The following is a 56252-nucleotide window of genomic DNA, read 5'->3' as shown; positions in this document are numbered from 1 at the left end:
AAATGAAGCATCATTTCTTCCGGTATACCAAAAGCCGGCAAGGCTGCATCACTCATACTCAGTACTCCATACAAATTCTTAAACGGGGCAATGTAACTATCTAAACGGTTCGTTGTAGCAATAAACAATGCAGGAGATTTACCCAATCGCTTAAGCTGTTTTTTATAGCGTATAAGGCTAAGCGAATTTTGAATGATAATCAGATCGTAAGATTGTCCCTGTTCATAGCTTTGCTCAGAAAACAAATCTCCCAACAGATGAAGTTGATAATGGGCAGATAACAACTTAACCAGATAGCCGGATATTTCTCTCGAACAAGTATCCAGTCCTTCCTGTGTTCCTATATATAATATTGAAGAGTAGTTTATAGGCATATATGAGACATCTAAGGTTAACAATCATTTTCTCAAAACTAATGGATTAAAATACCATAAACAAGCCTATTAAGAAAATGTCATTAAAATGTCATTAAATTAAAAACCAATTAGTAGCAGTCCATTCAACAGATATAACTATAGTATTGTCGTCCTCTGATATATTACATAAGTTGCTTACATCGCTATTTTTATTTGCTTTAGTTCTTTTTTGATGTTAAGGCTTCTATTCAATTTTATTTATACATTCAAAATATTATATTTTGATCGCCCCTATTTATGTTTATTTCTTATACTTAGCCAACATAACCACCGGGTTTGACTCTTCATTCAATCCGGCTGCAATTTCTTTCAGTTTGCCTTTCAGTTGTCCTTTCCCGTAGGCTTCCACAAGATCGGGGGCTTCTAATATTTGCACAAATGCAATTTCCTTATTCCCAAATGTGATTTCAGAAGTCACGGTTATAGGCTGTTTATTGTCAATATCTGCATTATACATTACATATTCAAATATGGCATTCATCTGTTTGTCATACATTAGGTTAGTTCGTTTATGCCCGGTATCATTTACCCAATCCCATTCGGCCTTTACGGTTTGCATGAAACAGTATTGGTCTGTAAGAACTGCCGGATATAAAAATACACTTGGTTTCATAGATTGTATCGAGGGAGTCCGAATTATAAGAGGTACCATGCTATAGTCGGAAAAAAAATCGTATATCGTATCTGATGAATTTTCCATAAGCATCCAACAGTTGTTACCATGGGGAACTAGTGTACGATTACGAATTGGCATCAAAGAACTTCTGTCGGCAGGAAATAATATCGATGACACTTTCTCTTTATATGGAATTTCAATCTCTTTAATAATACTTCCGTCTTGTTTAGATATAATCAAAAATACATTTTGGTTTTCCTGCCAGTTTTTATCTAAAGCATTGTCACGACATATTAAATGATTTCGGTCGAAATTGTATATTTCCATATGATATTGGCGATTTTCCTTGTGGTTGAAGCTTCGTTTGAAATTCCCGAACAAATCATATACCAATATTTTTTCTGAGAAATGATCATTGACAAAAATTTCATTATTGTCTTCATCTAAAGTTACTCCTAAGAGAAATGTATATTCTTTGGAGCCTTCACCTCGATGATTGATTTTTCTTAAAGCTTTGCCATTTCTGTCAAAAATAAATATATCTCCGTCGGAGGATCTTCTCCTATTTCTGACTATTATGATTTCTTTGCTAATTGCATGAAGCCATCCTGTCGTGATAAAATCATCTTTCGTCTCCAACGGAATGTATTCCACATCCATAAAGTCCTGAAGAATTAATTCCTTTTTTGGATAATTTGCTGTAACATCTACTGTAATAAAGTTATCAGTCGCTTGGTTATTCCCTTTTCCGCATCCTGCCATTATGAGTAGGATTATTACCGGAATTAAATTTAGTTTTTTCATCTCTGGTAATTTATATATTCAAGGTACTTCATTAAATCGTAAACATATATGATGGGCTTACTTGCTTTTTAGCATTTGCCTGGTACGGTCAACAAAATAATTATTTCTCCTTTCTGTTAATAAATAAAGTGGATATTGAGTTTTGGATGATTTTTTCAAAGATAATTAAAAAATCTTTGTGTATAAGCATATTACGAAAATTTAATTAAAATGGCATTAAAAAAGAAACTTTGAGAGATTGCTGCCCTTGTTTGAATGTTTATGAAATGACCATGTTTTCGTTGCTGAAAATCATCGGGATCTTTTTATAAAATGATCCCGATGATTTCAAAAAATGATCCCGATGAAATTTTTATTTGATAAAAATCATATCTTTGGTCTGTTGTAAGGCGAATGAATAAAAGCAAGTTTGTTATGAAACCGGAAATTACTGTCATAATATGTGCTTTTGCACTGGTGTGTTCTTCCTGTGTGCTGAATACTCCGAAAAATGATGTGGAATATAATGGCTTGAATACAATTGAAATAGCCAGTGTGAATGATTTAATATCATTTTACCAATATACGGAAGATCGTATTCCGTTGATTAGCGGACATCGTGGCGGCAGGGCAAAAGGTTTTCCAGAAAATAGCCTTGAAACTTTTGCTAATACACTGAGTTATACCCCTGCCACTTTTGAAATAGATCCCCGTTTGACGAAGGACAGTGTGATTGTTTTATTTCATGATGATACATTGGGAAGGACCAGCAATGGAACCGGAAAAGTTTCAGACTATACTTGGGAGGAGCTACAGAAGTTACGCTTAAAAGACCCGGATGGCAATTTGACGGATTGTAGGATACCTAAACTGGAAGATGCCATCCGTTGGGCTAAAGGTAAGACTGTGCTGATACTGGATAAGAAAGATGTTCCGATGGAACGTACGGCACAACTTATAACCGATATGGAGGCCGAACCTTACGTCATGATAACGGTTCATAATGGTGCTGATGCCCGTTTTTACTACGAGAAAAACCCTGACTTTATGTTTGAAGCCTTTGTTAAAACTAAGGAGGCGTTGCAAGACTATGAAGCAAACGGGATTCCCTGGAATCATATTATGGCATACATTGGTCCGCAGGTAACGCCGGAAAATCTCGAAGTGATGGATATGCTTCATGAGCGTGGAGTTATGTGTATGGTTTCGGCAGCTCCTACGGATGATAAATTGCCGACGGAAGATGACCGGGCGGAAGCTTATCGCCAGATAATCCGGAAAGGTGTGGATATTATAGAGTCGGATCGTCCTATCGAGGTTTCGAATGCTATTTCTTCATTTATCTCGGGAGACAGCAGCAAGGAAAAATTCTTTGGCTTACAGGACACCGAATAAAAGGCATATTATCTTATATCTTAATACTGTAAAAAACAATTGACTAAACATGAACAATGAATTAGAAATGAACTCTAACACATTAGTGGAGTTCCTGCAGAAACCCGCTTCGGAATTTACAAAAGCCGATATGATCCGGTATATCAAGGAAAATGATATACACATGGTGAATTTTATGTATCCGGCAGGTGACGGGCGTTTGAAAACCTTGAATTTTGTTATTAACAATCTTGCTTACCTGGACGCGATATTGACATGTGGCGAACGTGTCGATGGCTCCAGTCTGTTTTCTTTTATTGAGGCCGGAAGCAGCGACTTATATGTTGTACCCCGTTTCCGTACGGCGTTTCTTGATCCTTTCTCGGCTTCGCCTACTCTTACAATGTTATGCTCTTTCTTTAATAAAGACGGCGCTCCGTTGGAAAGTGCACCCGAATATACGTTGCATAAAGCTTGTAAGGCTTTTACCGATGTGACGGGTATGGAGTTTCAGGCAATGGGAGAACTGGAATATTATGTAATTGCGCCGGATGACGAACTTTTCCCGGCCACAGACCAGCGTGGTTATCATGAATCGGGCCCGTATGCCAAGTTCAATCAGTTTCGTACCGAGTGCATGAAATATATTGCGCAAGCCGGCGGACAGATTAAATACGGACATTCGGAAGTCGGGAACTTTACATTGGACGGTATGGTGTATGAGCAAAACGAAATAGAGTTTCTTCCCACGCGTGCCAGCGATGCTGCCGACCAACTGATGATAGCAAAATGGGTTATTCGTAATCTGGCAAATGAATATAGTTACAATATCACTTTTGCACCGAAGATAACTGTTGGAAAAGCAGGGTCGGGTTTGCATATTCACATGCGTATGATGAAGGATGGGAAGAACCGGATGTTGGCAAATGGCATCCTTTCTGAAACGGCACGCAAAGCGATTGCCGGTATGATGGTATTGGCTCCGTCTATTACTGCTTTCGGCAATACAAATCCTACTTCTTACTTCCGTTTGGTTCCCCACCAGGAAGCCCCTACTAATATTTGTTGGGGAGACCGGAACCGTTCCGTTCTTGTTCGTGTACCGTTGGGATGGTCGGCAAAAACGGATATGTGCATGTTGGCTAACCCTTTGGAAGAGGAAAGCCATTATGATACAACTCAAAAGCAGACTGTGGAAATGCGTTCGCCGGATGGGTCGGCCGATTTATATCAATTGCTTGCAGGGTTGGCTGTTGCTTGCCGTCATGGATTTGAAATGGAAAATGCTTTGGAGATCGCAGAGAAGACGTATGTTAATGTAAATATTCACCAGGCCGAGAATGCTGCCCGGCTGGAATCATTGGAGCAGCTACCCGATAGTTGTGCGGCTTCTGCCGACCGCCTGCAACAGCAGCGTGCCATTTTTGAGAAATACAATGTATTCAGCCCGGCAATGATTGATGGTATAATAAAGAAACTGAAGTCATATAATGATGCAACTTTGCGTGCGGATTTACAGAATAATCCCGAAGGAATGAAAGAGCTGGTTAAGGCTTATTTTCATTGCGGATAAGGTAAATAAAAAGGCGGTGTGCCATCTGAGTTCCGTAATAGCTTTTGGGGCACACCTTCTTTTTACAACATTCCCAGTTCGGTAAACATCTTCCGGTAGACTTCTGCTTTTTCTTCCAATGGTTTAGGATAAGCGCGTGAAGAAGAGGGCATACGATACAAACGAAGCGTGCGGCCGGATAATTCAAACTCCGTGTATGTACCGACTTTTGGCTCCTCCATTTCCGGCAATACGGATAATAGTGTTTCCATCGCTTTCTGGCCTGTCACAACAATGGCTTTGCATTCGGGAATACGATTGAGTATTTCTTCAGGATTGAGCGGCTTTACCACTTCCAGAAACTTGTCGGATGCATTGTCTTTCTGACGGATTACTTCCATAGCCGTATCGCCGATACCGACTCCATTTTTCAGGCAGAAATTCTTTGCTTTCTCTTCACTGAACGTTTTTTTTGTTGCCAGAAAATAGTCTTTATCCGCATGGAACAGTAATCCGAGGATACGCCACATATCATTTTGTATGTTCGGATAGTAGAAATTCATCGACCACCTTGCTTTCGGAGGAGGAAAACTGCCTAACATAAGTAAATGTGTATTCGCCGGCAAAAAGAAACCAAGCGGATGTTGTTCTATTGGTTTATTGTCCGCGTCCATTCTTTTTAAGCTCCCGTTTATTGTCTTCTTTAGCTAATAAAACGACGTTATACACAAAGTTGGAAATCCATTGTTCCGAATAGCCTAGTGTTTCTGCATATTTACGGATGCTCCATGCTGTTTTCTGTACGCTGACGTCTTTCCATTCAGACTTGGTAAGAATGTCGTGAATCGTTTTTTGTGTCATATTCTTTAGTAGCTTCTTTACCAGCATGGAAAAACGGAATTTCCATTGCATCAGATTGCCAAGCAAGGTAAAGAGGTCGTTGTTGAAACCCTGGAATACGAAAAAGTATGTTTTGATATCGTTCTGGGTTTTACAATTCTTTTTTACGGAGGCATCTATTTCTTTGAAGAAAGCCTCTTCCAGCCCGTAATCTTGCATTAGTACTTTGCGGACACGTGATTTTTCTGCAACTCCCAGTTTGTTGTTTTGGGTCGGTATCTTCAGCATACGTTTGAACAATGCCATGTCGGGCAAGATGTTCAAATTGGTAATACCGAGGTTGACAGCCATTACGGCTTGATAATATACACGGATAAGAGATACAAATTCTTCAACTGAACCTTTGCCGGTTTCTTCTGCTACGTCGCTATTCTTCCTGAATAATTTAGAGATTATATTCATCACTGTTTATTATATTGATATTTACGGGGACAAATGTAATAAAACTTGCCTTGTCTACCGATAAACTATTCAATTCTCTCGACAGTAACTTCCGGAAATTCTTCCATAAGGGTAAGTAAATGGCTTTCTTCTGTGTTCTTTTTAGCTTTTATTACCATAGTGACAATGTAAGAATCGGTATCTGTATGGTTGAGATGCTTCATCTCATAGGATGAAATAATATGTCCGCGGTCATTTAAAAGGCGGGCTATCTTTTTAATAATATCTTTTTGGTTTGTAGAAAAGACAATCAGCGAACTGCGTAGTCCGATGCTTTTAAAAATGTAACTTAATAATTCCAGCCCGATTAGTGTAAGAATAGTTGCGGCTACGCCTATTGCGTACATACCGGAACCTATGGCTAACCCGATACCGGCTGTAGCCTATATGCCGGCAGCTGTAGTCAGGCTACGTACAAATTGTTTATTATTGGTTTAAGCGCCATTCTCTGTGAAAAGAATCTATAGCCTCTTTTACTGAACCATGTAAAAGAAGAAGGTGTTTCGCCTGTTCATAATCCAGGCTTAGTTCTTCCATGATCATGCGGGTTCCGCGGTCTACCAACTTTTGGTTGGTGAGTTGCATGTTTACCATTCGGTTTCCTTTTACCCTTCCCAATTTTATCATGGTGGAGGTGGTAATCATGTTAAGTACCATTTTTTGTGCTGTTCCGCTTTTCATCCGTGTACTTCCGGTGACAAATTCAGGCCCGACTATCGGCTCGATAGCAATGTCTGCTTCATTGGCCATAGGCGAATCCGGATTACATGAGACCGAAGCTGTCAGGATGCCGCGTGCCCGTGCGTTGCGCAGAGCCCCGATAACATAGGGTGTTGTACCCGAAGCTGCTATACCTATTACAGTATCATTTTGGTTGATATGATAGGCTTCCAATTCTTTCCAGCCTTTTTCCAAATCGTCTTCTGCTGCCTCGACAGGGTTGCGTAGTGCTGTGTCTCCTCCGGCAATTAGTCCGATAACTAAAGTGTTTGGCATTCCGTAAGTGGGTGGAATTTCGGATGCATCCAATACTCCGAGCCGGCCGCTGGTGCCTGCTCCCAAATAGAAAATCCGTCCGCCTTTTTTCATTCGTTCCACAATAGCCGCGACCAGTTTCTCTATTTGCGGAATTTCTTTATTTACTGCAATTGCTACTTTTTGATCTTCCTTGTTAATGTCTTCCAGTATTTCCCGGAGAGACATTTTATCCAGATCATTATATAAAGAATCGGATTCTGTGATTTTTTGGAATGCCATGTTAGTTTATGTATGTGAGTGATAAGAAATCAGTCCGGGCATTGGAGCCTTTTCTATATTTCCTGTCTGCAAATTTAATGATAATGCGGCTTCTTTCAGAATTTCTTTGTAATAGAATGCAATAGATCCTGTGAAATGTATAGGATATTTGTCGAATCCGTCATATTGCATTACATTGCGGATAAAGAAATTGCGGAAACCGGAATATACGATGTTGTAAATGGGTTGTTCGGTTATATTTTCGAGCAGAAACCGGGAAAGTGTTGCCAGGAAACGATTTGGGAAAGGCTGTTTATATACCCTGTCTAAAATTATGGCCGGAGTCAGATCATATTGTTTCATGAACTTGTCGACTAAATATTCCGGTAATTGATGTTTCAGGCAATCGCCTATAAGAGTTTTCCCTAAAACAGCTCCACTGCCTTCGTCTCCCAGAATAAAACCTAACGGGGAAACATGTTCTACTATTTCTTCTCCGTCAAACAGGCAAGAATTAGAACCTGTACCTAAAATACAGGCTATTCCCGGCTGGGTTTTGCATAGAGAACGAGCTGCAGCCATCAAATCGCTGTAAACTTCTATAGGTGCAGGTATGTGACGAAGTAAAACATCTGCTATGATCTTGTTTTTCTCAGGAAAAGCACATCCTGCCCCGTAGAAATAAATGGCATCTATTTTGTAGTTTGCAATAGCCGGGCAAAGTGTATCTTTTATTTCTCCTGCAATTTCTTCAGGAGATTGGAAGTATGGATTTGTTCCTGCTGTTAAAACTGTTTGGACGGAAATCCCTTTTATATTGTCCGCAATGCACCATTCTGTTTTTGTGGAACCACTATCGGCTATTAGAATCATAAATGTGATATTTAAAAATTAAAAACGATTCTCTGGATGATATATACGGCAGCTCCGGCCAGATAGCCAAGCAAGGCTATAAATGAAATACGTTTCAGATACCATAAAAAGTTGATACGTTCCAATCCCATAACGACAACTCCTGCAGCCGAACCTATAATCAACATACTTCCTCCTACACCGGCACAGTATGCCAGGAATTGCCAGAACACGCCGTCTTGCACGAAATGAGACATATATACGGGATCGGCAGCTGCTGCAATCATTGTTTCATTCGCTATGGGATACATACCCATTGCTCCGGCAACCAAAGGAACATTGTCGATAACAGCCGATAATGTACCGATAATTAAATTGACAGCATACACATTACCAACAGTTTTGTCCAGCCAGAGGGCAAAGCCGGTAAGTGCTCCGCTACAGCGTAATGCGTCTACAGCTAATAAAATACCGAGGAAGAATAGTAATGTTGAGCCGTCTATACGGTGGACAACTTTGGAAAGACGCAGCTTTAAGTCTTCTTCGATCCGGTTATTCCTGTACATTATTTCGGTATAGAACCATAAAATCCCTACTCCCATAAGGATGCCCATGAAAGGAGGCAGATGTGTCAATGTCTTGAATATCGGGACAAAAAGCAGGCAAAATACGCCTAATATAAGAATGGATAGTTTTTCTTTTGTTTTTAAGAACTTTAGTACCTCTTCATTCGGGTTGTTATCGAAAACATTCGGGGGTGTTACATTTCCGTGAAGGTATTTCATAACTAACAAGACCGGAACCAGAGCAGATACTATACTAGGCAAAATCAGATGCGGAATAGTGGAAGCAGTGGAAATATTTCCTCTTACCCATAACATGATTGTTGTTACATCTCCGATCGGAGACCAAGCTCCTCCGCTGTTGGCAGCGATAATGATAATACTCCCGAATACCCATCTGTCTTTATAATCCCCGATTAATTTGCGTATCAGCATAATCATAACGATGGAAGTAGTCAGGTTATCCAAAACGGCAGACATGAAAAATGTAATAATCGCCACCATGAATAAAAGCTTGCGTTTCTTTGTTGTGATAATACGGTTGGTGATAAACATAAATCCACCGTGTACGTCAATGAGTTCAACCGTAATCATTGCACCAATCAGGAAGATAAGTGTTTCGGCTATTTCTCCGATGCTATCCAGAACCTGATGCTCTACGACAAAATGAATGCATTGTTCTTTAAAAGAGAATAATGAATAAGATGGGTTATTTTGTAAAAATTGTTTGAATTCTTCGACAGATGCATTGGGTATGAAAGAAGGTGCCCCGTATGTATATAATACCCATAAAATGGTTCCGACAAGTAAAGCCGTTCCTGCTTTGTTAATCTTTAGCGGATGCTCCAGGGCAATCAACACATATCCGACCAGGAAGACGATGATCATGTATGTTAACATAATGTATATGTATTAAACGTGTATTTTTTAACGATGCAAAAGTATGAAATTTCTAAATCAATTAACACTCTGTGTATGTAAATGGTTCTGTTTTTATTACTTTTGTCCCAAAAGAAAAAGGTAGATTAGATGTCACAATTAAATATAAACGGGCTGACTAAGAGTTTTGGAGACTTGGTTTTGTTTGAAGATATAACATTTGGTATTGCACAAGGCCAGAAGATTGGTCTTATTGCGAAGAATGGATCCGGAAAAACAACCTTGTTGAATATTATTGCCGGGAAAGAGGATTATGATAGCGGCTCCGTTGTTTTTCGTAATGATTTGAGAGTTGGGTATCTGGAGCAATCTCCTGCTTATCCTTCCGAACTGACTGTTTTGCAGGCTTGTTTCTATTCTTCAAATGAAACCGTTCGCCTGATAGCCGAATATGAACAGGCTATGGCTAGTGATGACCATTCTAATCTGGAAGATATCCTTCTCCGGATGGATAACATGAAGGCGTGGGATTATGAGCAGAAGGCTAAGCAGATTTTAGGGCAACTCAAGATTTACAATTTTGACCAGAAGATAAGTGAGCTTTCCGGAGGCCAGTTGAAACGTGTGGCACTTGCCAACGTACTGATTACCGATCCTGAATTGATTATTTTGGATGAACCTACCAACCACCTTGACCTGGAGATGACCGAATGGCTGGAAGGATATCTGAGCCGTGCCAATATCAGTATATTGATGGTGACTCACGACCGTTATTTTCTGGACCGTGTATGTAGTGAAATTATCGAGATAGACAGAAAACAAATCTACCAATATAAGGGGAACTATAGCTATTATCTGGAAAAACGCCAGGAGCGGATGGAGGCATTGAATGCCGAAGTAGACCGTGCAAGCAACTTGCTTCGTAAAGAATTAGACTGGATGCGCCGTCAACCGCAAGCGCGCGGAACGAAAGCCAAATATCGTATTGATGCTTTTTATGAACTGGAAAAGAAAGCAAAACAGCAGCATGAAGCCGGTAATGTTAATCTGGATGTGAAAGCTTCGTATATTGGCTCGAAAATATTTGAGGCAGAACATGTAAGTAAAAGTTTTGGTGATCTGAAAATTACGGAAGATTTCAATTACGTTTTTGCCAGATATGAAAAGATGGGTATTGTAGGGAATAACGGAACCGGGAAGTCTACTTTTATTAAAATGCTGATGGGTGAAGTTGAACCGGATAGTGGCCGTTTCGATATTGGCGAAACTGTGCGTTTCGGTTATTATAGTCAGGATGGTTTGCAGTTTGACGAACAAATGAAAGTAATTGACGTAGTACAGGATATTGCTGAATATGTTGACTTGGGTGACGGCCGTAAAATGGGAGTTTCCCAGTTCCTGAATTATTTCCTTTTTGCTCCCGAAAAACAGCATAGCTACGTTTATAAGTTGAGTGGAGGCGAGAAACGCCGTTTATATCTTTGTACGATACTGATGCGGAATCCGAACTTTCTTGTGCTGGATGAGCCAACCAACGACCTCGATATTATTACTTTGAATGTATTGGAAGAATATCTTTCCAATTTCAAAGGTTGTGTGATTGTTGTTTCACACGACCGATATTTTATGGATAAAGTGGTAGGCCATCTGTTAGTATTCCGTGGTAATGCTGATATAAAAGATTTCCCTGGTAATTATACACAATACCGGGAATGGAAAGAAGCGATTGATCTGCAGGAGAAGGAAGCAGCAGCAGCTCGTCAGGCCAAGTTAAGTCCTGTTCAGGAAAAACATAACCGCTCATCTGACGCACCGAAGAAAAAGCTTACATTTAAAGAACGCAAAGAATACGAAGCGCTTGAAGTTGAGATACCTGCCCTTGAAACGGAAAAGGCAGAACTAGAATTGGCTATGAGTAGTGGCTCATTATCAAATGACGAACTGATGGCAAAAGCGGATCGCATTGCCAAAGTAATAGATGAAATTGATGAAAAGACAATGCGTTGGTTGGAACTAAGCGAATTTGCATAATATAGAGAAAGCTTACTTCCTGTTGATTGCGAATAAAGAACCCTTTTATTCATTTGAGTTGGCCTTTTGTTTTCTTACATTTGCTCCCTGTTTGATAATTAGTTGGTGATGGATACAAAGGATAAACAGAATCCTGCTTTGTGGAACAGGAATTTCGTACAATGCTGCCTCTCTTATTTTTTGATGAACTTTGCATTTTATATGTTGGTGCCCACGTTGCCGGTTTATCTGGTGGATGAACTGGGAATTGAAGCATCGGAAGTTGGCTTGGTGATGGCTAGCTATACCATTGGCTTAATGTGCGTCCGCCCTTTTTCAGGTTATCTGGTGGATTGTTTTTCGCGGAAACCACTTTATCTTTTTAGTTTTATTGTTTTTGCAGGCTTGTTTGCCGGATATCTGGTAGCAGTTACGATGGCTGGTATTATAGCTGTCCGTTTCCTGCAAGGAGGATTTATGGGGTTGACTTCTGTATCGGGTAATACAATTGCAATAGATGTTATCCCTTCGCAGCGTAGGGGAGAAGGAATGGGATTTTACGGATTGGCTGTAAACCTGGGTATGTCGCTTGCTCCATTGGCTGCTCTTCCTTTGTATGGATGGAAAGGGTTTGATTCTTTGGTTGTAGCGGGGTTAATGATTGCTTTTATTGGTGTATTTTCAGTCAGTCTGATTCGTTATCCGAAACGTGAAAGGGTGTCCCGTCCTTCTTTTTCTTTAGACCGGTTTATCTTGTTAAAAGCTTTGCCGGCAGCTTTTTCGTACATGTTTGTCGCTATTCCTTACGGGATGATTCTTTCCTTTGTGGTCTTATATGGAAAAGAAACAGGAATATCCGATCCCGGGTACTTCTTTATCTTTATGGCTGTCGGGGTTGGTACTTCACGCCTTGTTTCGGGGCGTTTGGTGGATCATGGAAAGATTCACACGGTCTCTGTTTGCTCATTGGTTAGTTTAGTCATATCGTTTATGTTATTTGCCTTGGTTCATAATGAGATTCTCTTTTTTAGTTTAGCATTAACTATCGGTATGGGGTTTGGTATTAGCGTACCGGCTTTCCAATGCCTTTTTGTTAATGTGGCACCTCATCACATGCGGGGAACGGCTACTTCTACATTTCTTACTTCTTTGGATTTAGGAGTGGGTATAGGGATGCTTTCAGCCGGTTTTATTGCTTCGTATACCAATTTGTCGGTTGCTTATCTTAGTGGGGCAGGATGTTGTGTGGCCTCTTTATTGGTCTACCTTTGTTGGGTACGGGATTCCTATGAGAGGAATAAATTGTAAGGTACTTTGTTTTTTTTCCCCTGATAAAACTTTTTTTTTCCTATGGTGAAACTTTATTTTCATCGGGATGAAACTTTTTTCCGACACCGATAAAATGAAATGGGAAAACGGATGGTATCTGGAATTATTCCTGTTTACTTTTTCTCCTGTTTAGAAGCAACAAAAGCCGTGTACATTTGTAGAATAGCTGCAATAGTCAGGCAAATAACCCATTCATTACCTCCTTTGAACATTAATCCCGAAGCGAAAATCATTAGTAGTCCAGCAATGATATTGAAGCGGTGTAAACGACGATTCCTGAAGTCCATTTCTTTTGTCTGGATAGTCAGATAGCTGACTGCATAACCGGCTGCGCCAAGAGCAAAAAGATAAGGTGCTGCTATCCAGTGGAAGAAGTGCGATACAGCGCCAATCAGTATAAGAAGACCGGCTATATTAAAAAGAATAGTTCTTACTTGTTGATCCATTATTTATCTTTTATAATATAAACATCTTCATTTGATTTCTTCATGTAATATTCTTCGCGGGCAAACCGTTCCAAACCTTCTTTATCCGTATGAAGATCATTCAGTTTTTTTGTGTTTGTTTCAATCTCTTGCTGATAGTGTTTTATTTCCTTCTCCAAACTACGGATTTTTTCATCGTATGTATAACGCTGGTAAAGGCTGCTGTCGCCGGTTGTGAAAGTAAGCGCCAGAAATACAATGGTAACCAACCAATAGATGTTTATCCACGATAGATATTTATTATAAAACTCTTTTATGCGTGACATGGAATCATAGTTTTTGCAAAGGTAAATGAATTATTTTGTTTATCTTTGTCTTATCAATAAAAAAGCAGACGATGGATAACTATATTGTATCGGCAAGAAAATATCGTCCTTCTACATTCCGGAGTGTAGTCGGGCAGAAATCTCTTACCACTACATTAAGAAATGCAATACAAAGTAACAAACTTGCGCATGCTTATTTATTTTGCGGCCCCCGCGGGGTAGGGAAGACTTCATGTGCCCGTATTTTTGCAAAAACCATAAATTGCCTGAATCCGACACCGGAAGGTGAAGCCTGCAACGAATGTGAATCATGCAAGGCATTTCTTGAACAACGTTCTTATAATATCCATGAGCTGGATGCTGCATCCAACAACTCGGTAGACGATATTCGTGCTTTGATAGACCAGGTACGTATTCCGCCTCCGATAGGAAAATATAAAGTCTTTATTATTGATGAGGTGCATATGTTGAGTTCGGCAGCTTTCAATGCTTTTCTGAAGACATTGGAAGAACCTCCCCACCATGCACTGTTTATATTGGCTACGACAGAAAAGCATAAGGTACTCCCTACCATATTGTCGCGTTGCCAGATATATGATTTTTCGCGTATATCCATTCGCGACATGGTGGAACATTTAGAATATGTAGCTTCATCTGAAGGAGTGAATGCGGAGCCGGAAGCTTTGAATGTGATTGCGCAAAAAGCAGATGGAGGAATGCGCGATGCATTGTCTATATTTGACCAGGTGGTTAGTTTTACAAATGGAAATATTACTTATCAGGCTGTAATTGATAACCTGAATGTGCTGGATTATGAATATTATTTCCGTTTGACGGATGCCTTTCTTTCCGGTAATGTAAGGGCTTCTATGTTGTTGCTTAATGAAATACTGAATAAAGGTTTTGACGGACAAAATATTATTACAGGCCTGGCCGGGCATTTCCGTGATCTGTTGGTGTGCAAAGATGAATCTACTCTGGTCTTATTCGAAGTAGGCGCTTCTATCAGGGAGCGGTATAAAGAAATGGCAAAACGGTGCCCGGATGCATTATTGTTTAAAGCAATCGAACTGGCTAATACGTGTGATTTGAATTATCGTGCCAGCCGGAATAAGCGTCTGCTGCTTGAATTGACATTGATCCAGTTATGCCAGTTAAGTAATCCGGCGCAGGAAGACAGTAAAAAAAAAGGACTGATTGAACCGATACCTTCAAATACAACACCGGTAGCCCAACAGGTACAGGCTTCTGTAGTTACTCCGTCTGTTGCTCCTATACAACAACAGGTCGTGACAACAAAAATGCCTCCTACTATTTCGGCTCCTTCTCAAACTCCACCTCCGGCGACACCCCGCAATAAATCTATTATGCGCCCTCCTGTGGGAATCTCATTAAAAGAAATAGGAGTGGAGAAACCAAAAGAACAGATAGACCAACAAATATCTAATACTTCAAAAGAGCTGGCAAATCCGTTTTCTGAAGAGGAATTGATTCGTAATTGGGATGCTTTTGCCGATACAATAGATAAGAAAGTTTATCTTAAGAACACAATGATAAACTGTAAACCTGTATTACAGGAAAACTATTATTTTGAGGTGGCAGTGCATAATCCGGGACAACGGGAGGAGTTGATAAACGGAGCTATCGATATTTTGTCATTTCTTCGTTTACAATTAAAGAATTCACGTATCCAGATGCGTGTCCGGATTATTGAAACAAATGAAAAGCATCTGGCATATACATCAGTAGAAAAGTTTGAACATCTGTTAAGTATAAATCCGGCTTTATCGAAGTTGAAAGAAGAATTTGATCTGAGATTGGATTAAAGTAAACAACTCTCTCCGGTTTTATTTGACTGTCTGGAATGGATGTAGGAATATACCTGTGACTGCTATCCAGGTTGCGTCGCTATTAGTGAAAACCTGCTTATTCAAAAGTAGGGAAATATAAACAAGAAAGGGCTTTTAAAAGCCCTTTCTTGTTTATATTATAATTCTCTTAGCCAAATGTTGCGGAAACTGATGGGTTCGCTTGGATCGCCATGGCTTTGCAACCTGATAGGGCCTGCTCCATGTTTAATCACCTTGGGGAATCCGATATATTCGGTTGTTCCTAATATTGTTGTGTTATTCTGAAGGACAATACCGTTTTGTATAACTGTTACGTGAGGAGGGATACGATATGTACCATCTTCCTTAAAAACAGGGGCAGTGTAAATGATGTCGTATACATTCCATTCTCCCGGTTTACGCATAGCATTGGCTAGTGGAGGCGTTTGTTTATAGACACTACCTGTCTGGCCGTTTACATAAGTTTCATTGTTGTAACAATCCAGTACTTGTATTTCGTACATGTCTTGTAGGAAGATTCCGCTATTGCCACGAGCTTGACTGTTTCCGGTAATATTTTCCGGAATACACCATTCGATATGTAACTGAAAGTTCTCAAATTTTTGCTTGGTCAGTATATCGCCGGCGGGTTTGTTTACTGTAAATGTTCCGTTATGTACAGTCCATTGTGCGGGGCCTCCTTTTGAATCTTCCCATGCAGAGAGGTCTTTGCCGTCAAATAATATGATAGCATCAGACGGCGCAGAATTAGTGCAGATGTCGCCTGGTGTAACAATTTTGGGCTGCGGTGTCCAGTATTCGGACATTCCGGGAGTCATCTTTTCCGGTTGAGGATACTGCTTCTGTGCGTTCGCTCCAATAGTAGCCGTACATGCTAAAGTGAAAAGTACGGCTTTGACAGTCATGTTTTTTTTATTCATGGTCTAGAATATTACTTAGGTTTACAGATAATAATTGTCTCACAAACTTACAGTTTTTTTAGTAGAATGAAACTTTATCCAAACAGAATTTACTGGATTCTATGGTTAAAGAGACGTTTTTCTGCTAATTCTTCATACTTTGTTCCCGGACGTCCGTAGTTACAGTATGGATAGATACTTATGCCGCCACGAGGAGTAAAGATACCGGTAATTTCTATGTATTTCGGATCCATTAACCGTATCAGATCTTTCATGATGATATTTACACAATCTTCATGGAATGCCCCATGATTACGAAAACTGAACAGGTAGAGTTTAAGGCTTTTGCTTTCTACCATTTTTATGTCCGGAATATAATCTATATGAATAGTAGCAAAGTCCGGCTGACCGGTGATGGGACATAAACTTGTAAATTCAGGGCAATTGAATTGCACCCAGTAGTCGTTATCCTGATGTTTGTTTGTAAATGCTTCCAGGACTTCGGGGGCATAATCTTGTTTGTATTGTGTTGAACTGCCCAATAAATGCAATTCGTTTTCATTTTGTCTTGTATCCATATTATTGCTTTTTTCTTTGTAAGTATTTATTCAAACCTTCTTTACGTAATTTGCAAGCCGGACAATGTCCACACCCGTCTGCCAAAATGCCATTATAGCAAGTGAGTGTTTGTGTACGGACCAGATTAAATACGCCAAGTTTATCCGATAGCTCCCATACGTCACTTTTGTCCCGCTTCATTAAAGGTGTATGAATAACAAACTGCTCATCCATTGCCAGGTTTAATGTAACATTAAGTGATCTGATAAATGTATCTCTACAATCCGGATATCCACTGAAGTCTGCTTCGGAAACTCCGGTTACGAGGTTAAATATTCCTTTACTTCTTGCCATAATTGCAGCGAATGTGAGGAATACCATGTTTCTTCCCGGCACAAATGTATTGGGATAACTGTCTGACGGTTTATCCTGATCCATTGGAATGGACGTGTCGGTTAGTGAGTTTGGTGCTAATTGGCTGATCAATGATACATCCAGTAAATGGAATGGTATACTTGCTTCGGATGCAATTTTACGGGCAACTTCAATTTCTAAAGAATGTTTTTGTCCGTAGGTAAAACATACGGCTTCTACTCTTGGAAAGTGCTTCTTTGCCCAGAAAAGGCAGGTCGTGGAATCTTGTCCACCGGAGAAGCATACTAAGGCGGCTTCTTGTTGTTTCATTTTTTCTTGTTTTTAATACGTGGTTAGGCAAGCACACGGCAAGAAGACGTTTCTTGCACTGCAAATTTACATGATTATTTTCAACAATTGCTATCTTTGCAAAAAAAGGTCTGCGTATGAACATGCTCCATTTGAACCATCATGAGTTAATAAAGGGGGTGAATTGCACTTTCCTTCGTTATCTGCATAAACAGATTGATTGGAACAATCGTTTGATTGCCATATTTGGCCAACAAGGTGTTGGTAAGACTACATTGTTATTACAACATATAAAATCTACTTTTGATAACTCGGACACTGCCCTGTATCTGAGCTTGGATAATCTGTGGTTTCAGCGTAACACCCTGTTGGATACGGTTAAGGATTTTTGTAAGGCAGGTGGTACACATTTGTTTTTGGATAATGTTCATTGTTATTCGGAATGGATAAAAGAAGTAAGCATTTTATTTGATGAAAATCCTTCTGTCCATATAATTGTAACAGCTTCAATCCTACAGTCTGTGCCTGTTGTTAAGAAAGAATTAAAACGAGGTGTTGCATGTTATCAAATGCATACGATGTCGTTCCGGGAATTTCTTTCATACGAAAGTATATTGGATATACCTCCTGTTCCATTAGACGATTTATTAAAGAATTATGCTGAGTTCGTGAAGAAGATTAATGCTCAGTTTAACGTTGTCCCCGTTTTTCGTAATTATCTTGAACACGGTTGCTATCCTTTTTACTGGCAGGATCCTGATGCTTTTTATTACCGGTTAGCTGATACGGTTCGTGAAACCTTAGATGTAGACTTGCCAGTTCTTAGAACACTTTATCCGGCGGGTGTAGCCAAAGTTAAACGTTTACTAATGTCTGTTGTCGAGAAAGTGCCGGCACGTATACGCCCTGCAGAAATGTTGAAGGATGTTGGTTTACTTCGTCCGCAAATAGACGATTATATGGGGTATCTGAATGATTGCGGTTTTATTTATATGCCTAAATATATGGCAAGGATAACACCTTTGAATCAGAAAATTTATATGGGAAATACGAATCTGCTGGCTGCCCTTTACGGAAATAAAGATAATCGCCGTAATATGGGGGAGACATTTTTTGTAGACCAATTATCAAATGTCGCCACTTTGGAAATGATAGAGAATGATGATTTCCTTATAAATAACAAATATACTTTTATGGTTGGTGATCCGCTACGTGATTATGAACCTATAAAAAATAAAGAAAATAGTTTTGCTGCAGTATATGGTTTGCCTAAATGTATCACGAATCGTATGCCTGTTTGGGTATTAGGTTTTTTGTATTAATTAAAAAATAAGAGTGTTATGTCAGATAGCATGAAGAATAGAAGAAGTATCCGTAAATATACAGCACAAGATATACCGGATACCTTATTGAATGAACTGCTTGAGGTTGCTGCGCGTGCATCCAATACGGGGAATATGCAATTATACAGCGTTGTTGTAACCCGGGATAAAGCAAATAAAGAAAAACTGTCGCCGCTACATTTTAATCAGCCAATGATAACGGGAGCTCCTGTGGTGTTAACCTTTTGTGCCGATGCAAATCGTTTTGTGAAATGGGCGGAGCAGAGGAAAGCGGAGCCCGGTTTCGATAATATGCAAACGTTTATAGCTTCTACAATAGATGCTATGTTGTTTGCCCAGAGTTTTTGTGATGCTGCAGAAGAGAAAGGTTTAGGTATTTGCTATTTAGGTACAACCGCATATAATGCGGATAAAATTATAGAAGCTTTGTCTCTTCCTCATTTAGTTGTACCAATTGTTACGGTAACAGTTGGTTACCCCGCAGAACCGTTACCTGAGCAAGTGGAACGTTTACCCCTGTCGGCTGTTGTCCATCAGGAAGCGTATGTCGATTATACACCGGCTTCTATTGATGCTTTTTATAAAGAGAAGGAAAATCTGGAAGTGAACAAACAATATGTAACGATAAACAATAAGGAAACCTTAGCGCAAGTTTTTACTGATATTCGTTATACAAAGAAGAATAATGAATACTTCTCGGAAGTTTTGATGAAAGTGTTGAAAGATCAGGGATTTATTAAAGATTAATGTGATCTATTCTTCTCCCGTTATTACTTGTACGTCATAGTGCATAAAGAGTCCGCTTTCAATGCCCCCCGTAATGGCTTTGATAGCGGATTCTATATATCCCGGTATTTCACATACATCCAAAATTAAATTGCCATTTTCTGTAATTACCGGGCCATCTTTCATTGGCGACCATTGATGCAATCTTATCCGCGATTTTCAGTTTCTTTTCTTTTCTTTATTACTGATGTTATTTCCCCATTCCAGGGTTTCTAAAATACTGTTTTCCCACTGCATATCCGTAAGAACTTAAATCCTGTCCAGAACTGTCTCTATCAGGTTGAGAATGGAACCTTTGTATTCTGTGTTCATGTCCTGGTTGACACGTCCGGCTATGATGCAACAAACAGTCATAGCTCTATGTCCCATTAATGCGGAAAGTCCGGCAAGCGAGGAACTTTCCATTTCGAAATTCGTAATATGGCTACCGTTGTAATTGAATGTTTCAATTTTTGAGTTTAAATCCGGATCGGCGAGTGGCAGACGGAGCTTACGTCCCTGAGGACCATAAAAACCATTTGCCGCAATTGTTACGCCACGGATGATGTCATTGCGGGTAATTTGTTCAATCAAAGAATGGTCGGCAGAAACAACATAAGGTGTCAGACCCGTTAGTTTCCAATCCAGCTGATTTATTAATTCCTTCTCATAAGCAATGTCACGTACTTTCTCGGAGTTGGCATAGAAATAAAGCACACCGTCAAAACCAATCGATTTCTCGGCCGCAACATAAGTGCCTACCGGAGTAAAAGGTTGTAATCCTCCCGACGTTCCTACACGAACCAGTGTTAGTTGGCGGAATTCAGGTTTTACTGTACGTGTTGCAAAATCTATATTAGCAAGTGCATCCAACTCGTTTAGTACGATGTCTATATTATCGGTTCCAATGCCATGAGATACTACTGTAATCCGTTTCCCTTTGTAGGTTCCGGTAATTGTATGAAATTCCCGGCTCGAGACTTCACATTCCTGATTGTCAAAGTAAGAGGCAACCGTTGTAACGCGTGACGGGTCTCCAACAAGCACAATGCGGTCGGCTAGCTGTTCAGGTTTCAGATGCAGATGGAAGGCACTTCCATCTGCATTGATTATTAATTCTGATTCGGGAATTGTTTGCATCTTCTAATCTTTTAATGGTTTGGAAGGAGCACTGCTGGGTTTGGCAATGGCTTCTCTCATAGAAGTATCTGCTTCTATATTTTTCATCTTGTAATAATCCATTACTCCCAGATTTCCGTTACGGAAAGCATCTGCCATAGCTTTTGGAACTTCTGCTTCTGCTTCTATAACTTTAGCACGCGCTTCTTGTGCTTTAGCTTTCATCTCCTGTTCAAGAGCTACTGCCATTGCGCGGCGTTCTTCGGCTTTTGCCTGGGCTATATTCTTATCTGCTTGCGCCTGGTCCATCTGTAAGTAAGCCCCGATATTTTTACCTATATCGATGTCTGCAATATCGATAGACAGGATTTCGAAAGCGGTTCCGGCATCCAGCCCTTTGCGCAATACCAGTTTGGATATGGAATCCGGGTTTTCGAGTACTGTTTTATGACTGTCCGACGAACCGATTGATGATACAATCCCTTCGCCAACGCGGGCAAGGATTGTTTCTTCTCCGGCTCCACCTACCAACTGTTTGATATTAGCACGAACTGTTACACGGGCTTTTGCAATTAACTGGATGCCATCTTTAGCAACGGCTGTAACCGGTGGTGTATCAATTACTTTAGGGTTTACCGACATTTGTACGGCTTGAAACACGTCGCGTCCGGCCAGGTCAATTGCTGTTGCCATCTGGAAGGGTAGGTCGATGTTTGCTTTGGATGCGGAAACAAGGGCATGAACCACTTTTTCTACATGTCCGCCGGCCAGATAGTGTGCTTCCAGTTCGTCACGGGTCAATGTTTTCAGACCTGCTTTATGTGCTTCAATCATAGCACGGGTAATGATGTAAGGAGGCACTTTACGGATTCTCATCAGGAAGAGTTGAATCAGTGAAATGTTTACACCCGATACTTTTGCTGATATCCACAACAGGAATGGTACATAATAGAAAAAGATTGCCAGTAGCAGTACCGCAGCACCCAGCAGAATAAGAGGCAAAAAGGTCATTTCCATATTGTTTAATTTTAAATGTGTAACTTAATTTTGTTCGTCTTTTGGTTTTACAATCACATTGTAACTGTCTACGCGGACAACGATAACCGGAGTATTTTCGTCTAAAAGTTCTTCTTCGGACTTCGCCTCTACATTGATTCCGTTTATACGGGCTTTGCCGATAGGGGCCAGACGGGATAAAGTAATACCTTCATCGCCAGGTTGGATGCCCAGATCTCGACTTGAAGTTAGTTTGGAATTGATGTCTGTCTTTAAAGCTACCCGGCTGAATGAATTAGACCGCATCAGCCATACAAAGGCGATACCGAAAACCAGAATCGATGCTATTAATGATATGTGGCCTATCATCGTCCCGGCTGAATAGGCAAATATAATGCCGCCTGCCGCAAAAATAAATCCACCTATACCGGCTAGTGTAATTCCCGGTAAGAAGAATATTTCCAACAGAATGAGCACTATGGCTACAATCAAAAGGAATGCAATGATGGCAATATCCAGTATCATAATAGTTTGTTAACTGTTTCACCTGTTCTTTTTCAAGAAATTAATTTCTGCATTACGCGCTCTCTTCTCAAGTTCGGCGGGCTGGCTCTGCAATTCGTAAAGTTGATCTTCTGCTTGCAGAATCTGAGGCTTTAATTGATCACGCTTGGCATTGTTGCTGTTGTTCCACGTTGTACGCAGTCTATTCAGTTTATTGTTAATCTCTTTGATCTGTTTATTTAATGTTACTACTTTCGAATAGAGGTTCTTGGCTTCGGGGCTTTTGATGTCATCCATCGTATAATATACGGTGTTGTCGTTTATTACAAATTCGAAGTCTTTTTTAATCTCTACTCTGCCGTCAGGAATTTCCTTATGGGCCAGTTTGATCAGATTTTCGTAATTACTGTCATGTTTCCATGTGCTTTGTATGGAAGTAAGAGTCGCATGTGCCCGTTTAACTTCAATATCGTCGCTTTCTACACGTGAACGGTTGTCATTAGGAATAAATAAATATACACATACCTTGTCTTCCGGTTGATAGCGGTCTGAAACAAACCATCCTAGTCCTTTAGCCTCGTCTATAACCATCATATAATCGTTATAAGGCGAATTGTAGGGCATGCCTAATTGCTCCGGAGTAAGATAGTTGTCCGAACCTAAATTGTAACGGGTTATAAACAGATCATAGCCTCCCAGCGTGCCGTTTCCTTTGGATGCATAGTAAATTGTAACTCCATCGGAAAGAACAAAAGGATAATTGTCGTCTTCATTACTGTTAATATTCATGGGTAGTTGTTTTTCGTCTCCCCATTTGTCAATCAAAAGAGATTGGTTGAACAGGCAATAATGGTTTTCATCCGTGGGATGGGCATAATATATTTTGTCTCCTTTTTGGTTCATGTAAACGGTAGAGTTTACCGGCTCCGAAGTTTCAAAGAAATCTTGAAAATACATCAACTTACCGCTTTCTTCACTTAATGTATAAGCCGAAAGGAAAGCATTTTTGTCTACAACCATGCTATCTATAACCTGGACATCCTCTACTTTGTCCAGCATACGGGATGCCTTTTCTGCTAAATTCAGTTTTGCATCTACGGTTTCTGTCGGTTGTTTCTTTTTGGTCAGAAGGTCTATGTATTCTTCGTATACATCAGATGCTTCGTCAAAGCGGTATGTCTGGTAATAAACGTCTCCTAAGTAACGGTAAGCATCCTGAATTTTTCGTTTAACGGCAACGCTTAGATGCTTTTCTGCTTTGGAAAGCTCTCCTGTTTCAAAGCAGCAAACGCCATACCAATGGTTATATGAAGCATTATTGGGTGCTTGTTTGACTAATTTCTCAAACACAGGCTTGGCTTCTGCATATTTTCCTTCGGTGTATAATCGTTTGGCTTGATCCAGGCTTTGCGCCTGCAAACTTCCGCATAATAAAGCGATACCTATCGTATAAATTACTTTTTTTGATAACCGTTTCATTTCTTCATGTCTTCTAGTGTACACAAAGATAATGGCTTTGCTTATATATTAAAAGCAATCGGTGAAAAAACTTATGTAAATAAAAAAAGTTCCCATCCCGAAGATTTAATTGAATCATAAGTATAAATTATTTGGTTCATAACTTCGATTTATATAATTCATAAGTATGAGCCGATTCGTTTGTCGGTAGGAAATGGCTGTTTTTTTGTATGAAAAGGGTATAGGATAATGTTGGAGGAAACGGATATTAATGCTTACTTTTGTCTTTTGTATTTACTGTTATATATGGCAAAATTGACGGAAGAGGAATTATTGTTTCGCAAAATAGAGGAAAAGGTTAAGAAGGCTATTTTTGATTATAGCCTGATTCAAGACGGAGACCGAATATTGGTTGGTTTGTCGGGGGGGAAAGATTCGCTGGCTCTAGTGGATTTGCTGGGGCGCCGTTCTAAAATATTCCGTCCTAAGTTCGGGGTAGTGGTCACCCATATTGTAATGTCTACTATCCCGTATCATTCGGATTTAGATTATCTGAAAAGTTGTGCCGATGAACATGGTTTGCCTTTCATTGTGCATGAAACGGGCTTCGATGCTTCTACCGATACGCGTAAGTCGCCTTGTTTCCTTTGTTCGTGGACACGCCGGAAGGCTTTGTTTGATATAGCAAAAGCAAATGGTTGCAATAAAATAGCCTTAGGGCACCATCAAGACGATATCTTGCAAACTTTACTAATGAATATGATTCATCAGGGAGCTTTCGGGACAATGCCGCCTAAACTGAAAATGGACAAATTTGATATGGAAATTATTCGTCCCTTATGTTTGGTAGAAGAGAAAGAATTAATCCGTATTGCAGAATGGAAAGGTTATCGGAAACAAATAAAGAACTGTCCGTATGAATCCGGTTCAAGCCGTTCTGAAATGAAGGATGTTCTTGCACGCCTGGAGGCTATTAATCCCGAAGCCCGCTATAGTATCTGGGCTAGTATGACGAATATCCAGCAAGATTACTTACCACATAAATAAGACAAGATTCCCGCTTCGTTATCCGGATGGAACCAGCGGATTTCTTCGTCGCGTTTAAACCAGGTCATCTGTTTACGGGCATAAACGCGTGAGTTGCGTTTAATTTTTTCTACAGCAAAATCTAATGTCCATGCACCGTCCAGATAATTGAAAAGTTCTTTATAGCCTACTGTGTTCAGCGAATTGAGGTGTTTATATGGATATACCCGCCGGGCTTCTTCCAGTAATCCGTCAGCCATCATTTGATCTACACGGAGATTGATCCGGTTGCATAGCTCTTCGCGTTCGCGTGTTAAACCTACTTTTATTATTTTGAACGGACGTTCTTTTCTTATATTCGTACGGAAAGAGGAGTAGGGCTTTCCGGTCATACGGCAAATCTCAACAGCATGAATAACACGCTTATAGTTATTCCGGTCTACTTCTTCATAATGCACAGGATCGGATACTTTCAGCTCTGCCAATATATTGGCTAATCCTTCGCGTTCGAATTGGGCATAAATGGAATTACGTATTTCCGGCGTTACCGTAGGAATATCGTCTATGCCTTTTGTCACAGCATCAATATACATCATAGAACCGCCAGTCATAATAACGGTTGAGGTAGTTTGGTATAAAGAAGGGAGGAGAGATACTACTTCTTCTTCGAAATTACTGGCGCTATAATAGTCGGTCAGTGCTAATGTACCTACCAGATAATGTTTTACCCGTGCCATTTGGGCTGCCGTAGGAGCAGCTGTGCCGATTGGCAGATCGCGGTATAACTGGCGTGAGTCGGCAGAAATGATGGGGGCACGGAAATGTTCGGCAATACGTAGACTGAGTTCTGTTTTGCCCACTCCTGTAGGGCCTAATAATATGATTAATGTGTTCATAGGAGACGATCTGTAAAATATACGCAACCTTTACTGCGTTTTTGCAGCCAAGGGTGGTTCAAAGATACGAATATTTTGAAGAGGAAACGGTTGCCTATTGCAGATTATGTATAATTTTGCGCCTTATTAAGAGTTAATACAGATAACATTATGCAGGGGTTTTATACTATTTTATTGTTGATTGTTTCTAATATTTTTATGACGTGTGCGTGGTACGGGCATTTGAAGATGAAGCAGCAGTTTAGTTGGTTTGAGCATTTGCCATTGATAGGAGTAATCTTATTTAGCTGGATAATTGCCTTTTTTGAGTATTGTTGCCAGGTGCCGGCAAACCGTATCGGCTTCCGCGAGAATGGAGGACCGTTTAATCTGATACAGTTGAAGGTGATACAGGAAGTAATTACACTAATTGTTTTTGTTTGCTTCAGTACGATTGCTTTTAAAGGAGAATCGTTTAAATGGAACCATGCTTTAGCCTGTGTGTTGCTGGTTGCAGCGGTTTATCTGGTATTTAAGAAATGAAATCTTTTTATTCTTAATTAGTAATAATCGGTTTGTCCTATGAAAAGAATTGTCATAGTTGGTGCAACTTCAGGTATTGGTAACGAAGTGGCAAAAGGATATTTGAAGCTGGGATGGCGGATAGGGGTGGCTGGCCGCAGACAGGAGGAACTTGAAAAATTTCAGGCTCTTGCCCCGGAAAAGGTAGAAATACAGGTGTTGGACGTAACCGATGCGGATGCTCCTGAAAAGTTGCAACTACTGATAAATAAGTTGGGGGGAATGGATTTGTTTTTTCTGAGTTCGGGTGTTGGTAGTCAGAATCTGCAACTAGATATACGGATCGAATTAAATACGGCAAAGACAAATGTGGAAGGTTTTATACGTATGGTGACCACTGCTTTTGATTATTTCAGGAAACAAAGCGGAGGACATATTGCTGTAATCAGTTCTATTGCCGGAACAAAAGGTTTGGGATCGGCTCCGGCTTATTCGGCTACGAAACGTTTTCAGAATACCTATATTGAAGCACTGGAACAATTATCCTGTATGGAGAAACTGAATATCCGATTTACCGACGTTCGTCCGGGGTTTGTTGCGACTGCTTTGTTGAAGAATGATAAATACCCGATGCTAATGCATGCGGATAAAGTTGCTTCACATATAATCCGGGCTTTGAATAATAAACGGCATGTTGCAACTATTGATTTCCGGTATGCGGTGCTTGTCTTTTTCTGGAGGATGATTCCCCGTTGGCTTTGGCGTAACTTACCGGTTAGAAATAATTAAGTGTAAAGCCGGCTTTCGTTATTCTTTATATTCAGGATGCCTGTTTAACCAGACAACAGCATAAGAACAGGTTGCCAAAGCTCTCAATCTGTTGCTTCTTGCATAATCGTATGCATGTTTGACTAAAGCGGCAGCAATGCCTCTACCTTCTATCGGACGAGGAACGACTGTATGTAAGATATCGAGACCTCCGTCATATAAGCGGTATTCTACGTAAGCTTTTATTCCGTCTACTTCTGTTTCGAAGCGATGTTTTTCCGGATAATGTACTATCTGGTATTCCATATTTATAGTTTTATGAAGTTTAAAGTTTATATTACAACTATACAATGCCGTTTGTTTTTATAACGGATTAAACAGATGAATTGTTTTTGGGGAGGTCTGATTAATAAGGAACGGGTATATAAAAAGAAAGCATCCGTTTGTAAAGATTATTACAGCAGATGCTTTCTTTTTATGTATTAAGTAATTGTTTTAGAATTTTTCGTCATCGTAAGGATTATCCATAGGCCCTTCTCCTAATCCTTCAAAACCTTCTTTATCCAGTTCGTCAATGTCATATTCGGAATCGCCGTAAAAGTCTTCTCCTATTTCGGTACTATTGTTCTTGGTTTCAAATTCATCGAAAGAAATAACTTGGGCGGGTGGCATGCCAATGGACTTGCTGCAAACTGGTTTGTCCAAATCTTTTCCGGGTACTATCTCGCGTAATTCCATAAAGAAAGCGCGCTCTGTCATGTAGTCGAATACGAAAAGCAATTTTTGATGTTCATCTTCCAAAAGTTCTTCCAATGGAGTTTCTTCCATGATATAACTATCTACTTCAGAAGAAGTGTCCATTTCAACTAAAGTGATTTCTGTTTTCTTGCTCCAATCGTCATCGCAAATAAAGAAAGAGCACATCTGGTCTTTTGTATAACCTACGGAATCCAGGATTGCGTTATGTAAATCCAAGAAGGTGGCTTCGGAATCGATCTTGATTTCACGTTTGAAGTCATCAACTTCATCTGATAGGATAAGAAATCTAAATAGCATAATCTTACTTGTTTTTTGATGCTTCAAAAGTAGTAAAAATATCTATTTATCTTTATAAATAGGGTAAAAAATAAGCGACCTCCTTATCTCTTTGTCGGAGATGGGGGAGGTCGCTTATTTTACTTATATCTTCTGGATGAATTATTCGTCTATCGAACCTCTGACGATTCCGCGGCTGGAAGATTTGATGAAATTTAATATCAAATCTCTTTCTTCACTTGGTTCGTATTCGGTCTCAATAGCTTTCAGCGCTTCTGTATTATTTAATCCGCGAGTATATAATGTGCGATAAATATCCTGGATCAGGAATACTTGTTGGTTTGTGAATCCGCGACGACGCAGACCTACAATATTTATACCGCAATATACAATCGGATCACGTCCGATCAGCGTGTAAGGAGGAATATCTTTACCAATACGTGAACCGCCCTGTACCATAACATGCTTTGAAATCCGGCTGAATTGGTGAACCAGACAACCTCCGCTCACGATGGCAAAGTCATCTATTTCGACTTCACCGGCAACCTGAGTAGAGTTACCAATGATAATATTGTCTTTCAATACGCAGTCGTGGGCAATATGCGAGTATGCCATAATGAGGCAGTTGCTACCTACAATAGTGCTTCCCTTGGAAGCAGTACCGCGGTTTATGGTTACACATTCGCGCAGAGTTGTATTGTCCCCGATTTCGGCAGTTGTAACTTCTCCTTTGAATTTTAAATCCTGAGGAATGCCTGCTACAACGGCACTTGGAAATATATTACAATTTTTACCAATTCTGGCTCCGTTTAATATAACAGCATGAGGATATATATGACAGTTGTCGCCAATAACGACATCTTTTTCAATGATTGCAAACGGATCGATCGTTACATTCTCGCCGATCTTTGCTTCGGGATGAACAACTGCTAGTGAAGATATATTCATTTCTGTATGTATTATTTGTTTTTGACAATTTGTGCCATGAATTCTGCTTCGCAAACCAGTTTGTCGCCAACGAAGATATATCCTTTCATGGTAGAAATACCGCGTCGAATAGGAGCTAACAATTCTAAGCGTAAAATCAAAGTATCACCCGGTACTACTTTCTGACGGAACTTGACACCGTCTATTTTCATGAAGTAAGTGGAGTAGCGTTCGGGTTCATCTACAGAGTTCAGTACTAATAAACCTCCGGTTTGCGCCATTGCTTCAACCAAAAGCACGCCGGGCGTAACAGGCTCTTGTGGGAAATGTCCTTGAAAGAAAGGTTCGTTAGTCGTGATATTCTTTATACCAACTATATAATCACCACCAATCTCAATGATTTTATCAACTAATAAGAATGGATAACGGTGTGGCAATAGTTCGCGGATGCGGTTGATGTCCATTACGGGGGTAGTGTTCGGATCATAAACAGGAGCTTGTACTTCGTTTAGTTTGATATCTTTACGGATCATACGTGCTAGCTGGTTATTGATCTTATGTCCCGGACGGGTTGCTATGATCCGGCCACGGATCGGTTTTCCGATTAGAGCTATATCTCCGATAACATCGATCAACTTATGGCGCGCTGGTTCATTGTCGAATACCAACGGCTTATTATTAATATATCCGAGGTCTTGTACATTCTTGTGAGGAATGTTAAGCATATCAGCCAGTTTGTCGAGGGATTCCTGAGAAACTTTTTGGTCGTAGATAACAATTGCGTTATCTAAATCTCCCCCCTTAATCAGGTTGTTTTTTAATAACATCTCAACTTCGCGTACAAAAACGAAGGTGCGTGATGCTGCAAGTTCGGTAGGAAATTCGCTCAGGTCGTTTAATGTTGCGAATTGGTTTGACAAAACAGGAGAATCGAAAGAGATCAGAACATTAATGCTAAACTTGTCGTCCGGCAGGACAACAAGAGATGAACCGGTTTCTTCATCTTTTACTTCTATTTTGTGCTTTACAATATAGTAATCCTTCGGGGCGTTTTGTTCTGCTACGCCTACTTTCTGGATTTCTTCTGTATAAAAGCGGGAACTTCCGTCTAATATAGGAAATTCGGGTGCGTTTACTTCTATCAGGCAGTTGTCAATACCAAAAGCATAAAGAGCAGCCATAGCATGTTCTACAGTGCTTATCTGGACATTGTTTTTGGAAAGAACAGTACCACGTTGTGTATTTACAACATTTTCTGCCAAAGCATCGATCTCCGGTTGATCCGGAAGATCAACACGTTTAATTTTGTATCCATGATTTTCAGGAGCCGGATTAAATGTAATTTGTATATCTAATCCCGTGTGCAACCCTTTCCCGTGTAAAGAGAAACTTGCTGCAAGCGTCTTTTGTTTATGCATAGAATTTATGTTATTTATTAATTTCTTTCTTGAGTTGTTCTATCTCGCGTTGCAATTGTCCCATAGTACGGTACATATCCGGCAGACGGCTAAAAATAGCACTGGAACGCATAAATGCTTTTGCATTAATAGCGGGTGCACCTAATACGGTTGTAGCTTCTTTTATATCGCTTATAACGCCAGCTTGTGCTCCGAATACCACATTGTCTGCAATATGAATATGACCAGCCAATCCGACTTGTCCTCCAAACATGCAATGCTTGCCGATTTTTACGGAACCTGCAATTCCTACCTGGGAAGCCATTACCGTGTTATCGCCTACTTCAACATTATGTGCTATTTGAACCAAATTGTCCAACTTTACACCCTTGCGAATAATTGTAGAATCCATTACGGCACGGTCGATAGTAGTGTTTGCTCCGATTTCTACATTATCTTCAATAATTACATTGCCTAGTTGGGGTATTTTTTTATAACTTTCACCTTCGGGGGCAAAACCGAATCCATCGGCACCTATCACACAACCAGCGTGCAGGATACAGTTGTTTCCGATAATACAATCTCTGTAGACTGTGATATGAGGATATAATATACAGTTATCACCTATAGTTACATTGTCTCCAACATAAGCATGGGGATAAACCTGACAATTATTGCCCAGTTTTACGTTTTCTCCGATATAAGCAAAATTACCGATATAACATCCTTCTCCTATAGTGGCAGTCGTTGCGATAAATGCAGTTGAGTTTATTCCAGCCTTTGGCTTCTTAGTCTGTTCAACCATATTGAGCAACATGGCTAATCCTGCATAAGCGTTTGCTACTTTCACCAGAGTTGCCTTTACTGGTTCTGTGGGAGTGAAATCATTGTTAACCAAAACAATACTAGCTTCGGTGTTATAGATGTGATGTTCATACTTGGGGTTGGCCAGAAATGATAATGTTCCTGGTTTGCCTTCTTCTATCTTAGAAAAGTTGCTTACTTTCACATCGGGATTCCCCTCTATTGTTCCTCCCAGAAAGCTTGCAATTTGTTGGGCTGAAAACTCCATTATATATTAATATTATTAAGTATATCTGTTGGTTATGTCTGATATTAAGATAAACCGATTTGCAAAAATGGTGAAAAATATTTGTTTTGCCTATGCTTTACAAGGAATTATTCCTTTATCATACAGGTAGCCTGCCATTTCTTTTTGTACGGCTTGCGCTGCTTCGCGGGCGAAAGAAGCAAAATTTTCTGATTTATCTGCATATATGATAGCTCGTGACGAATTTACCAGTAAACCACACATATCATTCATTCCGTATTGTGCAACTTCAGCTAAACTGCCTCCTTGAGCACCAATTCCCGGAACAAGCAGGAAGTGGTTCGGAACCTGTTTGCGGATGTCTAAGAACATTTTGCCTTGCGTTGCACCTACAACATACATCATTTGTTCATCGGTTGCCCATTCTTGAGATTTTTTCAATACTTTTTCAAACAGACGTTCGCCATTAGCATCTTCTGTCAATTGGAAATCATGTGAACCTTTGTTTGAAGTCAATGCCAACAAAATTACCCACGCCTCCGGGTAAATGAGGAATGGTTTTACACTATCTTCTCCCATATAGGGTGCTACAGTGACAGCATCAACTTTGATATGGTCGAAGAAAGAGCGGGCATACATTTCAGAAGTATTTCCAATGTCACCGCGTTTGGCATCCGCAATGATGAATTGATCCGGGTAATTGGTTTTCAAATATGAAACGGTCTTTTCAAAAGCGTTCATTCCTTTTACACCTAAACTCTCATAAAAAGCTAAATTGGGTTTATAGGCTATACTATAGTCGGCTGTTGCATCAATGATTGCTTTGTTGAATGCAAAAATAGGATCTTCCTCTGACAATAAATGCTGAGGAATCTTTTTTATATCAGTGTCTAGTCCAACACAAAGGAAAGACTGTTTCTTTTTAATGTTTTCAAATAACTGTTGTTTGTTCATACCCTTTAAATATCTTCTTTTAAATGATGTATTCCGTGTTTATAATTCTGACTCTTTCAGACGTTCTGCATTTTCTGCTACAATCAGTTGATCGATGCATCCTTGTATGTCTCCATCCATGAAAGCAGACAGATTGTAAATAGTATAATTGATGCGATGATCGGTTATACGTCCTTGCGGATAATTATATGTGCGAATTTTTGCCGAACGGTCGCCTGTAGAGACCATTGTCTTACGCTTACTAGCTATATCATCCAGATATTTCTGGTGTTCTTTGTCGTATATGAATGAGCGAAGACGGGTAAGAGCACGTTCCTTATTTTTCGGTTGGTCGCGTGTCTCTGTACATTCAATCAAAATTTCTTCACTTATACCTGTGTTGGGATTTTTCCATACATATCTTAAACGGACACCGGATTCAACCTTGTTAACATTCTGGCCACCGGCACCTCCTGAACGGAAAGTATCCCATTTGATTTCCCCTTCGTTTATTTCCACATCGAATTCGTCAGCTTCGGGTAATACTGCTACGGTAGCTGCCGATGTGTGTACACGTCCTTGCGTTTCTGTTGCAGGTACGCGTTGTACGCGATGTACTCCGGATTCGTATTTAAGCGTTCCGTATACTTTTTCGCCACTAACAGTGAAAATGATTTCTTTAAATCCTCCCGACGAACCTTCGCTTATGCTGGACACGGATACTTTCCAGCCTTTAGCTTCGCAGTATTTTATATACATCCGGTAAAGATCTCCGGCAAAAAGTGCAGCTTCATCACCGCCCGTTCCCCCACGTATTTCAACAATTGCATTTTTGTCGTCCTGGGGATCGGTAGGAACCAGAAGTAATTTAATCTCTTCTTCTAATTCCGGAATACGTGTGTTACATGCGTCTAACTCTTCACGAGCCATTTCTCTCATTTCAGGGTCTTGCTCGTTGTCCAATATCTCACGCGCTTCCTGGATGCCGTTTAGAGTTTTTACATATACCTCACGTGTATTTACAATCTTTTCAAGGTCGCGGTATTCTTTATTCAGTTTAACGAACCGTTTCATATCGGCAATCACTGCCGGGTCGGTAATTAATGTACCGACTTCTTCAAAACGGCTTACCAATCCGTCTAATTTATCTAATAAATTGCTTTCTGCCATTTAATATATTAATAAACAAAGCGACCTTTTTCGCTTTCAATAATCAATTCATTCTTCGGGGCTTCTTCTACGAAACCTACTATTTGTGCATCGATGCCAAAACTCTTGGAAATGCTGATTACTTCATCTGCATATTCCGGAGCGATGTATATTTCCATGCGGTGCCCCATGTTAAACACTTTATACATTTCACTCCAATCCGTTCCGCTTTGTTCCTGGATGATACGGAATAATGGAGGGATAGGGAACAGGTTGTTTTTTGTTACCCGTTTGTTTTCTACAAAATGCATTACTTTTGTTTGCGCTCCACCCGAGCAGTGAACCATTCCATGGATATGCGGACGTAATTTGTCAAGTAATACCTTGATTACGGGTGCATAAGTCCGGGTAGGGGACAGTACTAATTTTCCTGCATCGATACCTAATTCTTCGATCTGGTCTGTTAATTTTAATTTGCCGGAATAAACAAGCTCTTCCGGTACGGCTGCATCATAACTTTCGGGATATTTTGATGCCAGATATTTAGCAAACACATCATGGCGGGCGGATGTAAGCCCGTTACTACCTGTGCCGCCATTATACTCTTTTTCGTATGTTGCTTGTCCAAAAGAAGCCATACCTACGATTACGTCGCCGCCTTGAATGTTTTTGTTGTCTATTACGTCGGCACGCTTCATTCGGCAAGTTACAGTACTGTCAACAATTATAGTGCGTACTAAATCGCCAACATCGGCAGTTTCGCCTCCGGTAGCATAGCAACCAACACCTAACTCGCGTAATTCTGCCAGTAGCTCGTCTGTTCCGTTTATAATGGCGGAAATTGCTTCTCCGGGAATCAATAGTTTATTACGTCCTATTGTAGATGAAACAAGTATATTATCTACAGCTCCTACACAAAGCAGGTCGTCAATATTCATAATTAGTGCATCCTGCGCAATACCTTTCCATACCGAAATGTCTCCGGTCTCTTTCCAGTACATGTAAGCAAGGGATGATTTTGTGCCGGCGCCATCTGCGTGCATAATGTTGCAATATCCGGGATCACCTCCCAGAATGTCCGGTATAATTTTACAGAAAGCTTTTGGGAAAATTCCCTTGTCGATGTTCTTTATTGCGTTGTGAACATCTTCCTTTGAAGCTGATACGCCGCGCAGGTTATAACGTTGGTCACTCATTGTAATACTTTATTTTGAATCGCAAAGGTAATACTTTTTTATGTTACTTATCTAAGTTTTAGCACATCTCCTTCTTCAGGAATATAATCTTTATGCTTTTTATTTAATTTATATAAGCTCTTCAGCTGTATTCCATACCTCTGGGAGATACTGTGCATAGACTCGCCAATTTGTACCACATGGTCATAGCTTGGCTTGTCGGCTTTCTTCTTTTTCTTTTCCAGATAAACGATGTCTCCTTTCTGTAAAGGAAAGTCTTCGGGAACTTCGTTGTATTTTATCAGTTCTTTTGCTTTGAAGCCTAAACTGGCTGCTATCCGGTCGAAGCTGTCGTTGTCTATTGCATATACATAAAGAAGGCCGTTGGTTCGGTAAATTGTTCGTTTAACAGTTGTATAGGATGAACTTTGCGATTGTTTTGATACCCTATTTTTCCCTTTATTGGAGTCAAAGCGGTAAAGTTCATAATCCTCAATTACTTTGATTAGTTTATTTGCATAAGCACGATCTGTTGCGTAGCCGCATTTTTGTAATCCTCTGGCCCAACCTTTATAGTCTTTGATATTTAATTTGAATAAAGAAGCATAGCGTGAACGTTCTGCAAGAAATTTTGAATGATCCGTATAAGAATCTTCTACGCGCTTGTATTTGCGGAAGCATTCGCCTCGCAAATCATCATCATGATATACCCGGCCTCCGCGCCATTCGGCATGGCATTTGATTCCGAAATGATTATTGGAACGTTGAGCTAAATTGCTTTGTCCTGCTCCTGATTCCAATAAACCTTGTGCAAGAGTTATACTTGCGGGAATGCGATATTTACGCTGGTGATCTACAGCCAATCCACTGTATTCTTTAATATATTTCTGATAAGATGCTAGTTTACGTTGCCCACTGGCACCAGTGGCATATAGTGTTATTAACAGTGCAATAAGTCCGCAGACGCGTACAAGAAATTTCATAATTCTTTGTTTCCTTATGAGTAATTATTTTCGCAAAGATAAATACAACGAACCGATTTTACCTCATGTTTTATAAAATAAACGTATCTTTGATCTCACTGTTTCAGCAGATAAATTGTATTTTTAAGTTTGAAAGAAAAAAATCATCCCGATCATTTTTTTTAATCATCCCGATGAAATGAAAAAATGATCGGGATGATTTTCGTTATATATTTTATATATTTGCCAATATAAAGAGTCGGAAGCATGAAGGAAATAATATTTGAAATTCGGGTAACTCAGTTACAAATTGATGAACTGTCTAACGAGTTTCGGAAACTTGCTCAAAAAGCATTAAAAGCTGCAGAAACAGCTTACGCATTTTATTCGCATTTTCAGGTTGGTGCTGCTGCATTGTTGGCAAACGGAGAAATAGTTTGTGGAAGTAATCAGGAAAATGCAGCTTACCCTTCAGGATTGTGTGCAGAACGGGTTGCTTTGTTTTATGCAGGTGCTCAATACCCTGGAATTCCGGTATGTGCTATTGCTGTTGCTGCTATATCCGATGGTAAACAGGTACAGAATATCACACCCTGTGGAGCTTGCCGTCAGGTTTTGCTGGAAGTGGAAAAACGCTATAATTCGCCGGTTAAAATACTCCTTTACAACAAAAGCCATGTTTCTGTAATTGAAAGTGCGAAGGCTTTATTACCTCTTTGTTTTAACGGAGATGAATTACCTTAGTGTTATTTCCCTAAACGAAATGTATAGTCATTTTTTCCTCTGAATATGCGGTAAATACGTACGTATAGATTGAATATCGGTTGTACTATTTCTATGAATGGGAGCCAGCCTGTTAAAGGCTTTTGTTGTAATAATTTGGCAGACTTATGCAGAATCACAGCTTTTGTAATGAAAAGTATTATATAGAGTAGTATTCCCCATATTGTTATTAACCAGTTGCTTTGAATACCAAATATGATGGATGCAATGACAAATGCCAGAAAAAGGAAGAAACTCATTGTCTCCATTCTGTAAAACATAAGGCGTTTACCTTTATAAAACCGTCGGGTTGCTGCCCGCGATACTTTCATTTCCTTCCATATTTTGAAATATTCTATTTTAGCCATTTCAGTGATGCTATCGGCCGAATATTCCACTATTGTATTCTTTTTGCTTGCTGATTCATTGATGAATAAGTCATCATCTCCTGCATGCAGATTTAATGATTTGTAATAGCCTTTATGTTTGAAAAACAGGTCTTTTGTGTACGATAAATTCCTTCCATTTCCCGTATAAGGATGTTGGGCTAAGGCTGATGATATGTATTGGATTCCGCTTAACAGATTGTCGTAAGCTATAAGTTTGTGTAGAAAACCTTTATGATTTCCATAAGCACAGTAACCTAAAACAATGGATGTGGTTGGCTGATATGCTTTTGCCATGGCATGAATCCATCGGTTACTTAACGGATAACAATTTGCTTCGGTAAATAAAAGTATTTCATTTTTAGCTGCTTTTATTCCTACTGTGAGAGCAAGTTTTTTACGGCTCAGGTATTTTACATCCTCGGGGATATAGGTGTGATAAAGGTGTTTATATTCGTTTTCATAGGCTTTCAGGACATTGTCGCTTTCATCTGTAGATCCGTCATTTACGACAATTATCTCATAGTCTGGATAATCTTGCGTGAGAAGTGACGGCAGATATTTCTCCAGGTTTTCGGATTCGTTTTTAGCATAGACAATAACAGATACAGGCGGTTGGCCGCCCGAAGCCAATGGCATTTTATTAGCAGAAGTCCGGATAGGTCTCGCATAAATGACCAAATAGTATAATAATTGTATGGTAAATAATATAGAGACTGCCCCCATAAAAGCAATCTCTATTGTATTGAATACAAATATTTGTTCCATTATATCTATAATGTATCTGAATAATATGCTTTTGGTAATTGTCGACAGTTATATTGAGAAGCCATGACTTCACCGTAAGCTCCTGCAGAGCGTAAAGCGATCAAGTCTCCACGATGTGCTTTGTTCAGTTCTATATCTTTTCCGAATACATCGGATGATTCACAGATAGGTCCAACGACATCGTATATTTCTACTTCTTCATCACTGGAAATATTTTCTATGCGATGGTAGGCTTCGTACATTGCCGGACGGATAAGCTCTGTAAAGCCAGCATCCAGAATTGCAAATTTTTTCGTTTCCCCCTCTTTGACATATAATACTTTTGATATTAATGTACCGCAATTAGCAACAACAGAACGTCCGGGTTCAAAATGAACCTGTTGCCCGGGACGAAGTTGAAGCAATTTTTTGAACACGGCAAAATAGTTGTCGAAAGCAGGAATAGGTAAATGGTTCGGATGGTAGTAATCGATCCCTAAACCTCCTCCAAAGTTTAAATTCGGTATCTGAATACCACGTGCTTCAAATTCTTCTTGTATTTCATTTACGCGAATTACTAAACCACGAAATGCAGATATATCGGTGATTTGTGAACCTATGTGACAATGTATCCCGATTAGTTTAATGTTTTTCAACGAACCGAGCTCACTTAATACATGGCCTAGTTGACTCAGATTTATGCCGAATTTATTCTCTTTCATCCCTGTGGTGATCTTAGCATGCGTATGTGCATCTACTTCCGGATTGATACGTAAGGCTATGGATGCGATCTTGTTTTTAGCAATAGCCAATTCGTTGATGATTTGCAGTTCTGCAGCCGATTCGACATTGAAACAGAAAATATCGTTATCCAGCCCTAAGTTAATCTCCCAATCCGCTTTACCGACTCCGGCATATACAATTTTGTTAGCAGGAAAACCCGCTTCAAGAGCAGCTTTTATTTCGCCGCCACTAACGCAGTCTGCGCCTAATCCGAATTCGGATATAATGGAAAGTATGCGAGGGTTGGCATTGGCTTTTACTGCGTAATGAACGTGATAGCCATATTTGCCTGCTTCGGTAGTTACTATTGAGAGTGTCTCTTTCAGCAACTCGATATCGTAATAATAAAATGGCGTTTGTATCGCCTTGAATTTTTCTACAGGGAATGTTCCTTTGAGCATATATGTAAGAAATTATATAAAGATAAATAAGGGCAGTCTGAAAAGGCTGCCCTTGTTTAAGTTATTTATTTGTTATTGAATAAATGATCGCTTAATGCTTGCAGCGCTCTTTTTTTGTCGGCCGATTTGATAAGGAGCGAAACGTTGTAATTGCTTCCTCCGTATGAAATCATACGAACCGGTATGTCTTTTAATGCGTAAACAATACAAGCTTCAAAACCTACGTTGTCCCATTCTAAGTCTCCAACTACACAAACAATGACCATTTCTTCATCAACTGTTACTGTTCCGTATTTCTTCAGGTCGTCAACAATCTCTTCCAGATGTTTACGGTTGTCGATAGTTACAGAAACACCCACTTCAGATGTCGTAATCATATCAATTGGAGTTTGGTAGTTTTCGAATATTTCGAATACTTTACGTAGAAAACCTGTAGCAAGCAACATACGTCCGCTCTTAATCTTGATGGAAGTGATATTGTCTTTTGCGGCGACAGCTTTAATTCTACCTTTTTCCGTTGTGTTGGAAATTAATGTACCCGGAGCATCGGGTTGCATGGTATTCAATAGACGGACTGGTATATTATTCAATTTTGCCGGTAAAATACAAGTAGGATGGAGTATCTTTGCACCGAAGTATGCTAATTCTGCTGCTTCTTCAAAATGCAAGTGGCGAACAGGTGATGTTCCGTTTACAAAACGCGGATCATTATTGTGCATGCCATCTATGTCAGTCCAAATCTGGATTTCTTCCGCATTAACGGCCGCGCCGATAAGTGATGCGCTATAGTCGCTGCCACCGCGCTGTAAGTTATCGATTTCACCATATGCATTGCGGCAAATATATCCTTGTGTAATGAACAAGTCTGCATCTTCATGGCTACTCAGAAGCTTGTGAAGCCTTTCTTTGATATAAACAGGGTCGGGTTCCGCATTTTTGTCTGTGCGCATATATTCAAGCGCCGGAATTAAAACGGATTTTATACCTTGTTCATTCAAGTATAAATTCATCATTCCGGTAGACATAAGTTCTCCTTGGGCTAATACGACTTTTTCTTCAAATAAAGTAAAAAGATCCTTGGTAAATGTACGGATATAATCGAAATGTGATTTTATAAGTTCTTTGGCTTTCTGCTTATATTCGTCAGTACTATAGAATTCATCAATATGTCCATAGTATTTCTGAGCCAGTCTGTTGATAATTTCATTCGCTCCGTCCGGATTCTTTTTATACAGATATTCGGAGATTTCTACCAATGAGTTGGTTGTACCTGACATGGCAGACAATACAATGATATTACGTTCGCCTGAAATTAGTTTTGCTACATCTTTCATTCTTTCTGCTGACCCCACAGAAGTACCGCCAAACTTTAAAACTTTCATTTTCTTTTTACTGTATTAAATTGTTCGTCTTTTCTATCGAAACCGGATTTATCCGGGATGTATAATTACAGAATACATATTCCTGTATGTAAATACGTTGCAAAGGTAAATAAAAAATTATTCTCCTACATCACTTAGGCACGCATTCTCGCATTTTACGATACGTGCCGGATAGTTGTGCACTAAAGTATAATTATGAGTAGTCATTACTACTGCTGTTCCTTTTTGACAAATATCGTGTAATAATTGTACTATTTGTCCGCTGGTTTCCGGATCCAGATTACCTGTTGGTTCATCTGCTAAAATCAGCTTCGGATCATTTAGTAAAGCGCGCGCTATAACAATACGCTGCTGTTCGCCACCGGATAATTCGTGTGGCATTTTATATCCTTTATCCTGCATACCGACCTGAGTAAGCACTTCTGTAATACGGGAACTGATTTCTGTCTTTTTTTTCCATCCGGTTGCTTTCAGTACGAATTCCAGGTTTTTTGTGACAGAACGGTCGGTTAGCAGTTGAAAATCCTGGAAGACGATGCCCAGTTTTCTGCGAAGGAAAGGGATGTCTTTCCGTTTCATTTTGCAAAGATTGTAATTCATCAGCCAAGCTTCGCCGTGTATGATGGGAATTTCGCAATACAGCGATTTTAGCAAGCTGCTTTTCCCTGATCCCACTTTTCCGATAACGTATACAAATTCTCCATTATGAAGCGTAAAAGATGCATCATGCAAAATTACATTTTCATCCCGGCATATTTCTATACCTTCTAATTTGAGCAGAATTTCTTCCATAATTATTATTAGCCTTTATGTCTTTTCTTTAGCTCACGGGCAAGGTCTTCCAGACGAAGTCCTTTGCTTGTAAGCAATACAATGAGATGATAAACTAAGTCGGCGGCTTCGTATATAAAACCATCTTCTGTTCCGTTTGTTGCTTCGATAACGGTTTCTACAGCTTCTTCACCTACTTTTTGTGCCATGCGGTTTACACCTTTTTGGAATAGTGAGGTTGTATATGAACCTTCCGGCATATCCTGACGGCGGCGTTCGATGAAGTCTTGAAGGTATTTCAGAAACATAATGTCTTCTATGTTCTTTTCTCCGAAACAAGTATCAGCACCTGTATGGCAAACAGGACCGGCAGGAATAGCTTTAATCAGGATCGTATCATTATCGCAATCCACCATCATGTTTACAACCTGTAATGTGTTACCGCTTGTTTCGCCTTTCATCCACAGGCGGTTTTTGGTGCGACTGAAAAATGTAACTTTGCCTGTTTCTTTTGTTTCTTCGTAAGCTTCTTCGTTCATAAAGCCCAACATCAATACTTTGTTTGTGTTAACATCCTGTACAATAGCAGGAATCAGGCCGCCCATTTTTTCAAAATCTAATTTCATTTTCTTATATCGTTTATATTCTTACATTGATTTTTTCGTTCAAAAGATATTGCTTTAAATCGCTAATACTTATTTCGCCGAAATGGAATACACTTGCAGCCAATGCTGCATCTGCTTTTCCTGATGTGAATGCATCGCGGAAATGTTCTTTCTTTCCTGCACCTCCGGATGCAATTATTGGGATATGTAGAGAATCTGCTAATGTAGCCAACGCTTTATTGGCATAACCGTCTTTTACACCGTCGTGTGTCATGCTTGTAAATAGAATTTCTCCGGCTCCGCGGCTTTCTGCTTCTGCAGCCCAAGCAAATAGACTCTTATCAGTTGCAATGCGTCCACCATTCAAATAGCAAATCCAGTTTCCGTTCTCAAAATTCGCATCAATAGCTACTACACACACCTGGCTCCCGAAGTTTTTTGCAATGTCTTCTATAAGGTCAGGATTGCGTAAAGCGGCAGAATTTATAGATACTTTGTCGGCTCCGGCGCTTAATAACCGGTCTACATCTTTCATTTCGTTGATACCTCCACCCACGGTAAATGGTATACTGATGTTTGCTGCTACCTTTTTTACCAGTTCTGTAAAAGTTTTCCGCCCTTCATGCGAGGCTGTGATGTCTAGATATACCAACTCATCCGCTCCGGCACGGCTGTATTGGGCACCCAGTTCAACAGGGTCGCCGGCATCGCGGAAATTGACGAAATTTATTCCTTTGACTGTTTTTCCGTCTTTAATATCCAGGCATGGTACGATTCTTTTTGCAAGCATATATCCTTTCGATGATTAAGTGAATTTAATCAAGTCTTTCAACTGGATTTTACCTTCGTAAATAGCTTTGCCAAAGATAACAGCAGGGATTTTGGCCTCTATTAATTTTTCGATGTCTTCAATAGAGCTAACACCTCCGCTTGCAATAATATAAATGAAAGGTATCATTTCCCGGATCTCTTGATAAAGTTCGATGGAAGGGCCTTGTAGCATACCATCTTTACATATATCCGTGCAGATGGCTTTTGTGATTCCTTTATCATAATAATCTTGTATAAAAGGAATCAATTCTTTATCAGTAGTTTCTTCCCATCCGCTAATTGCAATTTTTTTATCTTTTGCATCTGCTCCCAGAATAATCTTTTCGCTTCCGAATTTTTTAATCCATGAAGTGAAAATTTCCGGTTTTTTTACAGCAATACTTCCTCCTGTAACCATTTGTGCACCGCTTTCGAAAGCAATTTCCAGATCGTCTTCTTGTTTTAGTCCTCCTCCGAAATCTATGATTAAAGAGGTACGGCTGGCAATTCGTTCAAGAGTACGATAGTTGATAATCCGTCCTTCACGGGCGCCATCAAGATCAACTACATGAAGACGGCGTATCCCGTGATCTTCAAATATTTTAGCGACCTCCAACGGGTCTTCGTTATATATCTTTTTTGTGCTATAATCTCCTTGAGTCAGACGTACACATTTACCGTCAATCAGGTCGATAGCAGGAATAAGTTCTATCATATTGCTGTTACAATTTTAGGAAGTTATTTAAAATAATTTCGCCAACCGAACCACTTTTCTCCGGATGAAACTGTGTTGCATAATAATTATCTTTGTGCAATGCAGCACTAAAAGGAAGTATATAGTCGGTAGTTGCAGCGGTATAATTGTTTATTGGCACATAGTAACTATGTACAAAATAAACAAATTTGTTTTCCAATCCTGCGTTAAATAATTTACTTTTAACATTGGTAAGTGTATTCCAGCCCATGTGAGGCACTTTGTCTTCATGCTTTCTGGGAGCGAATAGTTTTACTTCCGTATCGAATATACCTAGGCAATTGGCATTTCCTTCTTCCGAATGCCGGCACATTAATTGCATGCCAAGGCAAATGCCAAGCACCGGCTGTTTTAGATTACGGATTAAGCTGTCAAGTTTATGCTCCTTTAAATATTCCATTGTAGTGAAAGCTTCACCAACACCCGGGAAGATAACTTTATCAGCCTTGCAAAGAATTTCCGGATCAGCTGTAATAACGGGAGTAATGCCTAGCCGCTTTAATGCGTAGTCTACAGAGTAAATATTTCCGGCATTATATTTAATAATGGCTACATCCATTCTTGTTACGCTTTTATATTGAGATGCAAAAGTAGCAAATTATCATAACATATTATATATAGTTGATGAAAAGTTGCAAAAAGGGTTTGATTTGTAATAAACTGCCTGTTTGGATAGTGGTTTAAAGATTATGTCTTGCTGATTTTATCTTTATAATGAATTTGAGGTCTTTTTGTATTGATTTTCAGCATAGGTGTAGAAAATGTTTGTAAAATATTTCCTTGGCCTATTGTGTATATGAAAATAATATTTACCTTTGCACCGCAATCGAGAGGGGGTTGTCTTTAGGAACATATTGGTGCGTTAGTTCAGTTGGTTAGAATACATGCCTGTCACGCATGGGGTCACGGGTTCGAGTCCCGTACGCACCGCACAATATTTGGAAGTTCCTTTTTTATAATTGGTGCGTTAGTTCAGTTGGTTAGAATACATGCCTGTCACGCATGGGGTCACGGGTTCGAGTCCCGTACGCACCGCGAAAGCGAATAGCAAATTAAAGCAAAGAGACTGTTTAACAAAAAAGTTAGGCAGTCTCTTTTTTCTTACTTATCCTTTCTTTGCTGGTTGTCTGCCATAAGAAATAACCAGGGATATGTATTGTAGATAAATTACGGAAAAAAATACCAGGATTACAGATTAATGGTTTTAAAGTTTCATCCGAATGTTTTTTTGAGTGTGAAAATTAATAGTCGATTTTTTTACAGACAATATAATAAAAAGATCGGGATCATTTTTAAAAATCATCCCGATCTTTTTGTAAAATCATTAGTATGGGCATGTTCCTTAAAATCGACAAACAGATTGTATGTGAAATTGAAGAAAAAATTCTATATTTGCACCGCTTTTGAAAATGAATCAGATAATTTCTAAATAAATAAGATTAAGAAATGACAAAGAGTGCATTACAAATCGCGAGAGCAGCTTACCAACCAAAGGTACCTGCTGCTTTGAAAAGTGCTGTTAAGGCTGTAGATGGCGAGTATACTCAATCAGTGGCCGATCAGGAAGAAATCAAGAAATTGTTCCCTAACACGTATGGTATGCCTGTCGTTACTTTCGAAAAAAGTAATGAAAAGAAAGCAATGCCGGCTATGAATGTGGGTGTGATCCTTTCCGGAGGTCAGGCTCCTGGCGGTCATAATGTGATTGCCGGTTTGTTTGACGGAATCAAAGCTCATAACGCAACTTCTCGCTTATATGGCTTTATTCTTGGCCCGGGCGGTTTGATTGATCACAAATATATGGAACTTACTGCCGATATTATTGATGAGTATCGTAATACCGGTGGATTTGATATGATTGGTTCCGGCCGTACTAAATTGGAAACGACAGAACAATTTGATAAAGGTCTTGAGATCTTAAAACAATTAGACATTAAGGCTTTGGTTATAATTGGTGGCGACGATTCAAATACAAATGCTTGCGTATTAGCCGAATATTATAAGGCTATCAATGCAGGTGTACAAGTAATTGGTTGTCCGAAAACGATTGATGGCGACCTGAAGAACGAACAGATCGAAACGTCTTTCGGCTTCGATACTGCTTGTAAAGTTTACTCTGAAGTTATTGGTAATATCCAACGTGACTGTAATTCTGCACAGAAATACTGGCACTTTATTAAATTGATGGGACGTTCTGCTTCTCATATTGCATTGGAATGTGCTTTACAGACTCAACCGAATATCTGTATTATTTCGGAAGAGGTAGAAGAAAAGAACATGTCTCTGGATGATATCGTGACTTATATAGCAGAGATTGTTGCAAAGCGTGCTGCCGAGGGAAATAACTTCGGTACGGTTTTGATTCCTGAAGGCTTGATTGAATTTGTTCCGGCTATGAAACGTTTGATTGCAGAATTGAATGACTTCCTTGCTAAGAACGATGTAGAATTTAAGATGATTAAGAAAAGCGAACAACGTGCATATATCATCAGTAAGCTGACAAAAGAAAACTCAGACCTGTATGCTTCTCTTCCTGAAGGCGTAGCCCGTCAGTTGTCTTTGGATCGCGATCCGCACGGAAATGTTCAGGTTTCTTTGATCGAAACAGAAAAATTACTGTCCGAAATGGTTGGTAAGAAATTGGCTGAATGGAAAGCAGAAGGTAAATATGTGGGTAAATTTGCTGCACAACATCACTTTTTCGGTTATGAAGGACGTTGCGCTGCTCCGTCAAATTATGATGCCGACTACTGTTATTCTTTGGGATATACGGCTTCTTGTTTGATTGCTTCGGGTAAGACAGGCTATATGTCATCTGTACGTAACACAACTGCTCCGGCCGACAAATGGATTGCCGGTGGTATTCCTGTTACTATGATGATGAATATGGAACGTCGTCATGGCGAAATGAAACCGGTTATCCAGAAAGCTCTGGTTAAACTGGATGGTGCTCCATTTAAGAAATTTGCAGCCAACCGTGATGAATGGGCTATGACTACCAGCTATGTTTATCCGGGTCCTATCCAGTATTTCGGTCCGACTGAAGTATGCGACGAGCCTACCAAGACTTTGCAACTGGAACAGGCTAAGTAAGAATTTTCTTATTATAACAGAATAGACAAAAAGCTTCCTTTTTTCAGAGGAGGCTTTTTGTCTTTTATATTAATTCCCGGATTGGTTTGAATGTATACGATTTTAATAAGTAAATTCGTATCTTTGCCGTTAAACATTAAAACAATATTCGTATGTTTTCAGGAATAATAGAAGAAACAGCGCGGGTGGTTAACATTGAGCATGATAAGGATAATATACATATTACAATGGAATGCTCTTTTGTCGATGAATTGAAAATAGACCAAAGCGTAGCGCATAATGGAGTATGCCTGACAGTGGTTCGTAAAGAAGGAAATACATTTACTACGACAGCAATGCGGGAGACATTGGAACGTTCTAATCTGGGCTTATTAAAACATGGATCATTGGTGAACTTAGAGAGAAGTATGTTGATGAATGGACGTTTAGATGGTCACATTGTACAGGGACATGTGGATCAGACAGCTGTTTGTACTAATGTGGAAGACGCAAATGGCAGTTGGTATTATACTTTTGAATATCCTTATGATAAAGAAATGGCCAAGCAAGGTTATCTGACAGTAGAAAAAGGCTCTGTGTGTGTGAATGGTGTTAGCCTTACTGTTTGCAATTCAAAAGAGAATGGTTTTCAGGTTGCCATTATCCCTTTTACCCATGATCATACCAATTTCTGCCAGATAGAAAAAGGTACGGTGGTAAATCTTGAGTTCGATATTGTTGGTAAGTATATCAGCAAGATGATAAAGAATTGAATCAAAAGAGTGGCCTGTAAATGCTTGGACACAACGGACCGAGAAGCCGTACGCAAGGTTGTTCTCACCCGTATTGGCATTACTACTGTTGAAGTTCAGTTTAGGAGACTTACCTGACGCATTAAGAGTAGAAGACCAATAGTTGCCGTTGGATGCCAGATTGTTGGAACTACCATTACCGTTATCACGGTAACCAGCAGCAGGCAGAACACAAAGTAACCGGTACAATACTATACGGAATAAATACAATTAAGCAGATAAGACCGTAAAGAGAAACGAATAACTGGCAGGAACACAATAATGATATTTCCTATCCGTAATTTTTGTCCTGTCGGTCGGTTACTGAATTTACAAATCACACTTCCGATAGCCATAACCTTCGGAACTCTGGATATAGCCACTCTTTATAAAAAACAAAGGTAGATAATTTGGAATATTTCTTTTCTCAATAATGCAGAAAAGATAACAGAAGAAAGCATATTCTTAAATACTACTATTTCCTAAATCATTTTTTTCGGGAATTGATGTCTTATTTGTGATGTTCTTACTTTTCCATCGTCCGGTTTTGTAATAAATATAGGTAATAATTGTACCTGTTGTGATACTGAAAGAAATAGCCCACCATATTCCGCTTCTTCCTAATATGGAACTTAACCAGTAGGCTAGTGGAATACGAATAAGCCACAGGCATACAATGCCTACGGCCATCGGAAAGACTGTATCTCCGGCTCCCCGCAAAGTTCCGTTAAATATGTTGAGCATTCCGTGTACGATAAAAAAGGCGCCTACAATCAGCAGGTATTCTTTTCCTATGTCAATAACTGCAGGATCATTTGTAAATGCAAGCATCATCGTATCGCCGAAGAAGAAGATGGAAGCAAAAACAGCTAGACTGAATACTACATTTATCAGCATCGAAAAACGTACCCCCTTCTGGACACGGTCTAATCGTCCGGCTCCGATATTTTGTCCGCAAAAAGCTGCCAGAGCTCCCGATAGGGTTAGTATGGCCTGGGTAATTATGGTGTCTATTTTGCCTGCTGCACCATAGGCTGTAAGCGTATCCGTGCCGAAACTGTTCACAATACCCAGCAAGGCAATAAGGCCGAGAGCTATGGCGCATTGTTGTATGCTGGTAGGCAGACCTATCTTAAGGCCTTTTTTGAACAAGGCACCGTCGAACAATAAATCTTGTTTTTTTATGGAAAGCAACGGATGTTGGTTGTTAACATAGATTAGGGCGGCGCACATGCCTATTCCTTGCGAGATAACAGTTGCCCGGGCAGCACCTTCTATTCCCCAGCCGAAGCCGATAATAAAAAGCAGGTCTAATGCTATATTCAGTAGGGTCGAAAGTAAGATGAACAGCATGGGACGGAAAGATTCTCCTACGCCCCGGAGTATGGAAATAATACTATTGAAAGTTACAAACAGGAAAGTTCCTCCTATATAAATGCGGAAATAGACAACAGCCTGTGGTATGACCTCTTCGGGTGTTTTGGTGATTCTGAATACGGGTTCTGCAAAAATCATTCCGGTAATAGACAGTAATATGCCGGCAACAAGCATGAAAATAAAGAAAGAAGAAAAAGCACGTTGTACTTTACCATATTCTTTGGCACCGAAAAATTGCGACACAACGACTGATGTCCCACTGCCTATTCCTATTACAAAAGATATGATAAAGTAATATATGAAGAATGAGGCCGAAACAGCTGCCAGCGCTTCTTTTCCCAGAAAACGGCCTACAATGATGCTGTCGGTTATGTTGTACAGTTGTTGTAATAAATTACCTATGAGTAACGGCAATGCAAAACCTAGGATGACTTTCCATACAGGACCGCGCGTCAGGTCATTCTTGTTTTTTGCTTTAACTGTCAGTTGTTCATTTTCCACTCTTAGCGGTTTATAGGTCTTTAAGCAGAATGTTGTCGTTTGCTTTTATCATATCTTCCCTTGTCTTTAAAAGGGTTTTCCATTCTTTACTGAATAAACAGGATGTGTCTATTTTGAAGTTTTCCGAACCGTATTCATCCATTTTTGTTAGCAGGTAGCTTACGGAAATCTTGTTGACATCAATTGCCGGCTGATAGTAAGCTACGCGGTCATCGTCACCATAATTTACTTCGATGATAATATTTAGCTCCGTCAGGAGGTATAATATTTGTGTCGTTAACCGGATAGGGATTCGGTAAGCATCGGATATTTCATCAGCAGTGTAAGGCTTTTCTCCTTTCACAAACCGCTTGGTAATAAGTGAAGCTATAAGCAGGGTGAGGAAGTCTTTATAGCGGCGACTGATATTTTTACTGTCTCTTTCAAAGCTGAATTTCTTCACATTCTGTGATGCATAAGTTAATTCGGCTCCGAATAAGCAAATCAGCCATGAAAGTTGCAACCATAATAATAATAAGGGTAAGGCCGCAAAACTACCATAGATCGCATTATATTTGCTGACCCAGATCTGTCCGCTTATATATATGAATTGGAAAAACTGAAAAGCGCAACCCGCGATGAATCCGGCAATCAATCCGTTTACGAACCGTACTTTCGTGTTGGGAAGTGAAATGTATAATGCCGTGAACGTTAATGTTGTGATAAGGTAAGGTGCTATATTCAGGATAATTTCCATTAGCGGCGTGAAAAATAAATACTTGCTCAGGAAAGAATTCTGTAGTGTTGATACAAATAGCGAAAGGCCGCTTGAGGTCATCATTAATACCGGTAAAATGATAAACAGGGCCAGATAATCGGATATTTTACGATACCAGGGACGTGATTTTTGTATCTGCCAGATATCATTGAAGGTGTCTTCTATGGAAGAAATCAGGTTGATAACCGTGTACAGTAATAGAATAAAACCGATGCCTATAATAATTCCGCCCTGTGCCTGATCCAGATAACTTTCTACAAATTCGAATGCTTTGTTTAATTCTGTTTCATGCCCCGGAAAATAATCTATTAATTCTTCCCGTACCGTACCCTGAAATCCGAAGCCTTTGGCAACACCTAGTAATACTGCCAGCAATGGAACAATAGAAAGAAGTGTACTATACGTAAGTGCGGATGCTTTTGTTTGCAGATTTTCATTCAGGAATCCGCGAATGGCAAGAATAATGGTTTTGATCGTGTTGATATAAAGCTCTTTCAGGCCGCTTACTTCATTCTCGGTAATCCGCCAGATATCGTAAGTGACAAAACGAATCGTGCGTGTTAGCAATATCTGGATTCGTTCTCCAATAGGCTTTTTATCAGATGTTTTCATAAAGAAAATATTAAAAGATGCAGCCTGCCTGTAAGCCGGGTTCTGTACTTCTGCCAATTGGCGGAAGCGTCTGCCATTTATCTCGTCTTACCGTCACCGGCAAGCTTTAGCGGTCTACCCCCCGGCATCGGACGAGCAATCCTACATGCGCCGGTATACATGACCTTACAACCCATAAGATGTACGGCATTCTGTATTACTACGGAACCCGGTGAGCTTTTACCTCACCTTTTCACCCTTGCCGGACGGATCCGGCGGTTATTTTCTGTTACATTACTTTGCCTTTACAGACAACTTCCCGTTAAGAAGTATGGTGCTCTGTGTTGCCCGGACTTTCCTCCCATCTTGAAGATGAGCGACAGACCGGCAGACTGCAATACTACAAAGATATGGAATTTAGTTGACAGTTGGCTGCAGACGCCAGACAATTATTTTGTATAGTCTTTGATTAGTAACTTTAATCCTTTGATATACAACTTGTGTTGCGGTATTCGTAAGAAATGGAGCATGCTTCCATTTACTGCCAACTTTTCGTTGCCCTGTCTGTTATAATAATAAATGTATGACCATTTGGCAGATTTAAGATTGTTAAAAAGGTACTTTGTAATACACAGTACTGTTAAGCGCAGTTAAGCAACGGATTAGCGCCGTTAAAAGTGATAAAAAAACATTGTGTAATGGAATATCTGCACGTTTTTTGAGTTTAATTTGTCACAAAGAAACTGTTAAATTTAAGTGTTTAATTAAATAATAGAAATATGAAAAAAATGTGGAAGAATATGCTTGGAGTTGTTCTCGTGGCTGCAATAAGCTCGGGAGCTGCAATAGGAACGAGCGCTTACATGATGAAGAGTGAACAGCCCGTTTTTGCTACCGGAGTGGAGAACACGTTTAAGCAACCCCTTCGACTGGCAAATTACAACTCTGTCGCTGCTGAAAATACAGATTTTACAAAAGCTGCCGAAAACACGGTTCATGGCGTAGTCCATATTAAGGCTGTTGCCAATGCGAAAGAACCGGATGGAGGCGGACAATATGTTGATCCTTTTGAATTTTTCTTCGGTAACCGAGGGTTTCAGCGTCCGCAACCACAACCGCGTGTTGGTTCGGGTTCGGGTGTGGTTATCTCGACAGACGGATATATTATAACGAATAACCATGTGATTGAAGGAGCAGATGAATTGGAAGTGACGCTAAACGACAACCGTAAGTTTGCAGCCAAAGTAATTGGTGCCGATCCGTCTACAGACATTGCTTTATTAAAAATTGATGCAAAAGACTTGTCTATTATACCATTCGGTGATTCTGAAAAATTGAAAGTAGGCGAATGGGTATTGGCTGTCGGTAATCCATTTAACTTGACTTCTACGGTAACTGCCGGTATTGTGAGTGCAAAAGGCCGCGGTCTTTCAATGGGTGGCGGAAGCAAGATCGAATCATTTATTCAGACAGATGCAGCAGTAAATCCGGGTAATAGTGGTGGTGCTTTGGTTAATACAAAAGGAGAACTGGTTGGTATCAATACTGCTATTTATTCTCATACAGGAAATTTTGCAGGATATTCATTTGCCGTGCCTATCAGTATTGCCAGTAAAGTAGCAAGCGACTTGAAGCAGTTTGGAACTGTGCAACGAGCTATGTTAGGAGTTAATATCCTGAGCGTATCCGATATTTCCGAGCGCTTGAGTATGCCGAATCTGGATGCGAAAAGTAAGAGTGAACTTGAAGCAATGAAGTCGAAGACTAAAGTGTCGGAAGGTGTTTATATTGCGGGTTTTGGAGAACGCAGTTCTGCTAAAGAAGCCGGTATAGAAATTGGTGACGTGATTATTGCAGTAAATGGTACAAAAGTGAAATCTGCTAATGTATTGCAGGAACAGATCAGTAAATACCGTCCGGGCGATAAGGTGGAGATTCAGGTGGATCGCAATGGCACGGTAAAGATGTTTACGGTTGAACTTCGCAATATGCAAGGTGGTACGCAGATTATCAAAGGTGGTGACAGTACCGAAGTCCTGGGCGCAGCTTTTAAAGTTTTGACGGATAAACAAAAACTGCAGTTGGGTGTTAGTTATGGTATAGAAGTTACAGGACTGACCAAGGGTAAATTGCAGGATGCCGGAATTAAGAAAGGCTTCATTATCATGATTGTCAATAACCAACAGATATCTACCCCGGAAGACTTGGAAAAGATTGTGGAAAGCATACTTCAGGGACGTTCCGAAGATCAGGGATTGTTTATAAAAGGTTTCTATCCGAACGGACGTACGAAGTACTATGCTATAGATCTGGCCGAATAAGATAAACAAATAAGTTAGTCTTATAGGTGTAAAAAGATTGTTAAAGGTTTATAATTGGCTGAATGTGGGGTGCATTCGGCCAATTCTTTCAATAAAATATTATTATCTTTGCACCCCGTATTCTCAATTAAAACAATTGGATGAGACAGTTAAAGATTACAAAGTCCATTACCAATCGCGAAAGTGCTTCGCTGGATAAATATCTTCAAGAAATTGGTCGTGAGGATCTTATCACAGTTGAAGAAGAAGTAGAATTGGCACAGGCAATTAAAAGAGGAGACCGAAGAGCGCTGGAGAAATTAACTCGGGCTAATTTGCGTTTCGTCGTTTCTGTAGCTAAACAATATCAGAACCAGGGGCTAAGTTTGCCCGACCTTATTAATGAAGGTAACCTGGGATTGATAAAAGCTGCTGAGAAATTTGATGAAACCAGAGGATTCAAGTTTATTTCGTATGCTGTTTGGTGGATTCGTCAGTCTATTTTGCAGGCTTTGGCAGAACAGTCAAGAATTGTACGTCTTCCTTTGAACCAGGTAGGCTCACTGAATAAAATCAGTAAAGCTTTTTCTAAGTTCGAACAAGAAAACGAACGCAGACCGTCGCCGGAAGAACTTGCAGAAGAATTGGATATTCCCGTAGATAAGATTTCTGATACTTTGAAAGTATCCGGACGCCATATCTCGGTTGATGCCCCGTTCGTAGAAGGCGAAGATAATAGCCTCTTGGATGTTCTTGTGAACGATGATGCTCCGATTGCTGACCGGTCGTTGATGAACGAATCATTGGCTAAAGAAATTGATAGAGCACTTGCTACATTGACCGAAAGAGAATGTGAGATTATCAAAATGTTTTTCGGTATTGGTTGTCAGGAAATGACATTGGAAGAGATTGGCGACAAATTTGGCCTCACAAGAGAGCGTGTCCGCCAGATCAAGGAAAAAGCAATAAGAAGATTAAGACAAGGAACGCGTAGCAAGCTCCTCAAATCGTATTTAGGTTAACCCCCCGTTGATGAGGTGAACTAGGCTCCATATTCCTTTCGGGAAATGGAGCTTTTTTAATTCCTTTCGGGAGAAATTTTAATTTCTCCCGAAAGGAATTTTGTTTTCATCCGAATGTGTCTATTTTTGCTATATATTTATTATGTTGTTATTTTTGAAGACGGGGTGGCAGATAGTCATTTTTTTTGTTTCCTTAAATAGAAGATTATATTATGAATCGGAGAATGTTTTTTAAGAAGTCGTGTGGGGGAATGGCTGTGTTGGCATGTTCAGGGTTTCATTTGCCTGAAGAAAATGAAAAGGTGCGCTTTGGATTGATCACGGATTTGCATTTTGCCCATAAGGAAAAGTGGGAAACGCGCTTTTATGAACAATCCAAACAAAAACTGGAAGAAGCAATACATGTTTTTAATAATGAAAAACTTGACTTTTTAATTGAATTGGGAGATTTGAAGGATCAGGCTATACTTCCAGACAGGGTGCAGACATTGTCTTTTCTGGACGAAATAGAAACAACCTTGCGTACATTTAATAAACCGGTATATCATGTATTGGGTAATCATGATATGGATAGTATCTCCAAGCAGGACTATTTGGAACATACGAGAAATGATGGAAAAGCGCAAGGGAAAACATTCTACTCATTTATCCGGCAAGGTGTTAAGTTTATTGTCCTCGATGCAAACTTTAATGAAGACGGTTCCGATTATGACTGTGGTAATTTTGTTTGGACAAAAGCAATGATTCCGGCCGGCCAGAAAATCTGGTTGAAAAAAGAACTGGAGGAAAGTAAATATCCTGTCGTCGTGTTTGTACATCAATTATTGGATGCCTTTTCGGATATATCAAAAGATGTTTGTGTTAGTAATGCGGATGAGATAGTGGATGTACTTGAACAAAGCCGGAAAGTAATAGCTGTTTTTCAGGGACATCATCATTATGGCCATTATAGCTTTAAAGAAGGTATTCATTATTTTACAATGAAAGGAATGATAGAAGGCAGTTTGCCCGATAATAATAGTTTTGCAGTGGTGGAAATAGATAAAAATTTAAATATTTACCTGGACGGTTTTTATAATTGCGAAGATAAGGTAATGGCTAGAAATTCATAGTTATGATTTTTTCAACTTATAGTTATAACTTTCCAAAATCATAACTATGAGTCTGTTTATTTTTGTAGGGAACGACTTTTATGATCTTGGTGAGATAATACCATAGGGTTGGCCATGAGGTCTGGACGCTACGAAGGAACATATATCCGGTAAAAATAGTATGAATATGTAATAAAAACAGGGAAATCTGTTATGTGCCGATAGTTTGGTGTTTGAAATGGTTCTGGGAAATAATATATTGACTTATAGATTAATGTGCTGAAAAGTACCCCAATGTGGAGGTTCTGGATCATCCTACCTTTGTGTCGTGTTCAATAGGGAACACATACACCTTTTTATAATTAAAAAATATGGCGCAAGGATTTAAGTTAGTGCAACGCCCGTCCAGGCCGGGTGTTCGGGGTTCGGAGAAAAAATTTTATGCTGTTTCGATAAACAATGGCATATCCGGTTTGAAACATCTATGTAAGATGATTGCTGCCCGTAGTACAGTTTCGAGTGCAGATGTCAAAGCTGTTTTGGATAATCTGAATTTTGTAATGGATATGGAATTGCAGGAGGGGCGTATCGTGCAATTGGGTGAACTGGGCAATTTCCGCATGTCTGTGAGTAGTGATGGTGTAACCGATGTTAGGGACTTTGATCAGACAATGCTTCGCAAGCCGAAACTGATCTTTACGCCTGGCAGCGAATTACGTGAAACGAAAAACGCGCTTGAATATACCAGAATTGTCCCGGAAGTCGAAGAAAAGGAGTGCGACCGCCCTCATGTAGAATGAATGTCTGACTGAATCGAAAAATAAAGATATGAATCAACATAGAAAACGTACGGACCGGATTAGTGAACATTTTTGTATGGATGAATTTATCTATAGCCGTGTAGCTGTAGAAAATGGATTGGATAATACGCCTCCTCCAGATGCAGTAAAAGGGATACGGAATCTGGTAGACAAATTGCTGGAACCACTTCGTGCATACCATGGCAAGCCAATACCGATTTGCAGTGGTTATCGGAGTGAAGAGCTGAACCGTCGGGTGAGAGGAGCAAGGGATTCCCAGCACCGGAAGGGAGAAGCTGTGGATATTTATACTTTAGGAAGCAATCTGTTATTGGAAGACTTGAAAGAAAGTAAACTGAATTTTGATCAGGTGATTTTTTACCGCTTGAAAGGCTTTATGCACTTATCGCTTAAATTAAATGGGGAAAATCGCCGGCAGATCATTATTCGATAAAAATATCCTTTATGTTGAATAAGTTATTTAATCTTCTCATTTCCAGTATTTGCATGTAATATGTATATAAAAACATTAAAAAAATCCCTTAAAAAGTTTGGATAGTAAAAAAGGTAATACTACTTTTGTCCCCGCATTCAAGCGAGAGTGGTTGATAACAATATAGGTTTAAGGTAATTTAGGAAGGGGATGAGGTTAGCCGGGCTAAGCAAAATGTCCAACCTCCTGAAAAGTTCGGGAAACTTTTTTCAAAAATTTCTTTTGAAATATTTGTTAGTTTCAAAATAGTCCTTACCTTTGCACCCGCAATCGAAAGAAAGCGCACGAGTTCTTTGAAAGATTTACATACAACAAGTAGTACAAGTATTATACAGACATTAGATGTTTGTTTTATAGAATAATAATACCGTCAATTACT

At 39.7% G+C, this 56252-nt stretch carries 54 protein-coding genes, 2 tRNA genes, 1 other RNA gene and 2 pseudogenes; 20 read left to right on the top strand and 39 right to left on the bottom strand.

What is annotated here, in order from left to right; translation table 11 throughout:
* A partial coding sequence (locus C4S38_RS14320; protein WP_146059493.1) for a hypothetical protein occupies positions 1-374 on the bottom strand: 374 nt, incomplete at its 3' end.
* Positions 375-657: 283 nt separating this feature from the next.
* On the bottom strand, positions 658-1836 hold the full coding sequence (locus C4S38_RS14315) for a 6-bladed beta-propeller (RefSeq protein WP_103984257.1): 1179 nt from the start codon (positions 1834-1836) through the stop codon (positions 658-660).
* A 414-nt stretch (positions 1837-2250) separates the two neighbouring features.
* Between C4S38_RS14315 and C4S38_RS14310 the strand changes: the two genes are divergently transcribed.
* Positions 2251-3210 (top strand): glycerophosphodiester phosphodiesterase family protein, encoded by a 960-nt coding sequence (locus tag C4S38_RS14310; protein WP_103984261.1) that lies wholly within the window; start codon positions 2251-2253, stop codon positions 3208-3210.
* 49 nt (positions 3211-3259) lie between these two features.
* Complete coding sequence (locus tag C4S38_RS14305) at positions 3260-4762, top strand: glutamine synthetase family protein (RefSeq protein ID WP_103984256.1); 1503 nt, start codon at positions 3260-3262, stop codon at positions 4760-4762.
* A gap of 62 nt (positions 4763-4824) precedes the next feature.
* On the opposite strand, the gene C4S38_RS14300 is transcribed toward C4S38_RS14305, so the two are convergent.
* The 6 genes and pseudogenes from C4S38_RS14300 to nhaD form a co-directional block, all read right to left on the bottom strand.
* A complete protein-coding gene (locus tag C4S38_RS14300) occupies positions 4825-5415 on the bottom strand; it encodes a uracil-DNA glycosylase family protein (protein WP_103984255.1) in 591 nt (196 codons plus the stop codon).
* Entirely contained in the window at positions 5399-6043 is a 645-nt protein-coding gene (locus C4S38_RS14295) for a hypothetical protein (RefSeq protein WP_103984254.1), read from the bottom strand. Before C4S38_RS14295 ends, C4S38_RS14300 begins: the two co-directional genes overlap by 17 nt.
* A gap of 65 nt (positions 6044-6108) precedes the next feature.
* Positions 6109-6507: pseudogene (locus C4S38_RS14290) on the bottom strand (MgtC/SapB family protein); the annotation flags it as partial.
* A 1-nt stretch (position 6508) separates the two neighbouring features.
* The gene (murQ, locus tag C4S38_RS14285) at positions 6509-7339 is read right to left on the bottom strand and encodes an N-acetylmuramic acid 6-phosphate etherase (RefSeq protein ID WP_103984253.1); all 831 of its coding nucleotides are present in this window, start codon (positions 7337-7339) and stop codon (positions 6509-6511) included.
* A gap of 6 nt (positions 7340-7345) precedes the next feature.
* On the bottom strand, positions 7346-8191 hold the full coding sequence (locus C4S38_RS14280) for an ATPase (protein ID WP_103984252.1): 846 nt from the start codon (positions 8189-8191) through the stop codon (positions 7346-7348).
* An 11-nt stretch (positions 8192-8202) separates the two neighbouring features.
* A complete protein-coding gene (nhaD, locus tag C4S38_RS14275; protein WP_103984251.1) occupies positions 8203-9633 on the bottom strand; it encodes a sodium:proton antiporter NhaD in 1431 nt (476 codons plus the stop codon).
* Between the two features lie 129 nt (positions 9634-9762).
* Here nhaD and C4S38_RS14270 point away from each other — a divergent pair, with 129 nt between their 5' ends.
* Positions 9763-11643 carry an ABC-F family ATP-binding cassette domain-containing protein gene (locus C4S38_RS14270; RefSeq protein ID WP_103984250.1) on the top strand — a complete coding sequence of 627 codons (1881 nt, stop codon included), beginning with the start codon at positions 9763-9765 and terminating at the stop codon, positions 11641-11643.
* Positions 11644-11751: 108 nt separating this feature from the next.
* Positions 11752-12930 carry an MFS transporter gene (locus tag C4S38_RS14265; protein WP_103984249.1) on the top strand — a complete coding sequence of 393 codons (1179 nt, stop codon included), beginning with the start codon at positions 11752-11754 and terminating at the stop codon, positions 12928-12930.
* Positions 12931-13064: 134 nt separating this feature from the next.
* On the opposite strand, the gene C4S38_RS14260 is transcribed toward C4S38_RS14265, so the two are convergent.
* Positions 13065-13397, bottom strand: coding sequence for a hypothetical protein (locus C4S38_RS14260; protein WP_103984248.1), 333 nt, complete (start codon positions 13395-13397; stop codon positions 13065-13067).
* Positions 13397-13702, bottom strand: coding sequence for an FtsB family cell division protein (locus C4S38_RS14255; RefSeq protein WP_103984247.1), 306 nt, complete (start codon positions 13700-13702; stop codon positions 13397-13399). Before C4S38_RS14255 ends, C4S38_RS14260 begins: the two co-directional genes overlap by 1 nt.
* A gap of 71 nt (positions 13703-13773) precedes the next feature.
* Between C4S38_RS14255 and C4S38_RS14250 the strand changes: the two genes are divergently transcribed.
* On the top strand, positions 13774-15528 hold the full coding sequence (locus C4S38_RS14250; protein WP_103984246.1) for a DNA polymerase III subunit gamma/tau: 1755 nt from the start codon (positions 13774-13776) through the stop codon (positions 15526-15528).
* Between the two features lie 161 nt (positions 15529-15689).
* Here the strand turns inward: C4S38_RS14250 and C4S38_RS14245 are convergent, their stop codons facing one another.
* The 3 genes from C4S38_RS14245 to queC all read right to left on the bottom strand — a co-directional run bounded on the left by C4S38_RS14245 (position 15690) and on the right by queC (position 17693).
* On the bottom strand, positions 15690-16472 hold the full coding sequence (locus tag C4S38_RS14245) for a 3-keto-disaccharide hydrolase (protein WP_103984245.1): 783 nt from the start codon (positions 16470-16472) through the stop codon (positions 15690-15692).
* 89 nt (positions 16473-16561) lie between these two features.
* The gene (gene queF, locus C4S38_RS14240) at positions 16562-17029 is read right to left on the bottom strand and encodes a preQ(1) synthase (protein ID WP_103984244.1); all 468 of its coding nucleotides are present in this window, start codon (positions 17027-17029) and stop codon (positions 16562-16564) included.
* A 1-nt stretch (position 17030) separates the two neighbouring features.
* Positions 17031-17693, bottom strand: coding sequence for a 7-cyano-7-deazaguanine synthase QueC (queC, locus tag C4S38_RS14235; RefSeq protein WP_099464150.1), 663 nt, complete (start codon positions 17691-17693; stop codon positions 17031-17033).
* A gap of 116 nt (positions 17694-17809) precedes the next feature.
* Between queC and C4S38_RS14230 the strand changes: the two genes are divergently transcribed.
* Positions 17810-18994, top strand: a complete 1185-nt coding sequence (locus C4S38_RS14230) for an AAA family ATPase (RefSeq protein ID WP_103984243.1) — start codon at positions 17810-17812, stop codon at positions 18992-18994.
* 18 nt (positions 18995-19012) lie between these two features.
* Positions 19013-19762 (top strand): nitroreductase family protein, encoded by a 750-nt coding sequence (locus C4S38_RS14225; RefSeq protein WP_099464148.1) that lies wholly within the window; start codon positions 19013-19015, stop codon positions 19760-19762.
* Between the two features lie 6 nt (positions 19763-19768).
* Here the strand turns inward: C4S38_RS14225 and C4S38_RS14220 are convergent.
* From C4S38_RS14220 to C4S38_RS14200, 5 genes and pseudogenes are all read right to left on the bottom strand, one after another.
* A pseudogene (locus C4S38_RS14220) lies at positions 19769-19948 on the bottom strand (ribose-5-phosphate isomerase A); the annotation flags it as partial.
* Between the two features lie 102 nt (positions 19949-20050).
* Positions 20051-20920: a nucleoside phosphorylase gene (locus C4S38_RS14215; protein ID WP_103984241.1), complete on the bottom strand. Its 870-nt coding sequence runs from the start codon at positions 20918-20920 to the stop codon at positions 20051-20053.
* Positions 20921-20923: 3 nt separating this feature from the next.
* Positions 20924-21916: a flotillin-like protein FloA gene (floA, locus tag C4S38_RS14210; protein WP_099464145.1), complete on the bottom strand. Its 993-nt coding sequence runs from the start codon at positions 21914-21916 to the stop codon at positions 20924-20926.
* Positions 21917-21940: 24 nt separating this feature from the next.
* Positions 21941-22420, bottom strand: a complete 480-nt coding sequence (locus C4S38_RS14205; protein WP_099464144.1) for an NfeD family protein — start codon at positions 22418-22420, stop codon at positions 21941-21943.
* 18 nt (positions 22421-22438) lie between these two features.
* Positions 22439-23878 (bottom strand): tetratricopeptide repeat protein, encoded by a 1440-nt coding sequence (locus tag C4S38_RS14200; protein ID WP_103984240.1) that lies wholly within the window; start codon positions 23876-23878, stop codon positions 22439-22441.
* Between the two features lie 285 nt (positions 23879-24163).
* Here C4S38_RS14200 and C4S38_RS14195 point away from each other — a divergent pair, with 285 nt between their 5' ends.
* Positions 24164-24904: a tRNA 2-thiocytidine biosynthesis TtcA family protein gene (locus C4S38_RS14195; RefSeq protein ID WP_103984260.1), complete on the top strand. Its 741-nt coding sequence runs from the start codon at positions 24164-24166 to the stop codon at positions 24902-24904.
* Here C4S38_RS14195 and miaA read toward each other — a convergent pair.
* Positions 24886-25779 carry a tRNA (adenosine(37)-N6)-dimethylallyltransferase MiaA gene (gene miaA, locus C4S38_RS14190; protein WP_103984239.1) on the bottom strand — a complete coding sequence of 298 codons (894 nt, stop codon included), beginning with the start codon at positions 25777-25779 and terminating at the stop codon, positions 24886-24888. The two genes, C4S38_RS14195 and miaA, sit on opposite strands and share 19 nt — an antisense overlap.
* 150 nt (positions 25780-25929) lie before the next feature.
* Here miaA and C4S38_RS14185 point away from each other — a divergent pair, with 150 nt between their 5' ends.
* Both C4S38_RS14185 and C4S38_RS14180 read left to right on the top strand, forming a co-directional pair.
* Positions 25930-26301 carry a DMT family protein gene (locus tag C4S38_RS14185; RefSeq protein ID WP_099464141.1) on the top strand — a complete coding sequence of 124 codons (372 nt, stop codon included), beginning with the start codon at positions 25930-25932 and terminating at the stop codon, positions 26299-26301.
* A 39-nt stretch (positions 26302-26340) separates the two neighbouring features.
* Positions 26341-27069, top strand: a complete 729-nt coding sequence (locus tag C4S38_RS14180) for an SDR family NAD(P)-dependent oxidoreductase (protein WP_103984238.1) — start codon at positions 26341-26343, stop codon at positions 27067-27069.
* Between the two features lie 18 nt (positions 27070-27087).
* On the opposite strand, the gene C4S38_RS14175 is transcribed toward C4S38_RS14180, so the two are convergent.
* The 9 genes from C4S38_RS14175 to C4S38_RS14135 form a co-directional block, all read right to left on the bottom strand.
* A complete protein-coding gene (locus C4S38_RS14175; RefSeq protein ID WP_103984237.1) occupies positions 27088-27354 on the bottom strand; it encodes a GNAT family N-acetyltransferase in 267 nt (88 codons plus the stop codon).
* Positions 27355-27543: 189 nt separating this feature from the next.
* A complete protein-coding gene (locus C4S38_RS14170; RefSeq protein ID WP_099464138.1) occupies positions 27544-28104 on the bottom strand; it encodes an IS1096 element passenger TnpR family protein in 561 nt (186 codons plus the stop codon).
* Positions 28105-28245: 141 nt separating this feature from the next.
* Entirely contained in the window at positions 28246-29031 is a 786-nt protein-coding gene (gene lpxA / locus C4S38_RS14165) for an acyl-ACP--UDP-N-acetylglucosamine O-acyltransferase (RefSeq protein ID WP_103984236.1), read from the bottom strand.
* Between the two features lie 11 nt (positions 29032-29042).
* Positions 29043-30428 carry a bifunctional UDP-3-O-[3-hydroxymyristoyl] N-acetylglucosamine deacetylase/3-hydroxyacyl-ACP dehydratase gene (locus C4S38_RS14160; protein ID WP_103984235.1) on the bottom strand — a complete coding sequence of 462 codons (1386 nt, stop codon included), beginning with the start codon at positions 30426-30428 and terminating at the stop codon, positions 29043-29045.
* 10 nt (positions 30429-30438) lie between these two features.
* Positions 30439-31479 carry a UDP-3-O-(3-hydroxymyristoyl)glucosamine N-acyltransferase gene (lpxD, locus tag C4S38_RS14155; protein ID WP_103984234.1) on the bottom strand — a complete coding sequence of 347 codons (1041 nt, stop codon included), beginning with the start codon at positions 31477-31479 and terminating at the stop codon, positions 30439-30441.
* A 90-nt stretch (positions 31480-31569) separates the two neighbouring features.
* Complete coding sequence (gene pyrF, locus C4S38_RS14150) at positions 31570-32412, bottom strand: orotidine-5'-phosphate decarboxylase (protein ID WP_103984233.1); 843 nt, start codon at positions 32410-32412, stop codon at positions 31570-31572.
* A 39-nt stretch (positions 32413-32451) separates the two neighbouring features.
* Positions 32452-33561, bottom strand: a complete 1110-nt coding sequence (gene prfA / locus C4S38_RS14145; RefSeq protein WP_099464133.1) for a peptide chain release factor 1 — start codon at positions 33559-33561, stop codon at positions 32452-32454.
* 8 nt (positions 33562-33569) lie between these two features.
* Positions 33570-34736 carry an AIR synthase related protein gene (locus tag C4S38_RS14140; RefSeq protein WP_103984232.1) on the bottom strand — a complete coding sequence of 389 codons (1167 nt, stop codon included), beginning with the start codon at positions 34734-34736 and terminating at the stop codon, positions 33570-33572.
* A 47-nt stretch (positions 34737-34783) separates the two neighbouring features.
* Positions 34784-35698, bottom strand: a complete 915-nt coding sequence (locus C4S38_RS14135) for a glucosaminidase domain-containing protein (protein WP_103984231.1) — start codon at positions 35696-35698, stop codon at positions 34784-34786.
* Positions 35699-35944: 246 nt separating this feature from the next.
* On the opposite strand from C4S38_RS14135, the gene cdd reads away from it, so the two are divergent.
* Entirely contained in the window at positions 35945-36421 is a 477-nt protein-coding gene (cdd, locus tag C4S38_RS14130; RefSeq protein ID WP_103984230.1) for a cytidine deaminase, read from the top strand.
* Positions 36422-36423: 2 nt separating this feature from the next.
* Here the strand turns inward: cdd and C4S38_RS14125 are convergent, their stop codons facing one another.
* The 8 genes from C4S38_RS14125 to hisH form a co-directional block, all read right to left on the bottom strand.
* A complete protein-coding gene (locus tag C4S38_RS14125) occupies positions 36424-37593 on the bottom strand; it encodes a glycosyltransferase (protein WP_103984229.1) in 1170 nt (389 codons plus the stop codon).
* A gap of 5 nt (positions 37594-37598) precedes the next feature.
* Positions 37599-38756, bottom strand: a complete 1158-nt coding sequence (lysA, locus tag C4S38_RS14120) for a diaminopimelate decarboxylase (protein ID WP_103984228.1) — start codon at positions 38754-38756, stop codon at positions 37599-37601.
* Positions 38757-38821: 65 nt separating this feature from the next.
* Entirely contained in the window at positions 38822-40138 is a 1317-nt protein-coding gene (locus tag C4S38_RS14115; protein WP_103984227.1) for an aspartate kinase, read from the bottom strand.
* A 117-nt stretch (positions 40139-40255) separates the two neighbouring features.
* The gene (locus tag C4S38_RS14110; protein WP_099464126.1) at positions 40256-40930 is read right to left on the bottom strand and encodes a cell division ATP-binding protein FtsE; all 675 of its coding nucleotides are present in this window, start codon (positions 40928-40930) and stop codon (positions 40256-40258) included.
* A gap of 8 nt (positions 40931-40938) precedes the next feature.
* Complete coding sequence (gene hisIE, locus C4S38_RS14105) at positions 40939-41535, bottom strand: bifunctional phosphoribosyl-AMP cyclohydrolase/phosphoribosyl-ATP diphosphatase HisIE (protein WP_103984226.1); 597 nt, start codon at positions 41533-41535, stop codon at positions 40939-40941.
* Positions 41536-41548: 13 nt separating this feature from the next.
* Positions 41549-42304: an imidazole glycerol phosphate synthase subunit HisF gene (gene hisF / locus C4S38_RS14100; protein ID WP_103984225.1), complete on the bottom strand. Its 756-nt coding sequence runs from the start codon at positions 42302-42304 to the stop codon at positions 41549-41551.
* A gap of 15 nt (positions 42305-42319) precedes the next feature.
* The gene (hisA, locus tag C4S38_RS14095; protein WP_103984224.1) at positions 42320-43039 is read right to left on the bottom strand and encodes a 1-(5-phosphoribosyl)-5-[(5-phosphoribosylamino)methylideneamino]imidazole-4-carboxamide isomerase; all 720 of its coding nucleotides are present in this window, start codon (positions 43037-43039) and stop codon (positions 42320-42322) included.
* Between the two features lie 7 nt (positions 43040-43046).
* Positions 43047-43637, bottom strand: coding sequence for an imidazole glycerol phosphate synthase subunit HisH (hisH, locus tag C4S38_RS14090; protein ID WP_103984223.1), 591 nt, complete (start codon positions 43635-43637; stop codon positions 43047-43049).
* Positions 43638-43934: 297 nt separating this feature from the next.
* On the opposite strand from hisH, the gene C4S38_RS14085 reads away from it, so the two are divergent.
* The 4 genes from C4S38_RS14085 (at position 43935) to C4S38_RS14065 (ending at position 46923) form a co-directional block, all read left to right on the top strand.
* Positions 43935-44008: transfer RNA gene (locus C4S38_RS14085), tRNA-Asp, on the top strand.
* 31 nt (positions 44009-44039) lie between these two features.
* A tRNA-Asp gene (locus tag C4S38_RS14080) sits at positions 44040-44113 on the top strand.
* A 411-nt stretch (positions 44114-44524) separates the two neighbouring features.
* The gene (locus C4S38_RS14070) at positions 44525-46171 is read left to right on the top strand and encodes a diphosphate--fructose-6-phosphate 1-phosphotransferase (protein ID WP_103984221.1); all 1647 of its coding nucleotides are present in this window, start codon (positions 44525-44527) and stop codon (positions 46169-46171) included.
* Between the two features lie 152 nt (positions 46172-46323).
* Positions 46324-46923 (top strand): riboflavin synthase, encoded by a 600-nt coding sequence (locus C4S38_RS14065; RefSeq protein ID WP_103984220.1) that lies wholly within the window; start codon positions 46324-46326, stop codon positions 46921-46923.
* A gap of 483 nt (positions 46924-47406) precedes the next feature.
* Here the strand turns inward: C4S38_RS14065 and C4S38_RS14055 are convergent, their stop codons facing one another.
* From C4S38_RS14055 to rnpB, 3 genes are all read right to left on the bottom strand, one after another.
* Entirely contained in the window at positions 47407-48819 is a 1413-nt protein-coding gene (locus C4S38_RS14055; protein WP_234999412.1) for an MATE family efflux transporter, read from the bottom strand.
* Between the two features lie 10 nt (positions 48820-48829).
* Positions 48830-50188: a YihY/virulence factor BrkB family protein gene (locus C4S38_RS14050; RefSeq protein ID WP_103984258.1), complete on the bottom strand. Its 1359-nt coding sequence runs from the start codon at positions 50186-50188 to the stop codon at positions 48830-48832.
* A 15-nt stretch (positions 50189-50203) separates the two neighbouring features.
* An RNA gene (gene rnpB / locus C4S38_RS14045) (RNase P RNA component class A) lies at positions 50204-50563 on the bottom strand.
* Between the two features lie 383 nt (positions 50564-50946).
* Between rnpB and C4S38_RS14040 the strand changes: the two genes are divergently transcribed.
* The 5 genes from C4S38_RS14040 to C4S38_RS14020 all read left to right on the top strand — a co-directional run bounded on the left by C4S38_RS14040 (position 50947) and on the right by C4S38_RS14020 (position 55834).
* A complete protein-coding gene (locus C4S38_RS14040; RefSeq protein ID WP_103984219.1) occupies positions 50947-52488 on the top strand; it encodes a trypsin-like peptidase domain-containing protein in 1542 nt (513 codons plus the stop codon).
* A gap of 140 nt (positions 52489-52628) precedes the next feature.
* Complete coding sequence (locus tag C4S38_RS14035) at positions 52629-53489, top strand: sigma-70 family RNA polymerase sigma factor (RefSeq protein WP_099464115.1); 861 nt, start codon at positions 52629-52631, stop codon at positions 53487-53489.
* A gap of 212 nt (positions 53490-53701) precedes the next feature.
* Entirely contained in the window at positions 53702-54601 is a 900-nt protein-coding gene (locus C4S38_RS14030; protein ID WP_103984218.1) for a metallophosphoesterase family protein, read from the top strand.
* 350 nt (positions 54602-54951) lie between these two features.
* Positions 54952-55380 (top strand): HU family DNA-binding protein, encoded by a 429-nt coding sequence (locus C4S38_RS14025; protein WP_103984217.1) that lies wholly within the window; start codon positions 54952-54954, stop codon positions 55378-55380.
* Between the two features lie 28 nt (positions 55381-55408).
* Positions 55409-55834: a D-Ala-D-Ala carboxypeptidase family metallohydrolase gene (locus C4S38_RS14020; RefSeq protein ID WP_103984216.1), complete on the top strand. Its 426-nt coding sequence runs from the start codon at positions 55409-55411 to the stop codon at positions 55832-55834.
* Positions 55835-56252 lie beyond the last annotated feature (418 nt).

This window comes from Parabacteroides chinchillae (genome assembly GCF_900108035.1).
Taxonomy (GTDB): domain Bacteria; phylum Bacteroidota; class Bacteroidia; order Bacteroidales; family Tannerellaceae; genus Parabacteroides; species Parabacteroides chinchillae.
Note: the sequence above shows the minus strand (reverse complement) of the source record. Positions and strands in the feature narration are given on the sequence as shown.

Excerpts from the sequence above, each read along its gene's own strand:
- C4S38_RS14315 (WP_103984257.1), bottom strand. The coding sequence starts at position 1,836 with ATGAAAAAACTAAATTTAATTCCGGTAATAATCCTACTCATAATGGCA.
- C4S38_RS14310 (WP_103984261.1), top strand. The coding sequence starts at position 2,251 with ATGAAACCGGAAATTACTGTCATAATATGTGCTTTTGCACTGGTGTGT.
- C4S38_RS14305 (WP_103984256.1), top strand. The coding sequence starts at position 3,260 with ATGAACAATGAATTAGAAATGAACTCTAACACATTAGTGGAGTTCCTG.
- C4S38_RS14300 (WP_103984255.1), bottom strand. The coding sequence starts at position 5,415 with ATGGACGCGGACAATAAACCAATAGAACAACATCCGCTTGGTTTCTTT.
- C4S38_RS14295 (WP_103984254.1), bottom strand. The coding sequence starts at position 6,043 with ATGAATATAATCTCTAAATTATTCAGGAAGAATAGCGACGTAGCAGAA.
- murQ (WP_103984253.1), bottom strand. The coding sequence starts at position 7,339 with ATGGCATTCCAAAAAATCACAGAATCCGATTCTTTATATAATGATCTG.
- C4S38_RS14280 (WP_103984252.1), bottom strand. The coding sequence starts at position 8,191 with ATGATTCTAATAGCCGATAGTGGTTCCACAAAAACAGAATGGTGCATT.
- nhaD (WP_103984251.1), bottom strand. The coding sequence starts at position 9,633 with ATGTTAACATACATGATCATCGTCTTCCTGGTCGGATATGTGTTGATT.
- C4S38_RS14270 (WP_103984250.1), top strand. The coding sequence starts at position 9,763 with ATGTCACAATTAAATATAAACGGGCTGACTAAGAGTTTTGGAGACTTG.
- C4S38_RS14265 (WP_103984249.1), top strand. The coding sequence starts at position 11,752 with ATGGATACAAAGGATAAACAGAATCCTGCTTTGTGGAACAGGAATTTC.
- C4S38_RS14260 (WP_103984248.1), bottom strand. The coding sequence starts at position 13,397 with ATGGATCAACAAGTAAGAACTATTCTTTTTAATATAGCCGGTCTTCTT.
- C4S38_RS14255 (WP_103984247.1), bottom strand. The coding sequence starts at position 13,702 with ATGTCACGCATAAAAGAGTTTTATAATAAATATCTATCGTGGATAAAC.
- C4S38_RS14250 (WP_103984246.1), top strand. The coding sequence starts at position 13,774 with ATGGATAACTATATTGTATCGGCAAGAAAATATCGTCCTTCTACATTC.
- C4S38_RS14245 (WP_103984245.1), bottom strand. The coding sequence starts at position 16,472 with ATGAATAAAAAAAACATGACTGTCAAAGCCGTACTTTTCACTTTAGCA.
- queF (WP_103984244.1), bottom strand. The coding sequence starts at position 17,029 with ATGGATACAAGACAAAATGAAAACGAATTGCATTTATTGGGCAGTTCA.
- queC (WP_099464150.1), bottom strand. The coding sequence starts at position 17,693 with ATGAAACAACAAGAAGCCGCCTTAGTATGCTTCTCCGGTGGACAAGAT.
- C4S38_RS14230 (WP_103984243.1), top strand. The coding sequence starts at position 17,810 with ATGAACATGCTCCATTTGAACCATCATGAGTTAATAAAGGGGGTGAAT.
- C4S38_RS14225 (WP_099464148.1), top strand. The coding sequence starts at position 19,013 with ATGTCAGATAGCATGAAGAATAGAAGAAGTATCCGTAAATATACAGCA.
- C4S38_RS14215 (WP_103984241.1), bottom strand. The coding sequence starts at position 20,920 with ATGCAAACAATTCCCGAATCAGAATTAATAATCAATGCAGATGGAAGT.
- floA (WP_099464145.1), bottom strand. The coding sequence starts at position 21,916 with ATGGAAATGACCTTTTTGCCTCTTATTCTGCTGGGTGCTGCGGTACTG.
- C4S38_RS14205 (WP_099464144.1), bottom strand. The coding sequence starts at position 22,420 with ATGATACTGGATATTGCCATCATTGCATTCCTTTTGATTGTAGCCATA.
- C4S38_RS14200 (WP_103984240.1), bottom strand. The coding sequence starts at position 23,878 with ATGAAACGGTTATCAAAAAAAGTAATTTATACGATAGGTATCGCTTTA.
- C4S38_RS14195 (WP_103984260.1), top strand. The coding sequence starts at position 24,164 with ATGGCAAAATTGACGGAAGAGGAATTATTGTTTCGCAAAATAGAGGAA.
- miaA (WP_103984239.1), bottom strand. The coding sequence starts at position 25,779 with ATGAACACATTAATCATATTATTAGGCCCTACAGGAGTGGGCAAAACA.
- C4S38_RS14185 (WP_099464141.1), top strand. The coding sequence starts at position 25,930 with ATGCAGGGGTTTTATACTATTTTATTGTTGATTGTTTCTAATATTTTT.
- C4S38_RS14180 (WP_103984238.1), top strand. The coding sequence starts at position 26,341 with ATGAAAAGAATTGTCATAGTTGGTGCAACTTCAGGTATTGGTAACGAA.
- C4S38_RS14175 (WP_103984237.1), bottom strand. The coding sequence starts at position 27,354 with ATGGAATACCAGATAGTACATTATCCGGAAAAACATCGCTTCGAAACA.
- C4S38_RS14170 (WP_099464138.1), bottom strand. The coding sequence starts at position 28,104 with ATGCTATTTAGATTTCTTATCCTATCAGATGAAGTTGATGACTTCAAA.
- lpxA (WP_103984236.1), bottom strand. The coding sequence starts at position 29,031 with ATGAATATATCTTCACTAGCAGTTGTTCATCCCGAAGCAAAGATCGGC.
- C4S38_RS14160 (WP_103984235.1), bottom strand. The coding sequence starts at position 30,428 with ATGCATAAACAAAAGACGCTTGCAGCAAGTTTCTCTTTACACGGGAAA.
- lpxD (WP_103984234.1), bottom strand. The coding sequence starts at position 31,479 with ATGGAGTTTTCAGCCCAACAAATTGCAAGCTTTCTGGGAGGAACAATA.
- pyrF (WP_103984233.1), bottom strand. The coding sequence starts at position 32,412 with ATGAACAAACAACAGTTATTTGAAAACATTAAAAAGAAACAGTCTTTC.
- prfA (WP_099464133.1), bottom strand. The coding sequence starts at position 33,561 with ATGGCAGAAAGCAATTTATTAGATAAATTAGACGGATTGGTAAGCCGT.
- C4S38_RS14140 (WP_103984232.1), bottom strand. The coding sequence starts at position 34,736 with ATGAGTGACCAACGTTATAACCTGCGCGGCGTATCAGCTTCAAAGGAA.
- C4S38_RS14135 (WP_103984231.1), bottom strand. The coding sequence starts at position 35,698 with ATGAAATTTCTTGTACGCGTCTGCGGACTTATTGCACTGTTAATAACA.
- cdd (WP_103984230.1), top strand. The coding sequence starts at position 35,945 with ATGAAGGAAATAATATTTGAAATTCGGGTAACTCAGTTACAAATTGAT.
- C4S38_RS14125 (WP_103984229.1), bottom strand. The coding sequence starts at position 37,593 with ATGGAACAAATATTTGTATTCAATACAATAGAGATTGCTTTTATGGGG.
- lysA (WP_103984228.1), bottom strand. The coding sequence starts at position 38,756 with ATGCTCAAAGGAACATTCCCTGTAGAAAAATTCAAGGCGATACAAACG.
- C4S38_RS14115 (WP_103984227.1), bottom strand. The coding sequence starts at position 40,138 with ATGAAAGTTTTAAAGTTTGGCGGTACTTCTGTGGGGTCAGCAGAAAGA.
- C4S38_RS14110 (WP_099464126.1), bottom strand. The coding sequence starts at position 40,930 with ATGGAAGAAATTCTGCTCAAATTAGAAGGTATAGAAATATGCCGGGAT.
- hisIE (WP_103984226.1), bottom strand. The coding sequence starts at position 41,535 with ATGAAATTAGATTTTGAAAAAATGGGCGGCCTGATTCCTGCTATTGTA.
- hisF (WP_103984225.1), bottom strand. The coding sequence starts at position 42,304 with ATGCTTGCAAAAAGAATCGTACCATGCCTGGATATTAAAGACGGAAAA.
- hisA (WP_103984224.1), bottom strand. The coding sequence starts at position 43,039 with ATGATAGAACTTATTCCTGCTATCGACCTGATTGACGGTAAATGTGTA.
- hisH (WP_103984223.1), bottom strand. The coding sequence starts at position 43,637 with ATGGATGTAGCCATTATTAAATATAATGCCGGAAATATTTACTCTGTA.
- C4S38_RS14070 (WP_103984221.1), top strand. The coding sequence starts at position 44,525 with ATGACAAAGAGTGCATTACAAATCGCGAGAGCAGCTTACCAACCAAAG.
- C4S38_RS14065 (WP_103984220.1), top strand. The coding sequence starts at position 46,324 with ATGTTTTCAGGAATAATAGAAGAAACAGCGCGGGTGGTTAACATTGAG.
- C4S38_RS14050 (WP_103984258.1), bottom strand. The coding sequence starts at position 50,188 with ATGAAAACATCTGATAAAAAGCCTATTGGAGAACGAATCCAGATATTG.
- C4S38_RS14040 (WP_103984219.1), top strand. The coding sequence starts at position 50,947 with ATGAAAAAAATGTGGAAGAATATGCTTGGAGTTGTTCTCGTGGCTGCA.
- C4S38_RS14035 (WP_099464115.1), top strand. The coding sequence starts at position 52,629 with ATGAGACAGTTAAAGATTACAAAGTCCATTACCAATCGCGAAAGTGCT.
- C4S38_RS14030 (WP_103984218.1), top strand. The coding sequence starts at position 53,702 with ATGAATCGGAGAATGTTTTTTAAGAAGTCGTGTGGGGGAATGGCTGTG.
- C4S38_RS14025 (WP_103984217.1), top strand. The coding sequence starts at position 54,952 with ATGGCGCAAGGATTTAAGTTAGTGCAACGCCCGTCCAGGCCGGGTGTT.
- C4S38_RS14020 (WP_103984216.1), top strand. The coding sequence starts at position 55,409 with ATGAATCAACATAGAAAACGTACGGACCGGATTAGTGAACATTTTTGT.